General features: G+C 61.4%; 54 protein-coding genes and 1 other RNA gene (1 of these 55 running past the window's edge). 24 read left to right on the plus strand and 31 right to left on the minus strand.

Annotation, left to right across the window (positions count from 1 at the left end; genetic code table 11):
• The 5 genes from RBB29_RS18560 to RBB29_RS18580 all read right to left on the minus strand — a co-directional run.
• Window positions 1–144, minus strand: partial view of an error-prone DNA polymerase gene (locus RBB29_RS18560; RefSeq protein ID WP_306115952.1) — the beginning only. The gene continues 3,159 nt to the left of window position 1, outside the view; the window shows 144 of its 3,303 coding nt (coding positions 1–144); its start codon is at window positions 142–144; its stop codon lies off the left edge, out of view.
• Window positions 145–204: 60 nt separating this feature from the next.
• On the minus strand, window positions 205–1,737 hold the full coding sequence (locus RBB29_RS18565; protein WP_306115951.1) for a DNA polymerase Y family protein: 1,533 nt from the start codon (window positions 1,735–1,737) through the stop codon (window positions 205–207).
• Window positions 1,640–2,245, minus strand: coding sequence for an ImuA family protein (locus RBB29_RS18570; RefSeq protein WP_306115950.1), 606 nt, complete (start codon window positions 2,243–2,245; stop codon window positions 1,640–1,642). The genes RBB29_RS18565 and RBB29_RS18570 overlap by 98 nt, the downstream gene beginning before the upstream one ends.
• A gap of 279 nt (window positions 2,246–2,524) precedes the next feature.
• Window positions 2,525–3,349, minus strand: coding sequence for a bifunctional allantoicase/(S)-ureidoglycine aminohydrolase (locus RBB29_RS18575; RefSeq protein ID WP_306115949.1), 825 nt, complete (start codon window positions 3,347–3,349; stop codon window positions 2,525–2,527).
• 140 nt (window positions 3,350–3,489) lie between these two features.
• Window positions 3,490–4,440: a GlxA family transcriptional regulator gene (locus tag RBB29_RS18580; protein WP_306115948.1), complete on the minus strand. Its 951-nt coding sequence runs from the start codon at window positions 4,438–4,440 to the stop codon at window positions 3,490–3,492.
• Window positions 4,441–4,519: 79 nt separating this feature from the next.
• Between RBB29_RS18580 and RBB29_RS18585 the strand changes: the two genes are divergently transcribed.
• Genes RBB29_RS18585 through RBB29_RS18615 form a run of 7 tightly spaced genes read left to right on the plus strand, consistent with a single transcriptional unit; the run spans window position 4,520 to window position 12,538 of the window.
• Window positions 4,520–5,431: a 3-keto-5-aminohexanoate cleavage protein gene (locus RBB29_RS18585; RefSeq protein ID WP_306115947.1), complete on the plus strand. Its 912-nt coding sequence runs from the start codon at window positions 4,520–4,522 to the stop codon at window positions 5,429–5,431.
• A complete protein-coding gene (locus tag RBB29_RS18590; RefSeq protein WP_306115946.1) occupies window positions 5,428–6,192 on the plus strand; it encodes an SDR family oxidoreductase in 765 nt (254 codons plus the stop codon). Before RBB29_RS18585 ends, RBB29_RS18590 begins: the two co-directional genes overlap by 4 nt.
• The gene (locus tag RBB29_RS18595) at window positions 6,192–7,601 is read left to right on the plus strand and encodes a carnitine 3-dehydrogenase (protein ID WP_306115945.1); all 1,410 of its coding nucleotides are present in this window, start codon (window positions 6,192–6,194) and stop codon (window positions 7,599–7,601) included. The genes RBB29_RS18590 and RBB29_RS18595 overlap by 1 nt, the downstream gene beginning before the upstream one ends.
• Before the next feature lies 1 nt (window position 7,602).
• Window positions 7,603–8,766 (plus strand): acyl-CoA dehydrogenase family protein, encoded by a 1,164-nt coding sequence (locus RBB29_RS18600; protein ID WP_306115944.1) that lies wholly within the window; start codon window positions 7,603–7,605, stop codon window positions 8,764–8,766.
• Between the two features lie 3 nt (window positions 8,767–8,769).
• Window positions 8,770–9,672, plus strand: a complete 903-nt coding sequence (locus RBB29_RS18605) for an alpha/beta hydrolase fold domain-containing protein (RefSeq protein WP_306115943.1) — start codon at window positions 8,770–8,772, stop codon at window positions 9,670–9,672.
• On the plus strand, window positions 9,669–11,756 hold the full coding sequence (locus RBB29_RS18610; RefSeq protein ID WP_306115942.1) for an acetate--CoA ligase family protein: 2,088 nt from the start codon (window positions 9,669–9,671) through the stop codon (window positions 11,754–11,756). Before RBB29_RS18605 ends, RBB29_RS18610 begins: the two co-directional genes overlap by 4 nt.
• Complete coding sequence (locus tag RBB29_RS18615) at window positions 11,753–12,538, plus strand: carnitinyl-CoA dehydratase (RefSeq protein WP_306115941.1); 786 nt, start codon at window positions 11,753–11,755, stop codon at window positions 12,536–12,538. Before RBB29_RS18610 ends, RBB29_RS18615 begins: the two co-directional genes overlap by 4 nt.
• Before the next feature lie 10 nt (window positions 12,539–12,548).
• Here RBB29_RS18615 and RBB29_RS18620 read toward each other — a convergent pair whose 3' ends face one another.
• From RBB29_RS18620 to RBB29_RS18645, 6 genes are all read right to left on the minus strand, one after another.
• The gene (locus tag RBB29_RS18620; RefSeq protein ID WP_306115940.1) at window positions 12,549–13,163 is read right to left on the minus strand and encodes a hypothetical protein; all 615 of its coding nucleotides are present in this window, start codon (window positions 13,161–13,163) and stop codon (window positions 12,549–12,551) included.
• Window positions 13,164–13,286: 123 nt separating this feature from the next.
• Complete coding sequence (locus RBB29_RS18625) at window positions 13,287–14,336, minus strand: GGDEF domain-containing protein (protein ID WP_306115939.1); 1,050 nt, start codon at window positions 14,334–14,336, stop codon at window positions 13,287–13,289.
• Window positions 14,337–14,341: 5 nt separating this feature from the next.
• Complete coding sequence (locus tag RBB29_RS18630) at window positions 14,342–14,938, minus strand: heme NO-binding domain-containing protein (protein WP_306115938.1); 597 nt, start codon at window positions 14,936–14,938, stop codon at window positions 14,342–14,344.
• Window positions 14,939–15,030: 92 nt separating this feature from the next.
• Window positions 15,031–16,368: an 8-oxoguanine deaminase gene (locus tag RBB29_RS18635; protein ID WP_306115937.1), complete on the minus strand. Its 1,338-nt coding sequence runs from the start codon at window positions 16,366–16,368 to the stop codon at window positions 15,031–15,033.
• 115 nt (window positions 16,369–16,483) lie between these two features.
• Window positions 16,484–17,272, minus strand: a complete 789-nt coding sequence (locus tag RBB29_RS18640; protein WP_306115936.1) for an inositol monophosphatase family protein — start codon at window positions 17,270–17,272, stop codon at window positions 16,484–16,486.
• A gap of 59 nt (window positions 17,273–17,331) precedes the next feature.
• Window positions 17,332–17,703 (minus strand): helix-turn-helix domain-containing protein, encoded by a 372-nt coding sequence (locus RBB29_RS18645; protein WP_306115935.1) that lies wholly within the window; start codon window positions 17,701–17,703, stop codon window positions 17,332–17,334.
• 311 nt (window positions 17,704–18,014) lie between these two features.
• Between RBB29_RS18645 and RBB29_RS18650 the strand changes: the two genes are divergently transcribed.
• The gene (locus tag RBB29_RS18650; protein WP_306116002.1) at window positions 18,015–18,977 is read left to right on the plus strand and encodes an NADPH:quinone oxidoreductase family protein; all 963 of its coding nucleotides are present in this window, start codon (window positions 18,015–18,017) and stop codon (window positions 18,975–18,977) included.
• Here the strand turns inward: RBB29_RS18650 and RBB29_RS18655 are convergent.
• Window positions 18,964–19,839, minus strand: coding sequence for a LysR family transcriptional regulator (locus RBB29_RS18655; protein ID WP_306115934.1), 876 nt, complete (start codon window positions 19,837–19,839; stop codon window positions 18,964–18,966). The genes RBB29_RS18650 and RBB29_RS18655 overlap by 14 nt on opposite strands.
• Before the next feature lie 123 nt (window positions 19,840–19,962).
• On the opposite strand from RBB29_RS18655, the gene RBB29_RS18660 reads away from it, so the two are divergent.
• Both RBB29_RS18660 and RBB29_RS18665 read left to right on the plus strand, forming a co-directional pair.
• Window positions 19,963–20,163, plus strand: coding sequence for a DUF1127 domain-containing protein (locus tag RBB29_RS18660; RefSeq protein WP_306115933.1), 201 nt, complete (start codon window positions 19,963–19,965; stop codon window positions 20,161–20,163).
• Between the two features lie 126 nt (window positions 20,164–20,289).
• A complete protein-coding gene (locus RBB29_RS18665) occupies window positions 20,290–21,060 on the plus strand; it encodes a Bax inhibitor-1/YccA family protein (protein WP_306115932.1) in 771 nt (256 codons plus the stop codon).
• Between the two features lie 415 nt (window positions 21,061–21,475).
• Here the strand turns inward: RBB29_RS18665 and RBB29_RS18670 are convergent, their stop codons facing one another.
• From RBB29_RS18670 to rpmG, 5 genes are all read right to left on the minus strand, one after another.
• Window positions 21,476–23,584 carry a bifunctional diguanylate cyclase/phosphodiesterase gene (locus tag RBB29_RS18670; RefSeq protein ID WP_306121201.1) on the minus strand — a complete coding sequence of 703 codons (2,109 nt, stop codon included), beginning with the start codon at window positions 23,582–23,584 and terminating at the stop codon, window positions 21,476–21,478.
• A 73-nt stretch (window positions 23,585–23,657) separates the two neighbouring features.
• A complete protein-coding gene (locus RBB29_RS18675) occupies window positions 23,658–24,383 on the minus strand; it encodes an ABC transporter substrate-binding protein (RefSeq protein WP_306115930.1) in 726 nt (241 codons plus the stop codon).
• A gap of 185 nt (window positions 24,384–24,568) precedes the next feature.
• Window positions 24,569–27,973: a D-Ala-D-Ala carboxypeptidase family metallohydrolase gene (locus tag RBB29_RS18680; RefSeq protein ID WP_306115929.1), complete on the minus strand. Its 3,405-nt coding sequence runs from the start codon at window positions 27,971–27,973 to the stop codon at window positions 24,569–24,571.
• A 19-nt stretch (window positions 27,974–27,992) separates the two neighbouring features.
• Entirely contained in the window at window positions 27,993–30,272 is a 2,280-nt protein-coding gene (locus RBB29_RS18685) for a C1 family peptidase (protein WP_306115928.1), read from the minus strand.
• Window positions 30,273–30,611: 339 nt separating this feature from the next.
• Window positions 30,612–30,779, minus strand: a complete 168-nt coding sequence (rpmG, locus tag RBB29_RS18690) for a 50S ribosomal protein L33 (RefSeq protein ID WP_007814563.1) — start codon at window positions 30,777–30,779, stop codon at window positions 30,612–30,614.
• 194 nt (window positions 30,780–30,973) lie between these two features.
• Here rpmG and RBB29_RS18695 point away from each other — a divergent pair, with 194 nt between their 5' ends.
• Window positions 30,974–31,741 (plus strand): phosphate/phosphite/phosphonate ABC transporter substrate-binding protein, encoded by a 768-nt coding sequence (locus RBB29_RS18695; RefSeq protein WP_306115927.1) that lies wholly within the window; start codon window positions 30,974–30,976, stop codon window positions 31,739–31,741.
• Window positions 31,742–32,089: 348 nt separating this feature from the next.
• Here the strand turns inward: RBB29_RS18695 and rnpB are convergent.
• The 5 genes from rnpB to gatC all read right to left on the minus strand — a co-directional run bounded on the left by rnpB (window position 32,090) and on the right by gatC (window position 35,726).
• Window positions 32,090–32,495, minus strand: an RNA gene (gene rnpB, locus RBB29_RS18700) — RNase P RNA component class A.
• A gap of 11 nt (window positions 32,496–32,506) precedes the next feature.
• On the minus strand, window positions 32,507–33,187 hold the full coding sequence (locus tag RBB29_RS18705) for an N-acetylmuramoyl-L-alanine amidase (RefSeq protein ID WP_371931523.1): 681 nt from the start codon (window positions 33,185–33,187) through the stop codon (window positions 32,507–32,509).
• Window positions 33,188–33,200: 13 nt separating this feature from the next.
• Window positions 33,201–33,914, minus strand: a complete 714-nt coding sequence (locus RBB29_RS18710) for a hypothetical protein (RefSeq protein WP_306115926.1) — start codon at window positions 33,912–33,914, stop codon at window positions 33,201–33,203.
• A gap of 37 nt (window positions 33,915–33,951) precedes the next feature.
• Window positions 33,952–35,439: an Asp-tRNA(Asn)/Glu-tRNA(Gln) amidotransferase subunit GatA gene (gene gatA, locus RBB29_RS18715; protein WP_306115925.1), complete on the minus strand. Its 1,488-nt coding sequence runs from the start codon at window positions 35,437–35,439 to the stop codon at window positions 33,952–33,954.
• The gene (gatC, locus tag RBB29_RS18720) at window positions 35,439–35,726 is read right to left on the minus strand and encodes an Asp-tRNA(Asn)/Glu-tRNA(Gln) amidotransferase subunit GatC (RefSeq protein ID WP_306115924.1); all 288 of its coding nucleotides are present in this window, start codon (window positions 35,724–35,726) and stop codon (window positions 35,439–35,441) included. Before gatC ends, gatA begins: the two co-directional genes overlap by 1 nt.
• A 183-nt stretch (window positions 35,727–35,909) precedes the next feature.
• On the opposite strand from gatC, the gene RBB29_RS18725 reads away from it, so the two are divergent.
• A complete protein-coding gene (locus RBB29_RS18725) occupies window positions 35,910–36,593 on the plus strand; it encodes a VPLPA-CTERM sorting domain-containing protein (RefSeq protein WP_306115923.1) in 684 nt (227 codons plus the stop codon).
• Window positions 36,594–36,715: 122 nt separating this feature from the next.
• Window positions 36,716–37,408: a metal-dependent hydrolase gene (locus tag RBB29_RS18730; protein WP_306115922.1), complete on the plus strand. Its 693-nt coding sequence runs from the start codon at window positions 36,716–36,718 to the stop codon at window positions 37,406–37,408.
• Window positions 37,409–37,411: 3 nt separating this feature from the next.
• Here RBB29_RS18730 and RBB29_RS18735 read toward each other — a convergent pair whose 3' ends face one another.
• Window positions 37,412–38,170, minus strand: coding sequence for a LuxR family transcriptional regulator (locus RBB29_RS18735; RefSeq protein ID WP_306115921.1), 759 nt, complete (start codon window positions 38,168–38,170; stop codon window positions 37,412–37,414).
• Window positions 38,171–38,313: 143 nt separating this feature from the next.
• On the minus strand, window positions 38,314–38,769 hold the full coding sequence (locus tag RBB29_RS18740) for a nucleoside deaminase (RefSeq protein WP_306115920.1): 456 nt from the start codon (window positions 38,767–38,769) through the stop codon (window positions 38,314–38,316).
• Between the two features lie 63 nt (window positions 38,770–38,832).
• Between RBB29_RS18740 and RBB29_RS18745 the strand changes: the two genes are divergently transcribed.
• From RBB29_RS18745 to hemF, 5 genes are all read left to right on the plus strand, one after another.
• Entirely contained in the window at window positions 38,833–39,624 is a 792-nt protein-coding gene (locus tag RBB29_RS18745) for a pseudouridine synthase (RefSeq protein ID WP_306115919.1), read from the plus strand.
• Window positions 39,625–39,759: 135 nt separating this feature from the next.
• Window positions 39,760–40,098, plus strand: coding sequence for an ATP-dependent Clp protease adapter ClpS (gene clpS, locus RBB29_RS18750; protein WP_306115918.1), 339 nt, complete (start codon window positions 39,760–39,762; stop codon window positions 40,096–40,098).
• A gap of 1 nt (window position 40,099) precedes the next feature.
• Window positions 40,100–41,092, plus strand: a complete 993-nt coding sequence (locus RBB29_RS18755; RefSeq protein WP_306115917.1) for a class I SAM-dependent methyltransferase — start codon at window positions 40,100–40,102, stop codon at window positions 41,090–41,092.
• Between the two features lie 48 nt (window positions 41,093–41,140).
• Window positions 41,141–41,941 carry an SDR family NAD(P)-dependent oxidoreductase gene (locus RBB29_RS18760; RefSeq protein WP_306115916.1) on the plus strand — a complete coding sequence of 267 codons (801 nt, stop codon included), beginning with the start codon at window positions 41,141–41,143 and terminating at the stop codon, window positions 41,939–41,941.
• Between the two features lie 13 nt (window positions 41,942–41,954).
• The gene (hemF, locus tag RBB29_RS18765) at window positions 41,955–42,845 is read left to right on the plus strand and encodes an oxygen-dependent coproporphyrinogen oxidase (protein WP_306115915.1); all 891 of its coding nucleotides are present in this window, start codon (window positions 41,955–41,957) and stop codon (window positions 42,843–42,845) included.
• On the opposite strand, the gene nthA is transcribed toward hemF, so the two are convergent.
• The 7 genes from nthA to purB all read right to left on the minus strand — a co-directional run bounded on the left by nthA (window position 42,846) and on the right by purB (window position 47,863).
• Window positions 42,846–43,484 carry a nitrile hydratase subunit alpha gene (nthA, locus tag RBB29_RS18770; protein WP_306115914.1) on the minus strand — a complete coding sequence of 213 codons (639 nt, stop codon included), beginning with the start codon at window positions 43,482–43,484 and terminating at the stop codon, window positions 42,846–42,848.
• Window positions 43,485–43,490: 6 nt separating this feature from the next.
• Window positions 43,491–43,772: an SH3-like domain-containing protein gene (locus tag RBB29_RS18775; RefSeq protein WP_306115913.1), complete on the minus strand. Its 282-nt coding sequence runs from the start codon at window positions 43,770–43,772 to the stop codon at window positions 43,491–43,493.
• Entirely contained in the window at window positions 43,747–44,088 is a 342-nt protein-coding gene (locus tag RBB29_RS18780) for an SH3-like domain-containing protein (protein ID WP_306115912.1), read from the minus strand. Before RBB29_RS18780 ends, RBB29_RS18775 begins: the two co-directional genes overlap by 26 nt.
• Before the next feature lie 385 nt (window positions 44,089–44,473).
• The gene (locus RBB29_RS18785) at window positions 44,474–45,553 is read right to left on the minus strand and encodes a flagellar motor switch protein FliG (protein WP_306115911.1); all 1,080 of its coding nucleotides are present in this window, start codon (window positions 45,551–45,553) and stop codon (window positions 44,474–44,476) included.
• 129 nt (window positions 45,554–45,682) lie between these two features.
• Window positions 45,683–45,847: a hypothetical protein gene (locus tag RBB29_RS18790; RefSeq protein ID WP_306115910.1), complete on the minus strand. Its 165-nt coding sequence runs from the start codon at window positions 45,845–45,847 to the stop codon at window positions 45,683–45,685.
• A 76-nt stretch (window positions 45,848–45,923) separates the two neighbouring features.
• The gene (locus RBB29_RS18795; protein WP_306115909.1) at window positions 45,924–46,457 is read right to left on the minus strand and encodes a tetratricopeptide repeat protein; all 534 of its coding nucleotides are present in this window, start codon (window positions 46,455–46,457) and stop codon (window positions 45,924–45,926) included.
• Between the two features lie 98 nt (window positions 46,458–46,555).
• Window positions 46,556–47,863 carry an adenylosuccinate lyase gene (purB, locus tag RBB29_RS18800; protein WP_306115908.1) on the minus strand — a complete coding sequence of 436 codons (1,308 nt, stop codon included), beginning with the start codon at window positions 47,861–47,863 and terminating at the stop codon, window positions 46,556–46,558.
• Between the two features lie 113 nt (window positions 47,864–47,976).
• Here purB and RBB29_RS18805 point away from each other — a divergent pair, with 113 nt between their 5' ends.
• The 6 genes from RBB29_RS18805 to RBB29_RS18830 all read left to right on the plus strand — a co-directional run bounded on the left by RBB29_RS18805 (window position 47,977) and on the right by RBB29_RS18830 (window position 53,356).
• Complete coding sequence (locus RBB29_RS18805; RefSeq protein WP_306115907.1) at window positions 47,977–48,390, plus strand: DUF6314 family protein; 414 nt, start codon at window positions 47,977–47,979, stop codon at window positions 48,388–48,390.
• Between the two features lie 105 nt (window positions 48,391–48,495).
• Window positions 48,496–49,314 carry a TerC family protein gene (locus RBB29_RS18810; RefSeq protein ID WP_306115906.1) on the plus strand — a complete coding sequence of 273 codons (819 nt, stop codon included), beginning with the start codon at window positions 48,496–48,498 and terminating at the stop codon, window positions 49,312–49,314.
• Window positions 49,315–49,892: 578 nt separating this feature from the next.
• Window positions 49,893–50,783 carry a 5-bromo-4-chloroindolyl phosphate hydrolysis family protein gene (locus RBB29_RS18815; protein ID WP_306115905.1) on the plus strand — a complete coding sequence of 297 codons (891 nt, stop codon included), beginning with the start codon at window positions 49,893–49,895 and terminating at the stop codon, window positions 50,781–50,783.
• A gap of 17 nt (window positions 50,784–50,800) precedes the next feature.
• Window positions 50,801–52,000, plus strand: coding sequence for a toxic anion resistance protein (locus RBB29_RS18820; RefSeq protein ID WP_306115904.1), 1,200 nt, complete (start codon window positions 50,801–50,803; stop codon window positions 51,998–52,000).
• A 7-nt stretch (window positions 52,001–52,007) separates the two neighbouring features.
• Window positions 52,008–52,958 carry a DUF2927 domain-containing protein gene (locus tag RBB29_RS18825; RefSeq protein WP_306121202.1) on the plus strand — a complete coding sequence of 317 codons (951 nt, stop codon included), beginning with the start codon at window positions 52,008–52,010 and terminating at the stop codon, window positions 52,956–52,958.
• Window positions 52,958–53,356: a DUF6338 family protein gene (locus RBB29_RS18830; RefSeq protein WP_306115903.1), complete on the plus strand. Its 399-nt coding sequence runs from the start codon at window positions 52,958–52,960 to the stop codon at window positions 53,354–53,356. The genes RBB29_RS18825 and RBB29_RS18830 overlap by 1 nt, the downstream gene beginning before the upstream one ends.
• The last annotated feature ends 21 nt before the right edge of the window (window positions 53,357–53,377 follow it).

The following is a 53,377-nucleotide window of genomic DNA, read 5'->3' on the forward strand; positions in this document are numbered from 1 at the left end:
GGAAAGATCCACCGCATCCGAGGCGCCGTGCAGGAACGAAAAACAGGTGGTGATGCCCAGTTCGACAAAATCCGCGCGAGCGTTCGGGGTAAATCCACCTTCCTCCAGGGTGCGCCTTGGGCGTTGATTGTCCATGTCAGGCATGGGCGCCTCCCCCTTGCCGCACCCGCCCGACCGTGACCGCTTCTGCCTTGCCCCGGACCATCATGCGAACATCCCGTGCACGAACCAGCGTGGATCCCCGCCGCGCCCGTCATCATGCAGTCCTTCGCGGTAGATCCACAGGCGTTTGCCACTTTGATCCTCGACCTTGAAATAGTCCCGCAGCCGCGTACCGGGGCGGTCACGCCACCATTCCGGTGCGATCCGTTCAGGCCCTGCGTAACGCGCCACGCGGTGGGTCTGCCTGCGCCAGATGAACTGCACCGGGGGGCCTTCGGGCACGGCATAGAGCACGCGCACCTCCTCCGGGGGATGCAGCAGCCGGACGGGCCGCTCCCGCGGGGTGGCCTCCGCCCCGGCCCCGTGCATGTGTAGCGCCGGGATACGGATCTCGGCCCGTTCCGGGACATGGCTTGCGCGCAAGGCCGGGCTCTGGACCGCCTGCGCCCCGAAACGCGCGCTCAGCCGGTCAATCAGGCGAGGCAGATGCAGGTCCTCTTCGGCCTTGCCGTCAAGCCGTGTCTGGGTCAGCTCAAGCGCCTCCACAACACCGGCCTCAAGCGTGATCAGGTCAAACCCGAAACCGGGATTGATCCGCTCCAGCTTGCCCTCGAAAAGGCGGTGCAGGTGATCCGCATCGCGCGTCGGCGCCGCGGTGGCCGCCTCGATCCGGCTGATCTCGCCATCGGTGCGATAGACGGTCAGGTGAAGACGGCGGCAGCCAAGCCCCTGCCGGGCAAGCTGATGACACAGGTCGCGGCAAAGGTCGGGGACATAGGCGGTCGGATCCTGGATCGGTTCGGGCAAGCGCGTCCGCGCGATGATCCGCGGCGCCGCATCCCGGCTTGCCACCGGCTCGGCCAGATGCCCCATCGCCTGATCCAGCCGCATGAGCGGGTTGGCCGCCAGATCGGCGCGCGCAAACCGCCGGGTCAGGGACAGGCGCGGCACCTGCGCAATCGCGCCGATGGTCTTGAGGCCCAGACGGCGCAGCAGCAAAAGCGTGTCTCCTTTCAACCGCAACCCGTCAACCGGCAAAGGCGCCAGCGCCGGGGCGATACCCTCTTCCGCACAGATCGCGCGGACCGGTCCGTGACGTGCCAGCGCCCAGGCCGCCCCCCATGTGGGGGCCACCGCCAGTTGCGCGCCAAGCCCCAGCCCGGACAGGCATGTCTCCATATCGGTCAGCATCGCCGCTTCCCCGCCGAACAGGTGATCCGCGCCGGTGGTTTCAAGGATAAGGCCATCGGCACCGTCCACCACGCTCCACGGGCACCAGCGCCGCGCCCAGAGCATCAGGCGCCTCAACGCCGCCGCATCCCCAGCCAGGTCGGCGTATTCAACCCGCAGATCAGCGCAGACCGCCCTGGCATCCACCACCCGCGCCCCGATCATGGCCCCGGCCAGCCGTGCAGCACGGTTGGCGGCATGGATCACCGGGCCATGGGGGCCTTCGGTCGTGAGGATAACGGCCACATCATCGGGCGGCGCGTCGCCATTGCGCGCCATCACTTTCTGCCACCGCTCCATCGCGAATTGCGGCAGATAGATCGACACGATCCGCCGCCCGGTCATAGGTGGCAATCCATGTGCCGGGCGGCCGATGACGCGCCCGGAAAAGTTCGGCCTGCCAGCGCGGCGCGCCCGGTGCCCTGGCATCTTCGGGATGGGGCAACGATGGCAGGGAGGTCACGCGCCAGCGATTGCGCGCAGCGCTCAGATCGGGAGAGGCCGCGCGCCGGATCAGCCAACAGGGCACCTGGTGATGTTCCGCCCGCAAGGCCAACCGCTTGGTCGCCGTGAAATCCAGAACCGGCGGATCGCCCCAAATCTCCCCGACCACAGCGGCCAGAGCGGTGCAGCGCAACCCCTCCTCCATCGCCAGGAGCACATCCACGGGCCGGCTCAGGTCGACCTGGATCACCTGCCGCGTCGTCATCCCCGGCAGATAGGGCCTCCCGGCCTCCTTCTGCGAAAGCCAGTCCTGCACCCACAGGACCGGCGCGCGCTGCCGGGGCAGGCTCGACAGCACAAAGCCCACCGCGCCCGCGTCCGTTGGCGTGGCCGGGAAGGCTTCCGACAACGTGCAGAATTGGCTTTGCGAACCCGCAAACCACCGCTTTTGGCGATATCCAGAGGTGAGAGCCGTCTTGCACTGCACAAGTGATTCCAATAAATGTTCACTATATGTTCTATAAATTTGAGCAGCTTTTGACAACACTAATCCCGGCACAAATTGGATGTCCGCGCGGGTCAATGCGCGCCATTCAACGTAGATTGAGATGCTTCAAATCTGCATTTAAGGGGCAATAATACCCGCGCAAAACCATGCGGTGATACTCGCAGGCCGCTCTGTGACAGATTACCGGTTCAGCGCCATGTGCCGGTTCACATCCTTGTAGAGCAGATAGCGGAACGGCCCCGGGCCGCCCGCGTAACAGGCCTGCGGGCAGAAGGCGCGCAGCCACATGTAATCGCCCGCCTCGACCTCGACCCAATCCTGGTTGAGCCGATAGACCGCCTTGCCCTCCAGCACGTAGAGCCCGTGTTCCATCACATGGGTCTCAGCAAAGGGGATCACGCCACCGGGCTGGAACGTCACGATGGTCACATGCATGTCATGGCGCAGGTCGGTCGGATCGACAAACCGTGTCGTGGCCCAGACACCATTTGTATCCGGCATGGGCGTCGGCGCGATATCCTGCTCATTGGTAAAAAGCGCGTCGGGGGCATCGAGCCCCTCAACCCGTTGATAGGCTTTGCGAATCCAGTGAAACCGTGCGACCGCGTCGCCGGTGTTTCGTACCTGCCAGTCGGCATCCGGCGGAAGGTAGGCATAGCCGCCGGTTTTCAGGCGATGCGCCTCACCGCCAAGGGTCAGGGTCACCGCCCCCTCGACCACGAAGATCACCGCTTCGACACCAGCCTCGGTTTCGGGCCGGTCACTGCCCCCGCCGGGCTGCACCTCGGCGATATATTGCGAAAAGGTCTCTGCAAAACCCGACAGGGGCCGTGACAGCACCCAGAACCGCGCTCCCTCCCAAAACGGCAGAAAGCTCGTCACGATATCGCTGAACGTGCCTTTCGGGATGACCGCATAGGCATCGGTGAAAACTGCCCGATCCGTCAGGAGTTGGGTCTGCGGCGGCAGGCCGCCCTTGGGGGCGTAATAGGTCGCGTTACTCATGTCAGGGACCGTTCGGTTGGCTGCGTCACCCGCCATCAAAGACCAGACCGGAAAACGATCCAACAAGATTCGTACCTTGCAATTGCTGAAGGTTTCTAAGGAAATTTTTGAAAAGACTGACAGATTTCGGTGTGGAGACCTTATCCGGCCCGGCGCAGGCCCGAAGGCGTCACGCCGTATTCGCGCCGTATCGCCCGGGTCAGCGCCGCGGGAGAATCGTATCCGCAGCGCACGGCGATCTCGGCCACGCCCAGATGCGTCCCCTCCAGCAATTTACGGGCCGAGGCCAGCCGCAGATGCCGATAAACCGTTCCCGGCGGCGCCCCCAACCGCGCCCGAAACCGCCGGTCAAGCGTTCTCGGCTGACACGAAAGGCGCCGCGCCAGCACCTCCAGTGGCAAGGGACGTTCGAGATTGCCCCGCATCAGGCTCAAGGCCCGGCTGACCATTGGGTCGCGCACCGCGTTCTGATCCCGATCGGCCCCGACGGGCGGGTCCTTGTGGATAAAGAGCGCCTCGACATCCAGCCGCGCCGCGATCCCAAGATGATCGCTGATCAGGCCCAACGTCAGATCAAGCGCCGACATGGCCCCGGCACAGGTCATCATCGGGCCATCCCGGATCACGCGGGCCTGTTCTGCTTCAACCTCAAGAAATTGCTCGGTAAATCCGTCCAAGAGATCCCAGTGAACGGTACAGCGCCGCCTGTCGAGCAACCCGGCGGACGCCATCAGCCACGGCCCCGCGTCAAGACCCACGGTCACCCCGGCCCGCTGCGATGCCCACTGCAGAGCGCGGCGATTGGGCGGCGTATCATGCCGAAGGTGGTCATAGCTGGCAGTGACAAAGAGATAATCGCATACCGCAAGCTCACCAAGCGGCGCATGCGGCACCACCTGCATGCCGCTTGACGACAAGACCGGCCCGCCATCTGGTGTGAATATCCGCCAGTCAAACGCATGGGTCGATGTCTGCGTATTGGCCGCACGCAACGGCTCAAGGCAATTGGCCAGACACAGGTTCGAAAACTGATCGTAGATCAGAAAGGCGATCCGCACTGGCGCGGCAGATGCTTTTGTCCATTCAGGCATGATTTTTGTCATTTACTGCAAACTGTCTTTCCCTATCACGGCAGTAGGATTTTTCAAACGTCCATTCAGGGAGACTCAGATGCCGCTTGCCATGAACCGAGAGGTTTTCATCACCTGCGCCGTGACCGGCTCGGGCTCGACCCAGGATCGCAGCCCCCATGTGCCGCGCTCACCGCAACAGATCGCCGAAAGCGCCATCGCGGCGGCCAAGGCCGGGGCGGCAGTGGTGCATTGCCATGTGCGCGACCCGGAAACCGGCGTGCCATCGCGCGACCCGAAACTCTACCGCGAACTGACCGACCGGGTGCGTGACGCGGATGTCGACGTGGTGCTGAACCTCACCGCGGGCATGGGCGGCGACATGGTTTTTGGAGGCGTCGAAAGCCCCCTGCCCGTGGCCGACGGCACCGACATGGTGGGCGCCACAGAGCGGATGGAACATATCGCTGAATGCCTGCCCGAGATCTGCACGCTCGACTGCGGCACGATGAACTTTGCCGAGGCCGATTACGTGATGACCAACACGCCCGGCATGTTGACCGCCATGGGCAAGATGATGACCGATCTGGGTGTGAAGCCCGAGATCGAGGCGTTTGACACCGGTCATCTCTGGTACGCCAAGCAACTCGTGGCCGATGGTGTGCTGGAAACCGATGCGCTGGTGCAGCTTTGCATGGGGGTGCCGTGGGGCGCGCCGAATGACCTCAACACCTTCATGGCCATGGTCAACAACGTGCCTGCGGAGTGGAACTGGTCGGCCTTCTCGCTGGGCCGCGATCAGATGGCTTATGTCGCCGCCTCGGTGCTGGCCGGTGGCAATGTGCGCGTCGGGCTGGAAGACAACCTGATGCTCGATCGTGGCGTCCAGGCCGAGAACTGGCAGTTGGTCGAACGCGCCCGCGAAATCATCGAACGGCTTGGCGCAAAGGTGATCGGCCCGGAAGAAGTACGCAAGAAACTGCGCCTGACCAAGCGGGCACCACGGGGATGAGCGGTCGCCGCGTCCTGATTACCGCGGGCGCATCGGGCATTGGCCTGGGCTTGGCACGGCGCTTTGCCGAAGCCGGAGACCGCGTCGCGATCTGCGATGCGGACGCGGACGCATTGGACAAGGTCAAGGCGGAATTCCCCGATTTCATCGCCGCCCGGGCCGACGTGACCGATGAGGCGCAGATGGACGCATTTCTGCAAGCGGTGGAGGCCGAATGGGGCGGTGTTGACGTTGTTTGCGCCAATGCCGGCACGGGCGGCCCGGCCGGGCGGATCGAAGATCTGGATTATGCCGCATGGCGCGATTGCGTTGGCGTGAACCTTTTCGGCGCGTTTCTCACCTGCCGATGGGCGGCACGTGTGATGCGGGCGCAAGGGTCTGGCCTGATCGTGCTCACCTCCTCCACGGCGGGGCTTTTCGGCTATCCGCTGCGCTCGCCCTATGCGGCGGCGAAATGGGGCATCGTGGGCCTGACCAAGACGCTGGCCATGGAGCTTGGCCCGGCGGGCGTGCGGGTCAACTGCATCTGCCCCGGCGCGGTCGAAGGCGACCGGATGGAGCGGGTGCTGGCCAATGAAAGCGCGGCAACCGGCACGCCCATCGAAGAGCTGCGCGCGAATTATGTGGCCTGCACCTCCCTCAAAAGCTGGGTAAGCGCGGACGATCTGGCGGACATGGTGCAGTTCCTCGCATCCCCCGCCGCAAGCAAAATCACCGGTCAGATCCTGGCCGTGGACGGACATACGGAGAGCATCAACTGATGGCGAAAACAGCGTGTATCGTGGGCGGGGGCGTGATCGGCGGCGGATGGGCCGCGCGGTTCCTGCTCAATGGGTGGAATGTGCGGGTCTATGACCCGGACCCCGAGGCCGAGCGCAAGATAAGCGAAGTGATGGGCAATGCCCGCCACGCGCTGCCGATGCTCTATGACTATGCGTTACCCGACGAAGGAACGCTGAGTTTCCATGAGACGATCGAAGAGGCCGTTGCTGGCGCAGATTGGATCCAGGAAAGCGTGCCGGAACGTCTGGAGCTAAAACATAAGGTTTATCAAGAGCTTCAAATCCATTGTGCACCTAATACCGTGATCGGTTCTTCAACATCGGGGTTCAAACCCTCGGAATTGCAGGAAAATTCAGCACGACCCGAACAAATCGTCGTCACACACCCGTTCAACCCGGTCTATCTCCTGCCCCTGATCGAGGTTGTTCCTTCTGACAAGACCGCATCAGAAACTGTTGAAAAGGCGCAAGATATCCTGACGGATCTCGGCCTCTATCCCCTTGTTGTCCGCAAGGAGATCGACGCACATATCGCCGACCGTTTTCTTGAAGCTGTCTGGCGCGAGGCACTGTGGTTGGTCAAGGATGGCATTGCCACGACCGAGGAAATCGACAACGCGATCCGCTACGGGTTTGGCATCCGCTGGGCGCAGATGGGGCTTTTCGAAACCTACCGCGTGGCGGGCGGCGAAGCGGGCATGAAACACTTCATGGCGCAATTCGGCCCGGCGCTCAAATGGCCATGGACCAAGCTGATGGACGTCCCGGAATTTACCGATGAACTGGTCGACCTGATCGCCGGGCAATCGGACGAACAATCCGGGCACCTGAGCATCCGCGAGCTGGAGCGCAAGCGCGACAACAACCTGATCGCTATGATGCGGGCGCTAAAACAGCAGGGGAATGCAACGGGGCGCCTTATCAAGGACCATCAGAAAACCCTGCGCCCTGCCCTGGCCGATACCAATCCCATCATTGCGATGCGCCGCACCGTGCCGGTGGACTGGACCGATGTGAACGGCCACATGAACGAGGGGCGTTACGGACAGCTTTTCTCGGACGCGGCCGAAGAGATCATGGCCCATGTGGGCGCCGATGACGACTACATCGCCAGCGGCCTGAGCTATTTTACCGTTGAGACCACCGTCAAATACCTGATGGAAACCCATGCGGGCGAAGAGATCGAAGTGCACACGCGCATCACGGTTGGCGAGGGCAAGAAACTGCGCTGTTTCCATGAAATGAAACGCGCCAGCGATGGCGAACTTCTGGCCACCTGTGACCAGTTCATGCTGCATGTGAGCCTGGAGACCCGGCGCACCTGCGAACCGGCGGATCATGTCCGCGCAAAAGTCGAGGCGCTGGCCGCCCTGCATAAGGAGACCTGAGATGCAATTCGGACTGACCGAAGAACAGGAAATGATCGTCTCGACGGTGCGCAGCTTTGTCGAGGCCGAGCTCTATCCGCACGAGTTGGAGGTCGAACGGACCGGCCATCTGCCGATGGAAATCATCCGTGAGGTGCAGGCCAAGGCCATCGAGGCCGGGCTTTATGCCGCCAACATGCCCGAAGAGGTGGGCGGCGCGGGCCTCGATACGCTGACCTGGCTGATGTATGAAAAAGAGCTGGGCCGCGCCAATTACGCGCTGCACTGGACCTGCGTTGCGCGGCCGTCGAACATCCTGCTGGCGGGCACCGACGAGCAGAAAGAGAAGTACCTATACCCTTGTATTCGCGGTGAAAAATGGGATTGCCTAGCGATGACAGAGCCGGGGGCGGGTTCGGACTTGCGGGGCATGCGGGCGACGGCGCGGGAGGATGGTGATGATTTCATCCTCAACGGCACCAAGCATTTCATCTCCCACGCCGACATCGCCGATTTCTCCATCGTCTTCATGGCGACCGGGGAGGAGGACACGCCCCGCGGCCCCAAGAAACTCATCACAGCGTTCTTCGTCGACAAGGACACGCCGGGCTTTACCGTGCGCGAAGGTTACCGCAATGTCAGCCACCGCGGCTATACCAACGCCGTGCTGGAATTCGACGATTGCCGCCTGCCGAAATCCGCCGTGCTGGGCGAAGTGCACAAGGGATTTCAGGTGGCCAATGACTGGCTGGGCGCAACGCGCTTGCAAGTTGCCGCGACCTGTTTGGGCCGGGCGGAACGGGCATTGCAGCACGCGGTGGAATACGCCGCAGAGCGCAAACAGTTCGGGCAACTCATCGGCAAGTACCAGGGGATTTCTTTCAAGCTGGCCGATATGGCGACGGAGTTGAAGGCCGCAGAACTTTTGACATGGCATGGCGGTTGGAAATTCGATCAGGGCACCGTGACGGAGACGGACATGTCCATGGCCAAGCTCAAGGCCACCGAGATGCTGGCCATGGTGGCCGACGAGGCGATCCAGATCCATGGCGGCATGGGGTTGATGGACGAACTGCCCTTGGAACGGATCTGGCGCGATGCGCGGGTCGAGCGGATCTGGGAAGGCACATCGGAAATTCAACGCCACATTATCAGCCGCGAGATGCTGCGGCCGCTCGGGGCGTGATCCGTGCCCACCCGGTTTTCGCCAAGCCCGGAGGCGCGTGCCTTCGTGAAGGACCCTGCCAATCGCAATAGCTGGGACTTTAACGCCGCCGAATTGCCCGCGATGCGCCAAGAGGCGTTGCGCGACGCAGAGGCAAAAGCGCCCGGGCGTGCGGCAAAACATGGCGTGACACTGGATTGGCAGGAGATCGCCGGGGTCCGCTCGCTGCTGATCACGCCTGAGGGCTGGGACGGCAAATCGAAAATGCTCTACCTCTTCGGGGGTGGCTTCATCCTGGGCAGTCCGCTGGAAGATCTGATGATCAGCGCGGGTTTGGCAGCGGGGTCGGGCCTGCAAGTTGTCTCGTCCGCCTATGCGCTGGCCCCCGACGCCCCCTTCCCTGCCGGGTTGGAAGATGCCATCACCGTCGCGCGGGCCGTGCGCCCCGACGCGATCGCCGGGGAATCCGCGGGGGGCAATCTTGCCCTGTCGGTCGCGCGTGACCTCATCGCCGAAGGCGTGGATGTGGCGGCGCTGGCGCTGCTCTCACCCGCGGCGGACATGTCGCCGGAATTTGACCCCTATGACACACCGGACGATCCGACCCTGCACGCGCCGCTGGTCGAAGCCATGCCGGACATCTATGCGCCCGGCGCCGACCCGTTTGATCCACGCCTGTCGCCTCTTTACGGCAGTTTCGGACCGGACTGGCCCGCCTGCCTCATCACCACCGGGACGCAGGACCGGTTTCTCGGCCCGTGCGCCCAACTGGCCCGGGCCATGCGCGAAGCTGGCGCCGATGCTGACCTGCGGGTCTGGGACGGGATGTGGCACGTTTTCGAATATTACGACCACGTCCCCGAAGCGATCGCCTCGCTTTCAGAGATCGCGTCGTTTCTAAAATCGCAGATCGAGGGCCGGCCATGAACCGCTTTGCAGGCAAGGACAACGACATGATGCGGGCGGATCAGACCCCGGACCTCTCGCGGCTACTGCGACCCAAATCCATTGCCATTGTCGGCGGCGGTGCCTGGTGCCAGTCGGTCGTGGAACAATGCCGAAAGATGGGGTTTGACGGCCCGGTCTGGCCCGTACATCCCAAACGGTCCGAGATCGCGGGCGTGGCGACGGTGCCGTCGCTTGACGACCTGCCCGGCGTGCCGGATGCCACGTTCATCGGGGTCAACCGGCACCTGACGATCGACACGGTGCGCCATCTGCGGGCCATGGGCGCAGGCGGCGCGATTTGTTTTGCCAGCGGGTTTCGCGAGGCCCAGGCCGAGACCGGCGATGGCGACAGCTTGCAGGCCACGCTTTTGGAAGCCGCGGGCGAGATGCCGATCATCGGCCCCAATTGCTATGGTTTCATCAACTATCTCGATGGCGCGTTGCTTTGGCCGGATCAACACGGCGGTGTCCGCTGCGACAGTGGCGTGGCGATCCTGACCCAAAGCTCGAACATGGCGATCAACCTGACCATGCAGGCGCGCGGGCTGCCGCTGGCCTATGTCGTCACCGCCGGCAATCAGGCGCAGATCGGGTTGGCCGAAATCGGCCGCGGGTTGCTGGCCGACCCGCGGGTGAGCGCCCTTGGCCTGCACATCGAAGGGGTCGGAGATCTCCGCGCGTTCGAGGCCTTGGCCGCAGAGGCGCGGCGGTTGAACAAACCGCTGGTCGCTCTCAAGGCCGGGAAATCGGAACATGCCCGCGCCGCCGCCGTTTCCCACACTGCCTCACTCGCGGGCAGTGACGCAGGCGGGCGCGCCCTGCTGGCCCGATTGGGGATCGCCCAGGTGGAAAGCCTGCCCGCCTTGCTGGAGACGCTAAAACTCTTGCATTTTGCCGGTCCCCTGCCCTCGGCGCGGATCGTGTCGATGTCCTGCTCCGGGGGGGAGGCAAGCCTGATGGCCGACAGCGCGCTTGCCTGCGGCATCGAGTTTCCACCGCTTTCAGAGGCGCAGCACGCCGGGTTGCGTGCGGCCCTGGGTCCGATGGTCGCACTGGCCAACCCGCTGGATTACCACACCTTTATCTGGAACGACGTTGACCAGATGACAGCGACCTTTGCCGCTGCGCTTGACGGGGACGTGGCACTCGGCTGCCTTATCGTCGACTACCCCCGCCCCGACCGCTGCGATCCGGGCGCGTGGGATTGCACCATCACGGCCGCGGCCGCCGCAAGCGAACGCGCTAAGACGCCACTTGCCATCATCTCCACCCTGCCAGAGGCGATGCCGGAAGAAACCGCCGCACGGATCGCAGCCGCCGGGTTGATCCCGTTGCATGGTCTTGACGATGCGCTCACCGCCATCGCGGCGGCCGCGTTTACGGGCCAGCGTGACGCCCTGCCGGAACCGCTCCTGATCTCCGCGGACATTGCCAATCCGACCCTTGTCGCCGAAGCGGAGGCAAAAGCAGCACTGGCCGAGCACGGGGTGACAATTCCGCGCGCCACTCAGGTGCCATCGCTTGACGCGCTGCGCCAGGCGAGCGAAGAGCTGACCATGCCGGTCGTGTTGAAAGCCGAAGGGCTGGCGCACAAGACCGAAGCGGGCGGCGTGGCCCTGGGCCTTGAAACCACCGAAGCGGTACTCGCCGCGGCGGGTGACATGCCAGCCGAGCGTTTCCTGCTCGAAGAGATGATCACCGGCGGCATTGCCGAGTTGTTGATCGGTGTGGTCCGCGACCCGGCCCATGGGTTTGTCCTGACACTCGCTGCAGGCGGAACCCTGACCGAGATCCTGCAGGACAGCGCGTCGCTCCTGTTGCCCGCCACCCCGGACGAGATCACCGCGGCCCTCGGATCGCTCCGGCTGGCGCCGGTTTTGCACGGATATCGCGGGCAACCTGCCGCGGACATGCAGGCGATTGTCAACGCGGTGCTGGCCGTGCAAGCCTATGTGACCGCCAACGCGACCCGTTTGGACGAGGTCGAGATTAACCCGCTTATCTGCACGCCGACCCGCGCGGTCGCCGCAGATGCGCTCATCAGGATCGGAGACGAAACGTGACAGACAGCCCCATCAAAACCGAACGCCGCGGTGCCGTGCTTGAGGTGACGCTGGACCGTCCCAAGGCGAATGCCATCGACCTCAAGACCAGCCGCATCATGGGGGACGTCTTTCAGGAGTTCCGCGACGATCCCGAGTTGCGCGTGGCGATCATCACCGGCGGCGGCGAGAAGTTCTTTTGTCCCGGTTGGGATCTGAAGGCGGCGGCTGATGGGGATGCGGTCGATGGCGATTATGGCGTCGGTGGTTTCGGCGGCATCCAGGAGATGCGCGCGATGAACAAGCCGATTATCGCGGCGGTCAATGGCATCTGCTGCGGTGGCGGGCTGGAACTGGCGCTGTCGGCAGATATTATCCTGGCTGCGGATCATGCGAGCTTTGCCCTGCCCGAGATCCGCTCCGGCACCGTCGCCGACGCGGCATCGGTCAAACTGCCGAAACGCATCCCCTATCATATCGCGATGGAAATGCTGCTGACCGGGCGGTGGATCGACGCTGAGGAGGCCGCGCGTTGGGGCATGATCAACCAGATACATCCCGGCAACAGCCTCATGGCAGAGGCCCGCGCCCTTGCCGATCACCTCGCTTCGGGGCCGCCACTGGTATACGCCGCCATCAAGGAGATCGTGCGCGAGGCAGAGGCGATGACCTTCCAGGACGCGATGAACCGCATCACGCAGCGTCAATTCGGGACCGTTGACGTGCTCTATGCCTCGGAAGATCAGATGGAAGGCGCGCGCGCCTTCGCGGAAAAGCGCGATCCGGTCTGGAAGGGGAAGTAAAGAGGGGCGGTTACTTGTGACCGTCCTGAAGCTGCCCTGAGCGTTTGTTGCCGGCGCGCGAGATGCGGCGGCGGCTTTCCGATCGCTTCCTGGCCATCACTTCGGCCCGCGGCATCCAGGTGTAACGACGATCCTCAAGGGTCCGCGACCAGAACAACACACCGCCTTTGCGCCAGGGGTCGAGCACGATGCCCTGCTGAAACCCGTCGCCTTTGCGGCTGATGATGGCGGTGCTGTGCTCAAGCCGGATGTTGAACGAGTTCGCGACCGCGCGGTGCATGTCCAACGTCTTGAAATTCTCGGCCTTGAGCCGCGTTTCGATATCCTGCGCCCAATGCCAGCAAAGCCCCCGCGGGCGCGTCCCCATATTGACCTTGGTATTGTGGATCAGGGGGCCGTCGGTAATCTGGTACTCCTGCGACAACTGGTAGGTGTAGTCATATGTCACCTTGGCCGCGCGCATCGCCTCTTTCGGGTCAACCTCGGGGCCCAGGGACCGGATTGCCGCTGCAAGTGCGTTGATTTCCTGTGGCGTCCCCGGCGCGGGACCGTCCGGTCGGGCCATTGCAATACTGCCCAGGAATACCAGTGACAGGACAGTCAGCAATCTTGCAATTCTGGTCATGGATGCAGGTCAACTCCGGAACTTTTTTCCAGAGCTAGCCCGTCACCGGCCGCTTGTCGAGAAGGTGCATGCGGTTGGGACGTTCACAATCCCGACAGGCGGGCGGCCCTCGCGGCGGGCCGCTTACCCTCTTCGACGCTCCGGCATGTAGACGACTTCGCTCTCGTCCGGCTCTCGCAGCGCAGGTTCATAGAGCACATGTTGCCCCCTGCCCCGTCTCTTGGCCGCGTAAAGCGCCACATCCGCATCATCCAGCATCTGTTCGAATGTCGGGTTGGTATAATCACCGCTGAGCGTCGCGCCGATACTGGCGGAAATCCGGCACTCCTTGTCGCCAAAGAGGATCGGTTCCTCCAACCGGGCAATCAGACGGTTGGCGATGGCCGCAACCCTCGCGCGCGATTTCAGGCGGGAAAAGATCAGGACGAATTCATCTCCGCCGGTGCGAACAATAACGTCATCACTGCGCGTCTCGCTGACCATCATATGGGCCACGCTTTGCAAAACGTGATCGCCCGCCGCATGGCCCAGGGTGTCGTTCACATCCTTGAAGTAATCCAGGTCGAGATTCATCAGCGCAAAATTCTGCCGCGTGTCGATCATGCGATTGAGCACATGATCCATCGCGCGCCGGTTCCGCAGGCCGGTCAGCGTGTCGGTAAACGCCTGCTCTTCGGCGGCGACCTTTGCGCCTTGCAGGCGCAGGTTCAACATGCGCGAGGCTTCCATCGCCGCGGATTTCGCCTCGACCAGGTAGAGCATTTCGACGGCGAGGTCGGTCGCGGCAAAATCTGCACTGGTCAAAGAGAAATCGTTGACCGCCTCAAGGATCGAGATCCCGAATGACAGGTTCACGATCGCACCGCCCGGCGGACCAAAGGAAGACGCCTGACCGAGGGGAATCAGGATACCCTTCAGCCCGGTACGCGGTGCCGCGCGCAATTGCAGGTGCAGCTTGACCCCTGCCATGGCCATCATGTCCTGCATCGACGTGGCACTTCGCGGCCTCTTCATCTCGAAAATCTCAAGGAAACGCTTGCCGGTGACAACGCCCGAAGGGTCCAGCTTGTGGGTGCTGGCGCCCGCGTGGACGATATGCCCGGTCGCATCCAGAATTGCGTGCATCGGGCACAAACCGTCCATCACCCGTCCGATATCCGTGCTATCTGCCATCCCGGTCATCCCACCCGCGCCCCCAGGTCAAAATCACGCCCGGAGGCGAAGGCGGCCTCCAGCAGCTTGATCTGGATCGTCTCGTGCCAGCCCTGATTTTCCTGCACCTCCAGCATGACCAGCGCGCCATAATCATCCGCCATCGCACGCAAAAGCCCCATGACCGCATAGCCGAAGCCGGGCATCCCGATCTGCTCGGAATGCACGGTCAGGCAAAAGTACTCCGACGTGATCTCCCGCAGCTCCATACCAGGCAGGTGCAGATCGGAAACCGCAAGGCGCGCCCGTTCGGGCAGGTCATCAAGGGAATGCAGAAAATCGACAAATGTCACGCCACCGAAGCGCAAAAGACGGCGGAGAGACTCGAAACTCGGGTGCGACACGAGATACGTGCCGATGTCTTCAAGAATATCGGCCTCCGGGCGGTCCAGAACATGTGCCAGGGCTTTCATCAACCTGACCGTCAGCTCGTCTTCATAGGTCAGCATCGGTTCGAATTCGGCAATACCCGTATCAAGACGCCGCATGGTGTCCTGCCAGGTGTTATCCCCATAGGTGTCATGTACGAACCGTTCGATCGACCGGTTGATCAATCCATGCATGTCCCACTCCGTTCAGCGCGCGGAGCATCATTGCAGCCCTTCGTTAACAAGACGCCAACATTTAAAATTGTCTGAAGACTCCGACGCAACGCTCACCCTTCGGCAAGACGCCGCGCCAACCGGTTCTGTTCCGCGATCCTCGAGGGCAGGTCGATCGTGACAACATGGCCATCCTTGACCACTTGTCGCCCCTCCACCAGGAGGTCGCGCACCTTGCAAGGCCCCGCCAGAAGCAGCGCGGCCGGATCCCAGCTTCCCGCGCTTTCCACGCCCGACACATCCCAAATGGCAATGTCCGCTCGTTTGCCCGGCGCCAACCGTCCGCAATCGGAGCGGTTCAACACATCGGCGCCACCGCGGGTCGCGATCTCCAGCGCCTCACGCGCACTCATCGCGTCGGCCCCTTGCGCGACCCGTTGCAGAAGCATCGCCTGGCGCGCCTCCAACACGATATTGCCGGTATCGTTACTGGCCGATCCATCGACGCCCAACCCGACCGGCACCCCCGCATCGCGCATCTGTCGCACCGGTGCGATACCCGATCCAAGACGACAGTTCGAACAGGGACAATGCGCTACGCCGGTACGGGTTCTCGAAAACAAATCAATCTCCTGCACATCGAGCTTCACGCAATGCGCATGCCACACATCCCCGCCTGTCCAGCCAAGCTCCTCGGCATACTGCCCCGGCCGGCAGCCGAAATTTGCCTCCGAATAAGCGATGTCTTCGTCGTTTTCCGCGAGATGAGTGTGCAGCATGACCCCCTTGTCCCGTGCCAGCAGCGCCGCATCGCGCATCAGGTCGCGGCTCACCGAAAAGGGCGAGCACGGCGCGACACCGACGCGGCACATAGCGCCCTCTTTCGGGTCATGAAACCGGTCGATCACGCGGATGCAATCTTCAAGGATCGCCCGCTCGTGCTCGACCAGCACATCGGGGGGCAGCCCACCGTCGCTTTCGCCAATGCTCATCGCGCCACGGGTGGGGTGAAACCGCAGCCCGATCTCCTGCGCCGCTTCGATCGTATCGTCCAGCCGGGCGCCATTGGGGAAAAGATAGAGATGGTCCGAACTGAGCGAGCAGCCCGACAGGGCCAGTTCCGCCAGGCCGACCGAGGCCGAAACCCGCATTTCCTCGGGGCCAAAGCGCGCCCAGATCGGATAGAGGGTCTGCAACCAGCCGAAAAGCAGCGCGTCCTGCCCGCCCGGCACGGCGCGGGTGAGGGTCTGGTAAAGGTGATGGTGGGTGTTCACCAATCCCGGCGTGACCACGCAGCCTTGCGCGCCGATCACCTGACCGGTGGACTGCAGGTCCGGCCCGATTTCCGTGATGACGCCTTGATTGATCCGGATATCGACGTTTTGCAACTCCCGCCGGTCGTCATCCATCGTCAGGAGGTGGCTTGCATCCTTTACGACAATCTCTTGCATGGAAAAGCCCTTTCACAGCTGCGCCAACCCCCTCGGACGCAGATGCGGACCGCACGGCGGAAAGGGGTAAGAACCGCGCGACCAAAGCCAGAGTAATCTCAGCAGCCCAAGACGATCAAGCGAAGCGTGACAGAATTTCCAGAGCGGCCTCATGTTGCTGCCGGCCACCGGCGGCCAGAATGCGACCACCCTGGTGCGCCGGGCCGCCTTGCCAGTCGGTGACAATCCCCCCGGCGGCCTCGACCACGGCCAAGGGTGCCTGAATGTCGTAGATCTGCAATCCGGCCTCGATCACCAGGTCAACCTGCCCCGCTGCGATCAGCGCATAGGCATAACAATCCATCCCGTATCGCGTCAGCTTGACGTTCGAGGCCACTTCCTTGAACGCGGCGCCCTCATCAGGGGTGCCGACCTCGGGGAATGTCGTGTAGAGCACTGCATCGGCCAGGGCGCAGTCACCGCGCGTTCGCAGGTGCCGCTCGCCCTGTGGCCCCACCACGCGGGCAAGATCCAACCCGCCTTCGAACCGCTCGCCGATATAGGGTTGATCGACAATGCCGTATATCGGGCCGTTTTCATCGGAAACCGCAATCAGAACACCCCAGGTAGGCGTGCCGGACATGAACCCGCGGGTGCCGTCGATGGGATCCAACACCCAGGTCAGCCCGCTTGTCCCATGCTGTGTTGCGTATTCTTCGCCCAGGATACCATCCTCAGGGCGGAGTTTGGCCAGCACATCACGCATGGCGCGTTCGGTGGCGCGATCACCTTCGGTAACCGGGTCAAACCCCTGGCCTGCCTTGTTGTCAGCCGAGAGCCCCTCGGACCGGAAAAAGGGCAGCACCGCTTGCCGGGCTGCGTCTGCCACCGCATGCGCGGTGGCCACAATGTTGTCTTTGTCCATAAATCAACTGGCCCTCATGCTACCTGTCGCAGCATGAGTAGCCAGATTTTCATGTGGCCTCAAGCGACGTCGCTGAGAACCCGTGCCAGATCAAAAAGCCGGCGACGCTGATTTTCGGGAATCGCGTAGTACGAGCGAACCAGATCCAGAGCTTCCTTGTCCCCCAGAAGGTCGGAGGGTACCGCACTTCCCTGATCTCGTTCAGCCGTTTCGTTGTCCAGCCCTTCGAAGAAAAAGCTGACCTCGACATCAAGTGCATCGGCGATGTCCCAAAGACGGGAGGCGCTGACGCGGTTGGCGCCGGTCTCATATTTCTGAATCTGCTGGAATTTGATTCCAACGCTTTCGGCAAGTTGTTGTTGTGTCATTCCAACAAGCCAGCGACGATGGCGAACACGTTTTCCGACATGTACGTCGACGGGGTGCGGCATGGGTTATTCCTTCCTTTAACTACACCAAACATCCGAGACCCGAAATGCCGGGCACGGTAGGTTCAATATTTACCATTCAGTACGCCGCGCATCCCTGCAGCGCGCCGCAAACGTAACATTGTGGCATTAAAATACAAGAAATTTTGCTATACGAAAACGTGACCTATCCAAAAGAGAAACAATCTACGCTTGTACCTATACTTTAGGTTAGCCTTGTGGGAACCGCCGACGGGTTTGACAATCCCGGCCTGTTCCGGAAAAGTCCGCGCGAAAATTCTCTCTGCATGATACCCGTCCGAAAAGGCATCCAGATGCGCGCCTATCAGATCACCTCGTTTGACGCTCCACCCGGCGTGGCGGAATTGCCGATACCGGAACCTATGGCGGGTGAAATCCGTGTGAAAATAGGCGCTTGCGGGCTGAACTTCGCGGATCTTCTGATGTCGCAAGGTACCTATCAGGACACACCTGAAGCACCGTTCACCCTGGGCATGGAGGTGGCCGGCACGGTTGACGCCATCGGCCCCGAAACCGAGGCCCCGGCGGTTGGAACACGGATCGCCGTCTTCGGTGGTCAGGGGGGCCTCGCGGAATACGGGTGCTTCCCGGCAGACCGGGCCGTTGAGCTGCCCGAGCAGATGTCGTTTACCGATGCCGCGGCGTTTCAGATCGCTTACGGGACCAGCCACGTGGCGCTCGACTACAAGGCCCGCCTGCAACCCGGTGAGACGCTTCTGGTGCTTGGGGCGGCCGGTGGTGTTGGGTTGACCGCGGTTGAAATCGGCAAACTGATGGGCGCGCGCGTGATCGCCTGCGCCCGCGGAGCTGACAAGCTCGCGGTGGCCAAGGAGGCGGGCGCCGATCACCTGATCGACGCCAAGACCGAGGACATCCGCGAGGTGTGCAAATCCCTTGGCGGTGTCGACGTGACATACGATCCGGTCGGCGGCGATCAGTTCAAGGCCGCCTTTCGCGCCAGCAACCCGGATGCCCGTATCCTGCCCATCGGCTTTGCCAGCGGCGATGTTCCGCAAATTCCGGCCAATCACCTGCTGGTCAAGAACATCAGCGTCCTGGGGCTCTACTGGGGCGGTTACCTGAAGTTCCGCCCCGAGGTCGTGACCCAGAGCATGACGACATTGCTCCAGTGGTACGCGGAAGGACGCCTCAAGCCGCATGTCAGCAATGTACTGCCCCTGGACCGCGCCGACGAGGCGCTGGAATTGCTCCGCAGCCGGAAATCGACCGGCAAGGTCGTCGTCACACCTGGCTGAGCGCGGGTGCATCTCCGACGCAGAATCCGTTCCGCACCATCTTTACGAGCTGCTCCACCAACTCGTTTCGCGGCGTACGACCCCCGTACATGTTGATCTTCTGCGTCCCGAGATCCGGCAGGTTTGCCGAGCTTGGCACCAGTTCCAGGTGCCGCGGCGCGCTCCCTTCCAGGATCGTCGTCACAGCGAGATCGGCGCTGACCGTGGCTTCGATCGCCCCGTCCGAATTCGAATCGATGGCGCTCTCCCAATGAATTTTGGCCTCTTCGAGCTTTTCGATGGCCCCGGCCCGGAACAGGCAATTGCGGCAATTGGCCAGCTTCAAGGGGCGCTGCTTTCCGGCAACCCCATTGGGCGCTCCGTACCACCGGAGCGGCACTTCGGTCAGGGTCTCGCCACCCGGACCCACAAGGGTTTCCGTGGTCAGGATCAAATCAACCTCTCCTTGACCATAGGCCTCGATCAGCGCGGTGGAGTAGGATGAGTTGAGATGCACCCGGACCCTCGGGAAGGCCGCGTTGAATTGCTTCAGTACGCGGGGGATCACCGGGTAGATGATGTCGTGCGGCACACCGAAGGTAACCTCCCCCTCCCAGACCTGATCGGTCAGGCGGCCTACAATCTCGTCATTCAGTTCAACCAGCCGCCGCGCATAGGTCAGCAATTGTTCCCCTGAAGGCGTCAACGAAATCTTGCGGTTGCTGCGGTCCAGCAGGTCCAGCCCCAACATCTCTTCAAGGCGTTTGAGCTGCATCGACACCGCCGATTGCGTAAGGTTGAGCGCCGCAGCGGCGCGGGTCACGCCGCCATGATCCGATACCGCCACGAAGGACCTCAGCGTCGTTATGTCGAGATTGCGCATTCATCACGCTCCTTGATGATATCCGTCATAAACATTCATTTTCAATATGACACACAATCTGGCAAAAGATCAACATTGGAAATGCAAAGACGCAGATCCATCAGCAAATCGAAAGGAAATGTCATGGCGTATTTGTCCCACACCCGTCAAAACTGCGGACCGGTTCGCGCGCGGCGTCATTCACTTCTGGATATTCTGGCCCTCTATCGTCAGCGGCGCGCGTTGGCGCGGCTCGACACCGAGGCGCTTGACGATCTTGGCATCACCCGGGAAGAGGCCGACGCGGAAGCCCGGCGTCCGTTTTGGGATTTTCCAACAAAATAACGGAAAATGACCGCCGAAATACTCCGTTTCCACGCCAGTAAACCCTTGAAAAGGAGGGTTTGCTGACCGATATTGATGGCAACGGCCTCAATTCGGGGCCTGCCAGCTTTATAATCGGAGGTTTAGATGGCTGAATTTGACACAATCCGGGGCGTCGCAGGTACGCGTACCGCCGCGATTGATGAAGGTCTGCGCGCCCACATGAACAAGGTCTACGGCACGATGTCCGTGGGCATGCTCATTACGTTTGCCGCCGCCTGGGCCCTGTCGGGTCTGGCGGTTACAGATGTGCCGAACGCTTATCAGATCGGTGCCGACAAGTTTCTGACCGGTCTGGGTGTTGCGCTTTACACCTCGCCGCTGAAATGGCTGGTGATGTTCGCGCCGCTTCTTTTCGTTTTCGGGTTCAGCGCCGGCATCAACCGCATGTCAGCAGCAACAGCGCAGATCGTATTCTACGTCTTCGCGATGGTCATGGGCATCTCGATCAGCTCGATCTTCCTGGTCTTCACCGGGTTCTCGATCATTCAGGTGTTCCTGATCACTTCGATCGCCTTCGCCGGCCTGTCCCTGTGGGGCTACACCACCAAGAAAGACATTTCGGGTTGGGGCAGCTTCCTCATCATGGGCGTGATCGGTCTGATCGTTGCGTCCATCGTCAACCTGTTCTGGCCGATGCCGGGTCTGGCTTTCGCCATCTCGATCCTCGGCGTTCTGATTTTCGCTGGTCTGACCGCCTATGACACGCAGAAGATCAAAAGCACATATGTGCAGATGGCGCATAGCGGTGACACCGAATGGCTGGGTAAAGCCGCGATCATGGGCGCGTTGAGCCTCTATCTCGACTTCATCAACATGTTCATGTTCCTGCTGCAACTTCTCGGAAACCGCGAGTAAGTTGAGAACAGACATAACCGTTGCCGAAGCCCGCCAAGCACAAAGCCTGGCGGGCTTTTTGTCCAATTAGTGCTTCGAGGGCAATTCTAAGCTCGTTTGCAGTCTCTCCGACTCACGCCGATGGAATGGATCTTAGCGCGTCCAAAGACCATCTTCGCATGCCCCAGCAACGCCGAAAAAAGATTATTCGGCATGCCCAAAGACACGTAATGTTGGTCGGCCAACAGGATCAACAGAGCCGCTGACTGACCTCAGCCAGAGCGTAGATGCACTTCCCGCGGTTTCCTCGTTTACCGCAGGTGGCGCAGCCCTGCTTTACCCAAACAACTTGATGCCAGCACAGCCTTGCTAGAGTTAACCTTGGTCCTGAAAGGCGTTTGAGTTTTCTCGACAACCTGCGGTGCCATGCACCTCTTCAGGATGCCATTTTCCCCGGCGGAGGCGCGGCCAGCAGCTTCAACTGTTCGGACGCCGGCACAGGACGCGCATAGAGGAAACCCTGGTGGATGTTGCACCCCATTTCGAGAAGCAGTTTCTGCTGCTCAACGGTTTCAACGCCTTCGGCAACGACACTGATCCCGAGTGTGTTGCCAATCTCAAGGACACAGGCCAATAGCTTTTCGTTCCTGTCCTGCTCGGGCGCCGGCATGACCAACTCACGCGCGACTTTCAGGCGGGATGGTCGCAGGGTCATCAAGCTGACAATCGAGGTTTTACCTGTGCCGAAATCGTCAATTTCGATATCGAGGCCCAACTCGCGGATGGCGTCGATGGTCCAGGCCATCTCCCGTGAAGGTTTATCCAACGTCGTGGTCTCAAGAAGTTCGACCGCAACAGGCACATCTATGCCGTCGCGCAGCGCCCGCAGACGCCCGATCAAACCCTCGTCTTTCAAATGGTCTTCGGACAGGTTGATCGAAAGCCCCGGCACCTCGATACCCCCTGCCTCTGCATCGCGCAGGAACTGCGCACATTTGTCATAGATGATCCCGTCAATCATCCTGATCAGGTCGTTTTCCTCGGCGATGGGCATGAAGTCCCGCGGCCCCAGGATTTCACCGCTTGGCTTGCGCCAGCGGGCCAATGCTTCCATCCCCACAATCCGGCCCGTTCTGGCGTTGACCTGCGATTGAAAGAACGGCTCGAACCGACGTTCTTCGATGGCCTCCAACAGGTCAGTCACCGCCTCACGGCGTTTCTTTACCCGGTCCTGAATATCCTCACTCGACAGGACGGTTCGGTTTCGGCCCTTGTGCTTGGCTTCGTAAAGTGCCTCATCCGCCGCCCCGAGCAGAGCTTCGAGCGAGGTAGATGGCACGCATTTTTCCCATGCAAGACCGATGCTCGCGGTGACGATGTCACTGACGCTGGACCGTTCATGCTGTATCGCCAGGGAGGCAATCGCCCGATGGGCCGCCATCGCCAGCTTTTCGCCCGCTTCGCGGCCGCCATTGCGGATCATGCAGACGAATTCCTCACCACCATATCTCGCAACTAGGATATCTTCGCCATCCGACAGGCTGCCCAAGGCCTTGGCAACACGTTTCAGGCAGTCATCCCCTGCCTGGTGGCCGTAGTGATCGTTGAACGGTTTGAACTGATCCACGTCAATCATGATGATCGCGACCGACGCCCCGGTCGCCGAAGCATCCAGGACAAACCGTTCAGATCGGCGGTCGAATGCGCCGCGATTGTAAAGCCCGGTCAAGGCATCGTAATCCGCCTGCCGCTTGAGGGCGCGATTGGCGGCGTTCAGCTCTTCGGTTCGTGCTTTTACAGCCTCGGAAAGGAGCGTTGATCGGTGGTTGAGCTCGGTATTGCTCTTCCTGACTTCACGGCTGGAATGCTCAAGCGTGTTGATTGCGGATTCAGCGTTGCCCGACATGGCGGCAATCTGCGATCCCAACAGTTCGATTTCCGTCCCCTGCAGAAATCTGGGCGGTGCCGGGGTCGTAATGACACCCGAGCCAGGGCGCCAACGCGCCGTGACTTCGGCAATCTGGATGATGTGGCGCGCCAGGGCCGCGTAAACCAAGGCGACAAGGGCCACACCAAAGAGCAGGTTCTTGATTGTCGCCAGGAGAAAATAGGACACCATCCGTTTCACGATTGCCGGTGGGACGATGGAACGGTCGACGACCACCGTGATCCGCCCGATCACCTCGGGGGTATCCACTTCGGGGTTGAGCAATTCCCGGGTCAACTCGGTCTCGTCGGCCGAAGACATCGGCGCAAATGTCGGCAACGTCGCCTCAAGCACACGCTCGCGCTCGATCATCAACTGATCGCCGTTGAAAATCTGGACCTTGCGGATGGCGCGCTGCGTGAAAAGGCCGGTCGCGGCCTGTTCGGCGGCGGCATCATGAAAGTTGTAGACCGCCGATTCCGCCGAGGGCACGGTACTGTCCAGGAAAGCATCCGCGGACGCCTCGACCGCATCCTTTTCCTGTTGTAGGTCAATGGCAAGCTGAGTCAGTGCCGCCAGCATGCCAAGCACGAGCGTCAGCAGAAGCGTTATCTTCAACAACACTTTGCTGAGCGGCCTCGTGGCGCGACCGGATATGTCCATGACCTTTGCCAACTCGGTTCAGCGGTGTTCAGTTGGCATTCGCGGCCATCAGGGAATCGACCGCAGCCTGCAAGGCTTTTGCGACCTCTTCACCATTTGGCATGTTGCGCGAGATGAGCAGGTAGCCATCGGAACTGCTCAACGTGTTGTCCAGAACCACGAAACGGGCCTGCTCTTCTTCGGTGAATGTCTCACGGATCAGGTGCCAGCCGGCCATCTCGCTATGCGGGAAGACATCAATGCGACCGGCGAGCAACTTTCGCATGTTGGCCTCGTTCGATGTGGCTTCCGACAGAGTCAGCACACCGCTTTCGCCCAGCTCCCAAAGCTCGGGCGTGTAGGTAAAGCCGGGGACAACCCCAATCCGCAGACCGGAAAGATCCTCAAGCTCGGACCAGGTGGGAACCTCGGGGCCGGCGATGGCAAAAAACACCTGCCGTTCTTCCACCAGCGGGCCCACGTGAATGAAATCGGCCTCGCGTTCTTCGCTGTAATACCAGTAGGACGTCCCGTCATATGCCCCCTGCCGGGTCGCTTCCAACGCGCGTTTCCACGGCATGTACTCGAACTCCACATCAATACCCGAGCGCGCCGCAACCTCCTGCACAATACCGTTGACCACACCACCATCGGGCAGGTTCTCCCCGGTGAAGGGGACGTAATCGCCGGTGGCCAGGGTCAGGGTTGTCGTATCCGACCGGGCAATGGTTGAAAGGGCTATCACCGCCGCTGCGGCAAGGGAAAGAACGCGCATAACTACACTCCAGAACTGTTGTGTCCTGGCTTGTTACGGCCATAGTTTTGAGATTTCCTTTGCAAAAACGAGGCCGTTAAAAATGTCTCTAGTTTTTCGCAACTCCGCCCCGGCAGGCGCTTCTCGCTCCAAAAATGCCCCGAAACCAGATGCTTCACCCGGTTTCGAGGCTGGTTCTTTGCCGCCTAACCGATATCAATATCGGCAATCAGGGTTTTACGTGTATCGGCCAGTTTGGTTTTCACCAGCTCCCGCACGTCCTGATAGATTTGGGGGCTGAGTGCCATTTTCTGGGCAGAGAGCCAGTAATCGAGCTCGTTTTTACCCCAGGACACGAAGAGAATGTTCTGCTTGCGATCCTTGTAGGTGAAATTGAACGCACCCAGGGCCATGCTGATGACCCCACCTGACGCCTCGGCGCTGCCGATCTGGAAGTTTCCGCCGGTGGTGGAGGACGTCTCGAAGTCAAACAGCTTGATCTTGCCATCGCCATCTGCCAGCCCGCGCAACGCCTCGATCGCGCTTTCGACGATCTTGAACTGATTGCCGGTGGCCACCTGGGCCAGTGTCGCCAGGATCACCTGATCGAAACTGCCGCTGCCTTGCATCTTGTGGCTTGACTCGAAGGGCTGCGATTCCCGCGCCCAGCCCAGAAGGCTCAGAATGTCCATATAGACCGCGTACCAGGCCTCGCGCTCCTTGACCGGGTCGGCCTTGGCATCGGCGGCCCGTTGCGCGAAGAGCGTCGAGAGAAGCACGTCTTCCTTCTGCCCCGGGGTCAGGTTTTCGACAAAGGAAATCACGCTGGAGGCGCTGACCGCTGCCTGCAACGATTGCTGATGCGTGGCGATGTCGGAATGCGGGTTGAACGTATCGCCCGAGCGGCTGATCGCCTCGGCAAAGGCCGAGCCGCCGGTTTTGGCGCCACGGGTCTTGCGCGGCGCCGCCAGTTCGATCGAATTCAGCGCGGCCATGCGTTCGGTCATGTTCCGCGGCGCGCGGGGGCGCAACGGCGACGAAGACGGCCCCGAGGAATTCTTGAACGCGGGTGGCCAGGTCGCATTGTGGCCACGGGTATCCACATGGGTGAAACTGTTGTAGCGCCCGATGCCCCCCTTGAAGAACCCTTCCTTGTCGCGCAACCACCGGAGGGCCTGCGCCACCTCCTTGGCGGGCATTCCCGAAACGGTGAAATCAAGGGCGCGGAACTGCGTGTGCTGACTGGCCGACGCGCCGCCGATGCAGACGTTATAGGCAGGTGAGCGATACGCGTTGGTGATCGCAATCGGTTTGCCAATGCGGTCGCGCAATTCGTCCACCACATGGGCCGTCTGCGCCATGTTGGTCCAAAGATGCCGCGGCGGATAGGTGTTCTTGCCCTGGCACTGGCCACCGGGCGTGTTGTGCCCGCCACCCAGGATCAGGAACTCGTCGGTCGAGAAGTTCTTGAGCCCCAGTGATGTGATAAAGGCGTCGAAATCCGCGTAATCCGACCAGTTCAGCGCCGCAGACGTGCTGCGGACCCCGGCGCCGCGTGACTTGGCGGCAAAGATCGCCTGCACCTCGGCATCGGGCAGCATGTCGCGCTCATCCCCCTCGCCCCCGTCATCGGCCGGTACCTCCGCGTCCTTGTGGAGCGAAATGCCGCTGGCGCCCACAACTGGGCGGGGTCGCGATGCGCCCTGACCCGCGGCTTGCAGGGTAAAGGGCCGGTGCGAGACGAAATCGGGATCGCTGATGAGCTTGTCAAAGAGCTGCGGCGTCTGGCTCCCGCTGCCGATGGTGGTGTCAATCCGGCTGCGGAATTCGCGGTAATCGCCGTTGAACCGGCCATTGTCCCAGACCTGCAGCAAGGCGCCGGTGAACGCGCCATTCTGGGGGCCATCCATCGCAAATTGCTCGTCCATGCACGCGCCTAGGTTCAGAACCGACGCCCGGATCGGGGTCGATAGCGGCGAGGTCATGACGCTTTCCTTGATCGCGGCGTAGGATTTCGAGGTCTGGCGATAGATCTCTTCGTTCGCCCGCCAGGCCGCATCTTCGACATGCAGGGGCATCGCCCGCACTGTCGGCCCCATATCGACCTCACGCCCCCAGAGCGTCGATGGCGTTGTCGGGCCGAACTTGGCCATGGACCCGGAATGACATGTGTCGGGCACCATCAGAACCCGGACACCGGGGCGGAACTTGGTCCAGAGCATGTAGATCTCGTCATCCGCGATCTGCAGGTCATAAAGACAAAGCGTTTCATCCATCCGCTGGCTGTCATCATCATGGTCTTCGTCCTGGTTGAAATCCGGCAGACGCCCGCCATGGCCCGACACGGTGAAAAGGAACATGTCCCCGGCCTGAAGCTCGGCCGCGGCGCGCTCGATTTCGGCCACGACGTTTTTGCGCGTGGCATCCGTGGTCAGCAGGGTTTCCGGCTTGAACCCCTCGGCCTCGGCAATGGCCTGCATCGCGTGGGCATCGGCCTCGCAGGCCTTCAATTCACCGTCCCAACCGCCATACTGATCCGGATCGACCAGGTTCACCCCGACATGGAGGGACATGCCCTTGGCCTCACCACCGGCAATGACGGCGGGTGCCTGCATCGAGCGGGTCAATTCCCCCGCCGAGCCGAACGGGCCGCTGATCACCACCGGGGGGCCACTGCGCGCGTTGGCGATCTTGCGGATCTCACGGGCGAACTTCTTGGCGACATCGCCGTAACCTTCATTGGTCGGGTGCAGCCCGTCATACCAACGGTGATCGCCCACCACCCCACGGCAGTCGATATAGGTGACATGCGGGTTGGACTTTGCCAGCCGCCGCAGACGGCGGTTGAACTGATCCATCATGCATTTGGCAATCTCTTTCTGCAAACCGCGGTCGCGGATGCCGCGCGATTCCATCGGTTTGCCGAGCCACTTGTCCTTGTTCGGTACCGGGTAGTCATAACCGTGGCACAGGACACTGACATGCGGGAAGATGTCATGCACCTGCCGGAACATACGGCCGTAATGCTTGAGCGCGTCGTCAAGAAGGCGCTGGAACGAGGGCAGCAGATAATCCGCTGGTGCCAGGTCCGCGTCGAACTCTTCGAGGTGGGACGCAAGCGCACCACCGGCCACAAGGTCATTGCCCCCCCCGGAGAGGAGCAGGATATCCGCGCCCGTGTTGCGCAGGGCCGAGACATATTCCTGCTTGTCGGCCATCCGCTTGAGCAGGTCCCCCGCAGCGCCAAGTGAGTAGACCGCATAGGTATCCATCAGGTGGTCGATCGTATCCTTCAAGCGCACAGGATACTGGAACCAGCTGTCACCTTCGGACACGATGATTGGCCCGTCATAGCCCAGGTCGAGCTTCTTGCGGTACCGGCCTTCGCGGTGCATCCGGGCAAACCAGTTGGCGGTGTTCATCGCCATCGCCGTGCGATGCGCCGCATCCGCTCCGCGCGGGATCTGAACCGTTGCCGGATTGAGCTTGAACTGGGGCGCAAAGGCGCCGGAGTTTTCTTCATCCTCGATAAAGTATTCCGACAGTTCGCTTTCATCGGCCCCGAGATCGGCCATTTTGGACATCAATTGTTCAACGGTAATTTTGGGCATTGCAATTTCCCTTTCAGATTCAACTATTTTTTTTTTGGTAGGTACGGATGCTGTCATAGATCGCGTCGATGATCGTACTGTCGCTGGTCAGAAGATCCTGCGGGACGCGGTCGAGGTCGTGTTTTTGCGAGGCCACGCTGTCGAGGAGGTAGACGGCATCGCCCGCATTGAAATGCTCGTGATCGACAACGCTGGCCATGCCGAGGAATGTCCTGACGGGGCGGAAGATCGGGATGTCGTCATCCTTGTCGCCCGACGGCGGCGCATAGCGGTCTTCAAAAGAGCGCGACACCAGGTGCAGGATCGACTTGCCATAGACACCAAAGCTGATGCGCTCTTCCAGGGCCCTGGTCGGCAGGTATATCCGCGCGCGCCGAAAATTGTCGGACGCGATCATCGGCTGCACGGCGGGGGGATCGGTCGTGTCATCGTCCCCCGGCGCGTCCGCGGTGAATTCGAAGGTCTGCCCGTTCAGGTCGTTGACGAACGGTTGCAGGCGTTTTTTGGCGCGCGGCATGCCAATCGCGGGATGGATCAGGTGCAGCGTATCGAAATAATCCTTTGCCTCGCGGCCGTCGAAAAGGGAATCGTATGGAGCGCCCTTTTTGCCGTCGCAGGTACAGTCGCGCGCGTTTTTCAGGTTCTCGGCATCGTCATGCACAAGGGCGAGCATTTCATGCACGATCAACGCGCCCGCGCCTTCGGCGACTACGTGGATTTCACATCCCGTCTCGTCCTTCAGATCCATCAGATCCTTCAGGAACGTCCCGACAAATCCCTTCTTGATGCGGGACAGCTTGTCTTCTTCATCGGGCTCGAACGGCAATTCGCCGGTGCCGCGGAGCGCACGGCGAGCGCCGAGTTCGATGTCGCGCCAGAAGGCCCGGCCAACCCCCCTCACCCGGCTCTCGATCAACTCGTCGAGATGCGCCGCATCCGATCCGGCCTGCGCCTCGCAACTGTCGAAGATGACCTTCATCACCTCCATCGACTTCTCGACGAAGTTGTTGCACCAGAAAATCGTGTAGGGGTAGAGGCCAACCGCCTTGATCTGGTTCTTACGCTGCACCGCCGAGGCAAAGGCGGGCTTGATCCCCTCAAGGCTTCCGGGGATCCAGACCAGGATGCCGCGATAAGTCTTTTCATCCTTGCCGACCGCGGCGGTCGGGTCGGTGTTACCCATCAGGTATTTGTGGGTCTTTTCCCAGCCATTCTTGAACGCCGGATACGATCCGGTGACAACGTGAAATCCGTCATCGAGATGCATGTAGTGGCCCACAAGCTCGGAACACGGGGTCGAGCCGACCTGCACGCGGCTGGTGATGCCCTTCGTGCCCTTTTCGCCGATCGAGGCGCCAAAAGCATCGGGCGCATGCACGCCAAGCCGCAATACCCAGCTATCGACGACATTCTGCGCCCAGTCCTTGTAGGACCAAAGCGCAATACCGGCCTGCCCCTTGTAACCGCCCCACTCCGGCCCCCAGCTATTGAGCACGTGAAAACCGTCACGGTCATATCCCACGATGACAAAAGCGTGGGTGCCGACCTTGCCCCCCTCCCACGGCCAGGGGATGACCCCACCGTTCTCAGGCGTCGCCTGCAACCAGCCGCTGTGGATGTTGGCACTGGCCAGGACCGCCTCGGCATCGTTCAGGGCGGCATGAAAGTGGTTGAGCACCGAGGACAGGCGGAAGTAGGCTCCGAGGCCGATATTGCGGGCCATCTTCGCCTGCTCCACCCGCGGAAATTTCAGCCCCTTGTCCGGTGTTTCGAGCGAATAGCACTCGCTCTGCCAGCGTCCGGGCTCCTCCGGTGGCGAATCTTCGGGCCAATCAAGACACACACCGTGGTGATAAAACCCCTTGATGGCCGATCTAAGGGTGCGGATGCCTTCGCAGGTCGGTGTGGTCTCATCTTCGAGGTCGGGATAGCGGTCATGAAAGAATGCCATCCGGTAGAGCATATCGGCGCTCACGATGTCTTGGCGGTTCCGTTTCGCCCTGCGCTCAAGGCGCTGCGCCTCCTCCTTGGCCTTCTCCTCCTCGGTCATCTCGTCATTGCTGTCGACATCATCGATGACCTCGGCGTGAAACTGCCGAAGTTTCTGCAGATTGCTTTGAATGTCGATCAGATTGGCGAGGGCATACCCCACGCACCGGCCGCTTTCGCCCTGATCGCGGACGCCGAAAATGGGGATACGCTGTGGCTTGCGGGGATTGGTACGCTCAAGGCTTTCGTCGTCGCAAAGCAACATCGCGTCCATCGAAATAGACGACCGCAGAACTGAGAGATTGGGCATATAATGCTGGTCACGCAAGTCAATCCAATCAGTACGAACACCTTTTTTTCCAATACGTGCTTCGTCGAACGTCGACATCAAACACCCCACGCCAAGACATACAAAAAATTTACGCGCCGCTAAAAAAATGCAGCAAAAAGAATATTAGAACGGCGCAAGCGTAACAAAGAACCCGAGAATTACAAAACAATTTTGCAACCCGAGATAGCAAAGCGGCAACGCCCCGGTCGAAGACCCCGCGGCGCAGTCTTGGCGGCGCCCGACCTTATGTCCGGGGGCCGGAATCAAAAAACCGCGCTCGGAGGCGCGGCTTTTCGTAAAAGCAATAGGTGGGCGATCTTACTTGATCTTGCCTTCCTTGTATTCGACATGCTTGCGCACAACCGGGTCGTACTTACGGACGACCATTTTTTCGGTCATGGTGCGCGCGTTTTTCTTGGTCACGTAGAAGTGGCCAGTGCCTGCGGTCGAGTTCAGGCGGATCTTGATTGTGGTCGGCTTCGCCATGATAGTGCTCCTGCGTCGGGCACGACAAAACGGCCCGTGAAAATCTTGAACCCGCCTTTTACCCACCGCGGCCCCCGAGTCAACCAGCTTTCGGTGTTTGACCTGCGAAATGCTGTCCCCGAGATGTGGCCGTTTGCAATTGGTGGGCGGTTCGCGGCAAGTTGCGCAGCAGAGGCAGAGATGAGGTGCTTTTGATGATTGCCAGCCTGATGATGTATGCCCGCCCCGAACTTGCCGAAGCGCAAGGCCGCTATTGGCAGATGATCCGCCAGGAGTTGGCGCGTCGCGGTATCGACAGCCCGGAAACCTTGGCGCAGGAGGCCGAAGAGTTCAGCGTCTGGACCGCGCCCAACCTTGTGCTCAGCCAGACCTGCGGCATGCCCTTCCGCCTCTGGCTGCACGACAGGGTCAGGCTGATCGGCACGCCGGATTTCGGGTTGGATGACTGCCCGCCCGGTTTCTACCGCAGCGCCTTCGTCATCCGTGCCGATGATGCGCGCACACGGGTCGAGGATTTCGCGGGCGCGGTCTTTGCGTATAACCAGACCTTCTCGCAATCGGGGTTTGCTGCGCCCTATAACCACCTGAAACCACGCGGCTTCTGGTTTTCGAACCTTTGGCAGAGCCACGGTCACCTGATGTCGGCCCGGGCCGTGGCCGAGGGGACTGCAGATATCGCCGCGCTTGATGCAGTAAGTTGGCGGTTGATGCAGAAATACGAGCATTTCGCAGGCAATCTACGGGTTCTCGAATGGACCGATCCCACCCCCGGCCTGCCCTATATCGCCAACAAAAGCGCGGACAGGCAGGCGACATTCGAGGCGGTGACGGCGGCCATCGCCGCGCTCGACGACGCTGACCGTGCTGTTCTTGGCTTGCGCGGGCTGGTCGATATCCCGGCGGAGAATTATCTTGCCGTACCAAATCCGGATCTGGACTATGGCGCTGGCCCTGCTGGGTGAGGGTTTCGCCAGGAAGAGGTGAATTTGGGAAATTTCAATCCGGAGCGAGCATTCCGAATTTCACCACAGCGTGGAAACAAGGCGGAGCCGCCGCGCATCGCCGGGCCGCCCCTAAACTCCGAGCGGCGCGATGGCCAGACCGCGGGATGGCGCCCACCGGTCGTGGAGCGCGCTTTGTTCCTGCCAAGTCCGAATGACCCCAGAGCGGTGCGCAAGATATCCAAATCGTCAGCCCGTAAGGGCGGTCTGGCGATCGCGCAGCGGCCTTCGGCCATGATTCCGCACGGGGAATTCCAAGCCACCGCCCAAAGCCCTTCCGCGATCCAATGAGGGAACCTTGAACGGAAAAAGCGCGGAGGGCCTGTAAGCCGGATTCTGTCCAAGGGGTTGCCCCCTCTGGATGGCCATTCATCTTGATGCCCTGTTGCCAAAGCACCTCTAGCTGCCAACCCGGACCGCCGGGCCAAGGCGGCCTGCGGCGGTATCGGTTGCCCGACCATGCCCGCATGCGGTCCCTATTTGGCATTGCTCCCGGTGGGGCTTGCCGTGCCGCGCCTGTTGCCAGCCGCGCGGTGGGCTCTTACCCCACCGTTTCACCCTTACCCCCCTGACGGGGGCGGTCTGATTTCTGTGGCGCTTTCCCTCGGGTTGCCCCGGCCGGGCGTTACCCGGCACCGTTGCCTTGTGGAGTCCGGACTTTCCTCCCAGGGTGAACCACAAGTGGTTTGCCCGAGGCGGCCATCCGGCCCTCCGCGCCGCGCCGGTTTAGGCGGTAAAGGCCTTTCGGTCAACGGGATAGCGGCTGGCCAGATCATGCATCAACGCTCTGTCCTGCTCGTCCAACGGACCTTTAGCCCAGGGCCGGAACCGCAGCCGCACGGCTGCCAGTAGCTCGTCCACTGCGCCAACAGAAGGATACCCAAAGGCGCGGGCATCGGTTGCGAAATCCCCCGCGCAAGCGCCACTCTCAGGCCAGACGGCCAGGCCCTGCAGCGCCAGGCGCTGCCAATCGAACCGCGGGCCGGGGTCGGATTTTCGACCGATTGCCATGTCGGAATGGCCGATCACCCGCTCCGGCACAATGGACCAGCGCATCATGATCTGAGCCATCAGACGCTCCAACGCCGCCATCTGCGGCTCAGAGAACGGATGATCACCACGGTTTGCCAATTCGATCCCGATCGAGCGGGAATTCACATCGCTCACATCCCCCCATTGGCCCGCGCCCGCGTGCCACGCGCGCTGTTCTTCGGGGACGAGTTGCCAGATATGGCCATTCTCCGCGATCAGGTAATGCGAGGAGACCTCCGCTTCAGGATCGCAAAGACGATCACGCGCGGCCTCTGCGGTTGCCATGGCCGTGTAGTGCAGGACAATCATGTCCGGGCGGGCACCATCGCGCCGCGCGCCGCAATTGGGTGAGGGATATTGTTCGATGTCGGGCAAATCCTGCCCCCGATCAGCCGCCGACAGCCTTGCGGAACGGGCCGGGATCCCAGCTACAGGCGAACCCGTCGCCATCGGGATCAAGGCCCAACCGGTCACGCTGCGGTCCACCCTTGGCCAGAAACGCGCTTTGTGCCTTGTCGGGTGAGGCGTATTTGGCGCAGTTGCGCGCGGCCTTGCCTTCGAGGTTGACGCCGATCCGGCGATAGACCTGCGTCCCCAGGGGGTGTTTGGTGGCCAGCGCATAGTCAACGATGTTTGGGCCTTCGCCGCCGGTGCGTTTCGGCAGGGCCTCGGCCTCGATCACCTTGTACTGCGCCCGGTTCTGCGCGATTTTCGCGGCGTCGCTTTCGATCGACCGCTGCGCGCCCACCGCGTCAAAATTGTTCTCCTGCGAGATGCCTGTGCTGGCAACGGCCTCGGGTTGCGGCGTTGCGGTATTCACCTGCGCGGTGCCGCCGGTCGTGCCACCACCAAGGGCCGCTTGCGTCTGCGCTGCCAGATCCGACCCGTCATCCGAGGCCACAACCTGACCCGGTCCAAGCGTCTCCTCCGAGACGGCGGTGGCAGGCGGCAGCGCGCTGCCCTGCAATTGCGCATCCCGGGCGCGCTGCTGTCGCTGATACTCTTCGTAGTTGCCAAAGCCCACACCCTGCCCGCTATCTGGAACCGGGGGGCTACAGGCGGCCAATGCCACACCTGCGACGGTAATCATCAAAAAACGCATCTGCTTATCCTGCCGCTCTCTTGTTTTGGCGGATTTTTTACCACCATTTTTCAGGTTTGGCTACAAAACCGGCGGCCCCCTCAAGGGCATAAGCACAATTCAGCAGATCGCCCTCTTCCCATGGACGGCCGATCAGTTGCAGCCCCAGGGGCAGCCCGCGCTTGTCGAGACCGGCCGGCACGCTGATCCCCGGCAGGCCCGCCAGGTTGACCGTGACTGTAAAGACGTCGTTGAGGTACATCTGCACCGGATCAGCATCCGCCATTTCGCCCAGGCCAAAGGCCGAGGACGGCGTGGCCGGGGTCAGGATCGCATCGACCCCCTCGGCAAAGACATCCTCGAAGTCTTTCTTGATGAGCGCACGAACCTTGCGGGCGCGGTTGTAATAGGCGTCGTAAAAGCCCGCAGAGAGCACGTAGGTGCCGATCATCACGCGGCGCTGCACCTCGGGACCGAAGCCTTCGGCGCGGGTTTTCTCGTACATCTCGGTGACGCCGTCGCCCTGGGCCAGCTTGGCGCGGTGGCCATAGCGCACCCCGTCATAGCGCGCGAGGTTCGAAGACGCCTCGGCTGGCGCGATCACGTAATAGGCGGGCAGCGCGTATTTGGTATGCGGCAACGAGATATCGCGGATCTCGGCGCCCGCGTCCCGCAGCATGTCGGTGCCATCGGCCCAGAGCTTCTCGATCTCTTCGGGCATGCCCTCCATGCGGTATTCGCGCGGGATGCCGATGACCTTGCCCTTGATGTCGCCGGTCAGCATCGCCTCGAAATCCGGCACCGGCAGCTCGGCAGAGGTCGAATCCTTCGGGTCATGCCCGCACATCGCCTCAAGCATGATCGCCGCATCGCGGACGGATTTCGTCATCGGACCGGCCTGATCCAGCGACGAGGCAAAGGCCACGATGCCCCAGCGTGAGCAACGGCCATAGGTGGGCTTGATGCCGGTGATGCCGACAAAGGCCGCGGGTTGACGGATCGACCCGCCGGTATCCGTACCCGTCGCCCCCAGGCAAAGGTCAGCCGCCACGGCGCTGGCAGAGCCGCCCGAAGACCCGCCGGGCGTCAGCGCGGCGTCTTCGTTGCCGCGACGCCAAGGGTTCACGGCATTGCCATAGGTGCTGGTCTCGTTCGACGAACCCATGGCAAACTCGTCCATGTTGAGCTTGCCCAGCATGACCGAGCCGGCATCAAAAAGGTTCTGCGACACGGTGGATTCGTATTCCGGCTTGAACCCGTTCAGGATCGCGCTGGCGGCCTGGCTCGGCACGCCCTTGGTACAAAAAAGATCCTTGATGCCCAAGGGGATACCGCACATCGACGGCGCATCCCCGGATTTGATCCGCGCATCCGCGGCCTTGGCCTGCTCCATCGCGAGGTCAGGCGTGTGATGGACAAAGGCACCCAAAGCGCCCGCGCCGTCGATCTGCTCGAGACAAGCGGTGGTCAGCTCGGCGCTGGTGATCTCGCCACCGCGCAGCTTGCCGCGCGCTTCAGCAATCGTCAGTTTGTTCAGTTCAGACATTATTCGACCACCTTCGGCACCGCAAAGAACCCTTCACGCGCATCGGGCGCGTTTGACAGGACCTTGCCCTGCTGATCCCCATCATTGACCACATCCACGCGCCGCTTGAGGCGCATCGGTGTGACACTGACCATCGGCTCGACACCTTCGACATCGACCTCGTTGAGCTGCTCAATGAACCCGAGGATATTGTTGAATTCCTGGGCCAGCGCCGGCAGCGCGTCTTCTTCGACGCGGATGCGGGCCAGCTTTGCCACCTTGGCGGCGGTATCTGTGTCGATCGTCATGAATGTCTCCGTCGCAGGATTTAGCCGGGTTTAGCCTCAGCCGCGCCGACCTGCAAGCGTGGCTTGCAACGCGATGCACCCCGCCCTGAACCCTGTGAATTTGAAACTGAAATCAATCCGTGATAAACCCTAGGGCGACTTTGATATCACATTGCTCAACCAATTGTTTAGCGAGGCACTCTGATGAATTTGAAAAAGACTTTCTGCGCACTGGCGTTTGCGTTGGCAACATCCGGTGCGGCACAAGCGGCAACGCTGATCAATGGCACGACAACCGGACTTTACAACAGCGGCATCGGTCAGTCCCTCGATGGCACCAACCCGTTTGGCGGCAACTTCATGTTCCCCACCGAGAATTCGTCTGGCGGCGATCCGGTCCTCGACATCCCGGCGGCAAACGAACCCGATTTGTCCGCGGCATCGGGATCGCTCGGCAATTGGCTGACCAACCCGGCGGTACCGGGTGGTTCATGGTCGGCTGGTCCCGTTGGCATCCCAGCGACCTGGGCGGTCAACAGCGAGACCGCGATCATCTACCAGATCGACGGCGGCGCGAATGGCTTCAACAATGTGATGGCAAGTTTCGGGGTTGATAACGGCATCTTTGTCTGGCTCAACGGCACCTTCCTTGGCGGTCACCTGCGCCCCGGCGGGGCAACGGCCGGTGAGTTTACCGTCAGCATCGGCAATCTCGGCTCCGGCATCAGCTTCCTGCAGGTCCTGCGTGAGGATCACGGAGGTGGCACCGGCTACGCGGTCGAAGTGACCGGCGATGTCGCCGCAGTTATCCCCCTGCCCGCTTCCGCTTGGCTCTTGCTGGCCGGGCTCGGCGGGATGGCAATGACCCGGCGCAAGCCACGAAGCTGATCTGCACATCCAAATTGGCGAGCGGCCCGCGGCAGATGCTTGCGGGCCTTTTTGCATCCGCCTCTTTTCGCGGGCGGCAGACGTGCTAGGCTGCCATCAGAATTGACCGGGAGGAGGGCATCATGAAAATCATCTGGCTGGGGCATGCGTCTTTCAGGATCGAGATCGGCGGGCAGGTCCTGCTGGTGGATCCATGGCTGAACGGCAACCCGATGCTGCCCGAAGAGAACCATTCCGCGGCGACAAAGGGCGTCACGCATATCCTGCTCACCCATGCGCATTTCGACCATGTGGCGGATGTGCTGAACGTGGCCAAGGAACAGGGTGTGCCCGTGGTCGGCCAATATGACCTGATGTCCCATTGGGAAGAGAGCCAGAAGATCGAAACCGTGGGCTTCAACAAGGGCGGCACGGTCGATCTGATTGGTGTCAAGGTGACGATGGTGCATGCCACCCATTCATCAAGCGTCGCAGGTCCGTCCGGCCCAGAGGTGCCGGGGACCGAATGTGGCTACATGATCGCCGCCGAAGGGCACACGATCTATGTCTCCGGCGACACCGACGTGATGGCCGATATGAAAGTGTTCAACGACCTGCACGCGCCCGATATCGGCATCCTTTGTGCGGGTGGTCATTTCACCATGGACATGCGTCGCGCCGCCTATGCGGCCAAGGAGTTTTTCGATTTCAAGACGCTGATCCCGTGCCATTACAAGACCTTCCCGATCCTTGAACAATCGGCCGAGGCGCTCGTCGCCGCCCTGCCCAATGTGAATGTGATCGAACCAGAGGTGATGCAGGCAATCGAAATCTGAGCTTCAGGGCTTCAGATCGGGCCGCGTCGCCAGAAGCGCCGCCGCTTCCGCGCGATTGCGCAGGCCGAGCTTGCCATAGGCCTTCTTGGCGTATTCCGACACGGTATTGACCGAGATCGTGCACATCCGCGCGCATTCCTTGCGTGAAAAGCCCTGCGCAATCAGGAATAGCACTTCGCGTTCGCGCGGGGTCAGGTCGTCCAAAAGGCCCGCCTGCCCGGCAGGGGCGACCATCAATTCCCGGAACCCGGGCACGGCCTCTGGCGGCGGGCGGCTGAGTTCCTCGATCCTGCGATGCGCAACGAGGCAGAGCAACCGCAGGCTGTCGATCTTCTCCACCACCATCTTGCGGAAATCCACCTGGCTCAGCCGCGAGCCGAGGTTGAAGCCGCCGAAACGCTCCGATCCGGTCAGGCGAACCGGGAAAGCAATGCCGGAGCGAAAGCCATGCTCGCTGGCGCGCAATATGAAATCCTTCGCCGCCGCGGGCAGGTAATCGTGATCCGGCAGAAACTCGGCGCCGGTCAGGGTCGGCTCATAACTGTCACAACACCAGTGCAGGAACGGGTCTTCGCCCGGCGGACTGTCGATAAAGAGCTCCGGCATCGTCGTGAGGAGTTTCGGCGCGTTGAAATCCACATCCACGGTGACATAGATCAGATGCTCGAACCGGTGCGGCAGGAGCCCTTCAATCAACGCTGCCCAAATCTCTTCAATACTGCATTTTTCTTCGATGACCCGGGCAAGTTCAAGTAACTGCATTCCATCCCCCTAAAGAGGGGGATAGCTGAAAATTTGCTGCAATGCTAGGTTGTTAACCGCCGTCCGGCCCGAAATGCGTGGCTTCAATGTGTTCCGTGAGTGGTGCGCATCATTTCAGCATGATCTTATTCCAAACCCCGTCTTCAGGTCGGGCGGCGCCTTTTGAAGAAGCTCTTCAGCAACGCCTCCGAGGCCTGGGCGGAGATATTGTCGTAGATCTCCGGCACATGGTGGCATTGGTCGTGGGAAAAGACCCGCGCACCATGGGCCACGCCGCCGGATTTGGGGTCCGCCGCACCGTAAAACACCCGTGCAATGCGCGCAGCCGAGATCGCCGTGGCGCACATCGCGCAGGGCTCCAGCGTCACATAGAGGTCATAGCCCGGCAACCGTTCGCTTTGCGCCGCCGCGCAGGCCGCACGGATCACCAAAATCTCCGCATGGGCGGTTGGATCGCTCAGCTCTCTCGTGCGATTGCCCGCGCGCGCCACAACCTGCCCTTGCGGGTCGACAAGGACCGCCCCCACGGGCACTTCGTCTCGCTCTGCGGCGGCCTGCGCCTCCGCCAGGGCCGCGGCCATATGGCTTTTGAACGTCATGTTCCCGTCTTTGCCCGCTCCATTCGGCTTTCGCAAGCGCGGGTTTTGCTCTAATCCGGGGCGATGAGCACCAAAACCCCAGAAGGCGACCGCATCGCCAAGGTCATCGCCCGCGCCGGCATCGCCAGCCGCCGTGAGGCCGAGCGGATGATCGAAGCGGGCCGCGTGACCGTGAACGGCAAGACCATCGACCGCGCGGCGCTGAACGTGACCGCAAAGGACAGGATCACCGTCGATGGCCGTGCGCTTGGCGATCCCGATCCGCCGCGCCTCTGGCTTTATCACAAGCCGACCGGCCTGGTGACCACGACCCGCGATGAGCAGGGGCGCACGACGATTTTCGATGAGTTGCCCGAAGATCTGCCGCGGGTGATGAGCGTGGGGCGGCTTGACCTCAATTCTGAAGGTCTGCTGCTTCTGACCAATGACGGGGGGATCAAGCGCAAGCTGGAACTGCCGTCCACCGGCTGGCTGCGCAAGTACCGGGTGCGCGTGAAGGGCCGGCCCGCCGATGACACGTTCGAGCCTCTGCGCAAGGGGCTTGAGATCGACGGTGAGCGGTTTCAGCCGATGACCGTGACACTGGACCGCCAGCAAGGCGCCAACGCCTGGGCCACGGTGTCAATCCGCGAAGGCAAGAACCGCGAGATCCGCCGCGCGATGGAAGCCGTGGGCCTGAGCGTGAACCGGCTCATCCGCGTCTCTTATGGTCCGTTTCAGCTGGGGCAGTTGAAACCCGGCGAGGTGCAGGAAATCCGCCCCCGCATCCTGCGCGACCAATTGGGTCTCGAACAGGAAAACCCAAAAAAACCCGGGAAAGGCCGCCCCAAAGCCGTCCGCCGCCGCCGGACCTGACCCCGCAGATTTAGGAAAATATCAACTCTTTTCCCTCAAACCGCCCGGTTACGCGCCCGCGCCCCCTTTTCACCCGCCCCGGTGAGGTTATATAGACGCTCACGCGAGACCTGTTTCAAAGCGCCTTTGAAAGACATGATTCAACATCTCATCACGATGGCCAACAAGAACGACGACGACCAGGATAGTGCCGTCGTTGTCGAAACGCGCCCCAAGACCAAGCGGCCACCGCTTTATAAGGTTTTGCTTTTGAACGACGATTACACCCCGATGGAATTTGTCGTGGCGGTGCTTGAGCGGTTTTTTGGCATGTCCCATGCGCAGGCCTTCGATATCATGTTGACCGTGCACCAGAAGGGCCTCGCGGTTGTGGGCGTCTTCAGCCACGAGATTGCCGAGACCAAGGTGGCCCAGGTCATGGATTTCGCGCGGCAGCACCAACACCCGCTGCAATGCACGATGGAAAAAGAATAGCTTGTCCGCCGCGCGCCTATCGCTGGCTCTGGAAACCGGTGAGATCACGCTGCCGGACACCGGACGTATCGCCGTGTTTGGACCCCGTGGCGGGGTGCATGACCTGAGCGGCCTGCCCCTCGACCGGCTGCATGTCCTGACCGGCTTCAAACCCGATGTCGATTACTTTTCCGCGCGCGGCCTGACCTGCGCCACCCTGCCCGAGGGCCGCTACTCCGCCTCGGTCGTCTTTCTGCCACGGGCAAAACGCTTGGCGCGGGGCCTGATTGCGCGCACGATGGATGTCACCGACGGCCCGGTCATCGTGGATGGGGCCAAGACCGATGGCGTCGAATCAATCCTGAAGGACTGCCGCAAACGCACCGAGGTGTCGCCGCCCTTGTCCAAGGCGCATGGCAAACTCTTCTCCCTGACGCCGCCGGGCGAGTTTGACGACTGGGCGATTGGCGCGCCGCAACAGATCGACGGCGGTTTTGTGACACAGCCCGGTGTTTTTTCCGCCGATGCGATTGATCCCGGTTCGCGTTTGTTGGCCGATACCCTGCCTGCCAAACTCGGCGCCCATGTTGCCGATCTGGGAGGCGGTTGGGGGTATCTGAGCACCCGCATCCTGGAGCGTGAAGCGGTCGCACATCTTGATCTGGTCGAGGCCGACCATGCGGCGCTTGAATGCGCCCGGCAAAACGTCAGCGATCCACGCCTGCGCCTGCACTGGGATGATGCCACCCGCTGGCGGCCCGACGAATTGCTGGACTGTGTTGTGACCAATCCGCCCTTTCACACCGATCGGAGCGCCGACCCTGGTCTGGGACAGGCATTTATCGCCGCCGCGGCCGCCATGCTGAAACCCTCGGGGCAGCTCTGGCTGGTCGCGAATCGGCACCTCCCCTATGAGCCCAACGTGTCCCGGCTCTTTGCGACCGTAACCGAGGCCGCGGGCGATAATCGGTTCAAAATCCTTCACGCCCAGCGGCCATCTCGCAAGGCGCGTTGAATTGGCATAGCCTGCCCTTGGCAGAATCATTCCCGAAAGGTCTCGCCCATGTCATTTTCGATCTCCGGCAAAACCGCGATTGTCACCGGTGGCGCAAATGGCATCGGCCTCGCGATTGGCCGCCACTTCGCCAATCAGGGCGCCAACGTCATGTTCGCGGACATGGATGAAAAGCAGCTCAAAAAAGAGATCGAGAAAAACGAAGATGGCAGCAATATCAGGTACTTCGCCGGTGACTTGCGCGAAAAACTGACCCAGGCCAACCTTCTTTCCGCGACCATCGACGCCTTTGATCAGGTCGATATCCTGGTGAATGCCTCGCGCCAGATCGTGACCTCCGACCCGCTCAATCCCGACGATGATGCGGTGGTAATGCTGCTTAATCAGAACCTGATTACCGCCCTGCGCCTGTCGCAGCTCGTCGCTCGCCGGATGATCAAACAGGCCGAAGATCAGGAAGAGGGCTCTGCCGGTACGATCATCAACCTGTCGTCGATTGCCGCGCGCCGTACCCATCCGGATCTGCTGGCCTATTCGGTGTCTTCTGCCGCGCTCGACCAGATGACCCGCAGCCTTGCCGTTGCCATGGCGCCGCACCGCATTCGCGTGAACGCACTGGCCTTCGGGTCGGTGATGAGCGCATCGCTCAAGGACACGCTGCGCGAGCAAAAGGACTTTCGCGACGACATCGAGGATCGCACGCCGCTTGGCCGCATCGCCTCCCCTGCGGAATTGGCCGAGGCCGCGCAATACCTGGCCTGCGACGCATCGGGTTTCATGACCGGGCAGATCATGACCGTCGATGGCGGCCGCACCCTGCTTGATCCCGTGGCCGCCCCCGCCCATTGATTGGACCCCAGACATGACCGAAGATTTCGCCACGGAGAAACAACAGGCTGCCGCATGGTTTCGCACCCTGCGCGATCAGATCGTCGAGGCGTTCGAAGGTCTGGAACAAAGTCACATTAGCGGCCCCTTGTCCGATCGCGCCCCCGGCATGTTCGACGTCACCACCACCAAGCGCAGCGCCGATGACGGCGGTGATGCGGGAGGCGGGTTGATGAGTGTGATGCGGGGTGGACGTGTCTTTGAGAAAGTCGGCGTAAATGTTTCCGAGGTCTACGGCACCCTGGGTGATGCGGCGCAGAAATCCATGGCGGCCCGCGGGGTGCCGGGCATTGCCGACGATCCGCGTTTCTGGGCGTCGGGCATCTCGCTCGTTGCGCATATGCAGAACCCGCACGCCCCCGCCGTGCATATGAACACGCGCATGTTCTGGACGCCTCATGCCTGGTGGTTCGGCGGCGGCTCGGACCTCAACCCGTGTATCGAATATGCCGAGGACACCGATCATTTCCATGCCGCGCAAAAGGCGCATCTCGATCCGCATGGGTCCGAGCATTATCCGCGCCTCAAAGCATGGGCCGACGAATATTTCTACATCCCGCACCGAAACCGCGGGCGGGGTGTGGGCGGGATATTCATGGATGACCACAATAGCGGTGACTGGCAGGCCGATTTCGCCCTGACGCAGGATATCGGCCGCGCCTTCCTGCCCGCTTTCGTGCCACTGGTCGAAAAGCGCCGGTCGCAGGAATGGAGCGATGCCGACAAGGACGCGCAACTGGTCCATCGCGGTCTCTATGCGGAATATAATCTCGTCTATGACCGGGGTACGAAATTCGGCCTCGCCACCGGCCATGATGCCAATGCCGTGTTGATGAGCCTTCCGCCCCTGGCAAAATGGGTGTGATTACTGGGGGTTACGCGGCAGCCCCGTCCCAATCATTGAATCGCGCGTGACCAGCTCCGCCAAGGCCGCCTCATCCAAAACGTCGGTCCCCTCGGGCCGCGCGGGCAGCACGATGTAGCGCATATCCGCCGTGCTGTCATGGACCCTGACCTGCACATCGTTCGGCAGATCGACCCCGAATTCGCGCAGAACGGCGCGCGGCTCCCGAACCGCACGGCTGCGGTATTCGCGGGTCTTGTACCAATCCGGCGGCAGGCCCAGCAGGTTGCGCGGGTAGCATGAACAAAGGGTGCAGACGATCAGGTTATGCACCGTCGCGGTATTCTCCACGGCGATCAGGTTGAGCGGTCCGATATCGAAGCCCATCTCTCGGCTGGCGGCACTGGCATCAGCCAGAAGACGCGCCTTGAAATCCGCATCCGTCCAGGCGCGGGCCACGACCGCGGCGCCATTTGCCGGGCTGCGCGCATCCATTGCATCAATCTGCGCATTGATCTCCGCAGGCGTCACCACGCCTTTCTCGATCAGCAACTCGCGCACGGCAATCTCCATCCGCTGCCAATAGGTCAGCGGCCCGTCATTATCAGCGCGGTACGGATGGCCCGACGGGCTCAGGTGATCGTGATGGTCATGCGGCATGAGCCTCTATACTTTCTCCAGCCAATGGTCATAGATCTCGGCGTCCACCGTGTCATTGGGCGCTTCTGCGCCCTCCCCCCAAAGCTCCGCCATGGTAAAGCGCACGCGGTAAAGCTGCTTTTTGTCGGCCGCATGGCCGTAGGCCAATTGCTCGGGATTGCCAAAAGCACCCAGGCTGCGTTCGATCACGCCGGTCTTGCCGCGCAGATAGGCTGGCGCACGGATATGGCCCGGCGGCATTGAGGCCCGGATGCGCACCCGCTCACCCATCGCCTTGCGCCTCGCCATAGCTGGCGCCGCGCGCGGCCACCTCGTCCATCTTGCCCGCCAGCTCTTCGAGCGTGTAGGCGCCCGCCTCGATCAGGTTCTGGTTTACCGAGGCGATCCAGCGTTCGTAATAGGTGTGTTTCTCGAAAGCATCTTCGCCCATGTCTTCCAAAGCGCGGCGCAAGCCGTCCACGGTAAATAGCCCCTTGCCACCGCAGAGCACCATGAGGGCATCCACACGTTTCTCCCAGAGGGCGAAATCATGCCCTTCCATGGGAATCTGACCAGCGGTCTGACCGCCCATATCATGCCAACGGCGTCCATCAATGTCACTCATGACACAAACCTATTGCGGCACCTGAAGGGTGTCCACTGGTTTGACCGGTTTAAGCCGCGCTTCCCGGAAAAGTGACCTCTTGCTGGCAGAAAGGTTCGCGGCCGATACTTGTACAAAAGATCAACGTCGCAACCGCGATCTGGCCGATCTATTGAACACGGAGAAGGCCATCCATGTACAACTCAGCAACTCAACCGACACTCTATCACATTGAAAGTAATAACTTTCAGAACGGCAAATTAACCCCGCTGTCCGCGCCCTCCCTTTGAACCAAGCGACACGGCCTTGTTTTGCAGCCGATCAAGGCCAATTGAACGTGAGAAATAACAATAGAGTTCAAGGCTCGATACCCCCGCAGGGATAACACCAAGCCCGAGCCGCACCCTCACTCTTCGTCGTCGGTATCGCTTTCCGGCAGGATCAGGGTCACCTCGCCGCTGGCCTCTAGGGTTCGGATGGCGTTGACGACGGCGGTCATGGCATCTTCGCCGTCCTTGGGCTTGACCTTGCCCAGCTCTTCCATTTCCTCGCGGATTGCATCGCCCATCCGCTTGGACATGTTTTCAAGCAGGAATTCACCCGCCGCGGCCATATCGCCTTCGCTCTCACTTGCCGAGGCAAGCGCCATCACCAATGTCGCCTGCTCCACCTCGCGGGTGATTTTCGGGACATCCGTGGGGCTCAGCCGCTGCGGAATGTTGGCGAAGGTAAAGATCGCCTTGCGCACGAGGGCCGCAAAATCCTGATCGGTTTCATCGAGCCCGACCAGCACATCGTCACGGGTTGCCGCCGGCGAGTAGTTCAGGATCTCACCCACACGTTCGACAGGTCCGCTGTCAAATGCCGTTTCCGGCACGTCATGCAATTGCGCGGCCAGTGCCAGCCCGATCCGGTCCACCGCATCCGGGGTCACCGCCCCGGTTTGCGAGACCGCATAGGTGATGCGCCGCGCCTTGTCCCCCGGGAGTTTGCCAAGCAACTCCGCCGCCTGCGCCACTTCCAGCTTGGAGAGGACCACGGCGGCCACCTCGATACTTTCCTTCTCGATGATCGGGATCAGGTTTGCGGTGCCCGCATTGCATATCTGCTGCCAGGGGTCGCCGAATTGCCGCACACCGGCCTCCTTGCGGAGCCGCGCGGCGGTCTGCGGGCTGATCTTGCCGTCTAGCGCCGTCAATGCCCCGGCGACACCACGCGGAAAGGTCAGCCCCATCGCCTCAAGCTCGCCGGCAAACTCGGCGACAACATCCGCTAGCGTCGAGCGGTCGACATAACGCATCGCGCCCATCTGCGTGGTCAACGTCGCCTGGAGCGGTTCCGGCAGGTCGGTCAGCGGCACCTCCGCCCCTTCGTTCAACAGGAAACGCACCACGATCGCGGCCTTTTGCCGTCGTGTCAGCCGGGCAGCGGTCGCCCCGCCCCCTTGCGGCGGCGACAGTCGGGCAAGCGGTGTCATATCGGTCATCTGGTCCCTCGTTCCTGAAACTGAGCCAAGAATAGGCCGCGAAGGGTGAAAATTTATCTAAGAACAAACAGAAAACAGCCGGTCCCGGCAACCGGCTGCTTGAAGCACAAATCTTTGGTTTTTTACAACCTAGCTGGTGGTTTGCGGCACGCAGCTTTGGCTTTGGGTGTCCCAGACAGACCCTTCCGCGCAGGACATGACTTGTTTGCTGTGTCCCTTGCCACAGCCGGTTCCGGCGATGGCGGTGGATCCGAAACTTATGACAACGGCGGCAATTGCGATTTTCAGTTTCATGTTTGGTCTCCTGTTGGGTCGATAGGGATCATACCACAAAAGATCGCAAACACCGATCACAATTGCCGGGACCGCCTCAATAGGAGTAGGTCGTGCCCGTCGCGATCGCCTCATGGAGCGATGCTTCAGCCCAGCTTCCCTGCCCGCCCGCATCAACAATCGCCTTGTATTGCTGGCGCGCACCAACAAGATCACCCTGCTCAACCAGCGCCTGCCCCATGTAGGATCGCGCCAGGATGTTGGCGGGGTTTTTGGCGATGGCCTCGCGGTAGAACGTCATGCCCTTGGCGACATCGCCCATCTTGCGATGGGTAAATCCCCAATAGGTCAGGACGCGGTCATCGGTCTGATCCGACATCGCCGCCAGCGCCATCTGCGCATGGCCATATTGGCCGGCATAGGCAAATTCCCGTACCGCGCCATAGAGCGTCTCATCGTCCAGCAGGTCATTGCTGGCCTGAACGCAGGATTTCGTTTTCTTGTCCCAAACCTTGCCACTGGTGCAGGATTGGGTGGTCTCCGACGGTTTGGGGGCAGAAGAACCTCCTCCGCCGGCGGCAAAGGCCAGCGCAGGTGTGAAAAGAGCTAAAACAACAACTTTGCGAAACATGGTGTCTCCTAACTGGTTATCATGTCGATGTGACATGCTTTGAGAACACTCTAGAACGGAAATTATTCGCAAAAAGATCTGTGCGTGTAAATTAATCGTTATCCGTCACCGAAAACCCGCGCGAAAATCGTGTCGACATGCTTGGTGTGGTAGCCCATGTCGAATTTCTCTTCGATCACATCGGCACCCAGCGCGGCGACCACATCCGCGTCGGCCAGCAGTTCGGCCTTGAAGTCGGTCCGTTCTTCCCAGACCTTCAGCGCATTGCGCTGCACCATGGCGTAAGCGTCCTCGCGGCTCACCCCCGCCTGCGTCAGCGCCAGTAGGACCCGCTGAGACATCACAAGCCCCGGGAATTTATTCATGTTATCCAGCATGTTGTCCGGGAAGATCAGCATCTTGTCGACAACCCCGGTCAGCCGCGCCAGCGCAAAATCCAGCGTGATCGTCGCATCCGGCCCGATCATACGCTCGACCGAGGAATGCGAGATATCGCGTTCGTGCCAAAGCGCCACGTTCTCCATCGCCGGGACCACCGCCGAGCGCACCATCCGCGCCAGACCGGTGAGGTTTTCGGTCAGCACCGGGTTCTTCTTGTGCGGCATCGCCGACGAGCCTTTTTGGCCCATCGAGAAGAACTCGGCCCCTTCCAGCACTTCGGTGCGCTGCATATGGCGGATCTCGATCGCGATGTTCTCGATGCTGCTGGCGATGACGCCGAGGGTCGCAAAAAACGCTGCGTGGCGATCGCGGGGAATGACCTGCGTGCTGATCGGTTCCGGCACCAGGCCCAGCTTGTCGCAGACATGTTCCTCAACGCCCGGATCGATATTGGCGAAGGTCCCCACGGCACCGGAAATCGCCCCGGTGGCGATCTCGGCGCGGGCATCGCGCATGCGGCTCAGGTTGCGGTCCATCTCGGCATAGAAGCGGGCAAAGGTCAGGCCCATCGTGGTGGGCTCCGCGTGAATGCCATGGGACCGGCCAACCCGGAGGGTGTCCTTGTGCTCCATCGCACGGCGTTTCAAGGCGGCCAGCAACCCTTCGAGATCGGCAATCAGGATATCCGCCGCGCGGGTCAGCTGCACGTTGAAACAGGTGTCGAGCACATCGGAACTGGTCATACCCTGATGCACGAAACGCGCCTCTTCGGAGCCCACATGTTCGGCCAAGTGGGTCAGGAAGGCGATCACGTCATGCTTGGTCACCGCCTCGATCTCGTCGATCCGCGCCACGTCGAACTCGACATCCTTGGCTTTCCACACGGCTTCGGCATTTTCCCGCGGGATCACACCCAGATCGGCCATGGCATCGCACGCATGGGCCTCGATCTCGTACCAGATGCGGAACTTGGTCTCGGGGCTCCAGATGGCGACCATGTCAGGGCGGGAATAGCGGGGAATCATATGGCGGTCCTTGCGCAATGCTTATAGGGTTTGCGCGCGGTTTAGACCGACCGCGCCAGCGCGGCAAGGCAGGAGCAGGCACATAGGACAGTTTATCCCACCTCTGGGCGCCCATGCCTGACGGGCCGGCACGAAAACTGGCGGATTTCGAAGGGCAATATGAGCTCGTCCGGCAGATCGCCCATGCGACCGCGGCACCAGCCTCATTCGCCGGGACCGCGGAATGGTCGCGCGATGGCGACGGCCTGCAATATGTCGAAAGCGGCGTGCTGACGATCGAGGGACACCCCCCCATGGCGTCCGAGCGGCGCTACTTCTGGGCGCCCGACCTAAGAGTCTATTTCGATGACGGGCGGTTTTTTCACCAGGTACCCGCGACGGGCGGCGAGACCACCCATTGGTGCGACCCGGATCATTACGCCGCCACCTATCATTTCGACGATTGGCCGCGTTTCCGGGTGGTCTGGCGCGTCAAGGGCCCCGCCAAGGATTACACCATGCGTTCCGAATACCGCCCCAGGGGCTGAGCCCGCGGCCCGGTTGGAACCAAGCAGGCACCGTTTCGTTTTGTTTTCACGCATGACCGCGTTATAGCACCCGAAAAAGTTCAAACCGTGCGAGGGACAGAATCAATGGCCGACCTTCTGACAATCGAAAACCTGGGCAACCTGCTGATGCTTTGCTTCCTGCAGGCCGTCCTTGGTTTCGACAACCTGCTTTACATCTCCATCGAAAGCCAACGCGCGCCCGTGGCCCAGCAACAGGCCGTGCGCCGTTGGGGCATCATCATCGCCGTGGCGCTCAGGGTGGTGCTGCTTTTCACGATGATCCAGTTGATTGATGCGATGGCCGAGCCGTTCTTTGTCTTCGACAATCCCGGTGTGATCGAAGGCGGCGTCAATTTCGCCACCTGCGTCTTCATCATCGGCGGTATCTTCATCATGTACACCGCGGTCAAGGAAATCAGCCACATGCTGACGATCGAACACCTGGACACGGATGTGGAACAGAAATCAGGTAAATCGGCGACGCAGGTCATCATCCTGATCGTGATGATGAACCTGATCTTTTCGTTCGACTCGGTCCTGTCGGCGCTGGCGATCACCGATGTGTTCCCGATCCTCGCAACCGCAATCATCCTGTCGGGGATTGCGATGCTGCTGCTGGCCGATGGCGTCACGCGCTTTCTCGAGAAAAACCGCATGTACGAGGTGCTGGGCCTCTTCATCCTGCTGATCGTCGGCGTCGTGCTTCTCGGCGAAGCCGGACAGGCAGCGGCCCATGCGATGCATGACGACAGCCTGGCGCTCAAGTTCTTCGGCTACGAAGTGGTGCCGATGTCCAAAACGACCTTCTACTTCTCGGTCATCGTGCTGGTCGCCGTCGAGGTCATCCAGTCGGGCTATACCCGCAAACTCAACGCCGAACGCCGGACCGCGTCACGACACTGAGCGGCACCCGCCTGACCCCTCCCGGATGGCGCCCGACGAGCCGTCCGGGAGGCAGAGCGATCCAGTCTCGGCGGACAGCGGGAGTGTGGACGAAGCTGCCGTCCGACTTTCACCTCCCGTGCGGAATCAAGGCCGCAGGCCGCCGCGCGATCGCCAGACCGCCCGCAAGGGCTGGCGATTTGGTGAGGTTACGCCACGAATTGAGGTTCTTCGGACTTGGCAACGATAAAGCGCGCCTCACAACGGTTGATCGCCATCCCGCGGTCTGGCAATCCCGCGGCTTTGGACTATGGATGGAGATGTCCGTTCCATGCTCCAAGCGGAATATCAATGCGAAATCGTGGCTCTATGCTGGTCAACCCACGCGACCACCGACAACGCTCCGGGCCGCATTGGTGATGAGCCGCGCACGGGAATCTTCCCCCTAGTAAGCGCAACACGCATCCCCTAGATTTGGCACAAGTAAAGGACACCCGGGGATTTCTGAGGATTTTGATGACCGAAACAGGCCTGCAAAAACTCGCCTTCTTTCTGCTCGTGCTATTGATCCTCGGGGTTTCGATCTGGGGGGGCGTCTGATGGCGCAACGCTATGGCGGCAAATACAGCCCCGATGGCGGCCCACCCGGCACGCCGTCGCGTGGCAGCTATCAGGGCGCGCGGCGCACCCGGGCGGGCGGACGTGTCAACCTGCTCTTTCTGGCGCCGCTGCCGCTGATCTGGTCGGCCTTTGGCTCGGGTCCCGTGGGCCTTGCGCTGAACCTGGCAGCCCTTGGTCTCTTGCTGCTCGCCGCCTGGATGACGCGCGAGGGTATCCTGGCCCAGGAGGCATTTGAGGCCCGCAAAGTGGCGCGCAGACCGGCATTTCCGCGCAAGATGGCCGGATCGCTCCTCACAGGACTGGGCCTCGCTTGCGCGTCCTTTGCCGCCAGCGGCGAGATTCTGGCACCCGTGATCTATGGCGTCATCGGCACGGTTCTCCATGGCTTTGCGTTCGGGCTCGACCCGATGAAGGACAAAGGTCTTGAGGGCGTCGATCAGTTCCAGACCGACCGTGTCGCCCGCGCCGTGGAAAAGGCCGAAACCCACCTTGCGGCCATGTCCGACGCGATCAAACGCGCCGGTGACCGGCAGGCCGAAGCCCGCGTCGAGCGGTTCCAAGCCTCCGTTCGCGACATGCTCCGCACCGTTGAAAACGACCCGCGCGACCTCACCGCGGCGCGCAAATACATGGGCATCTACCTGGTGGGCGCCCGCGACGCGACCGCCAAGTTCGCCGACATTTACGCCCGGTCACGCGATGCCGGCGCGCGGTCGAGCTACATGATGCTGCTGACCGATCTGGAAGAGAATTTCGTGGCCAAGACGCAAAAACTGCTGGCCGATGACAACACCGACCTGGACATCGAAATCGACGTGCTGCGCGACCGGCTGCAGCGCGAAGGTATCCGGCCAGACCAACAGAATTAGCAAGTAGAGGGGAAGTTATGACCGACAATACGCGCCAGAAGGCCGAAGCGACGCTGGCCGAGGTTGAGCAGGTAAGCGCCGTGATCCTGCCGGAACCGACCGACGCAAACGCCATCGTGCCGCTCAAGGAAGCCGACAAACCCACGAGTGCCGAGATCGAAAAACGCATGGCCGAGATTGACATGGGCGACACCCAATCCATCGTCTCCTTCGGCTCGCACGCGCAGGCGGAATTGCAGGAAATCTCGCAATCCATGCTGCAGGGCGTGCGCAACAAGGATGTCGGACCCGCGGGGGACAGCCTGCGCGGCATCGTCACCACGATCCGGGGCTTTTCGGTCTCGGAACTTGATGTGCGCCGTAAGCGCAGCTGGTGGGAACGCCTTCTGGGACGCGCCGCGCCTTTCGCCAATTTCACCGCGCGGTTCGAACAGGTTCAGGGCCAGATCGACAAGATCACCGAAGACCTGCTGGGCCATGAACACACGCTGCTGAAGGACATCAAATCGCTCGATATCCTCTATGACAAGACTCTGAACTTCTATGACGAACTGGCGCTCTACATTGCCGCCGGGGAAGAGAAGCTGAGCGTTCTCGATGCCAAGGACATTCCCGCCGCCGAGGCCGAGGTCGAAAAGGCCGCCGAGGGCGATCAGGTGATGAAGGCGCAGGAATTGCGCGACCTGCGCGCGGCGCGCGACGATCTGGAACGCCGGGTACATGACCTGAAACTGACCCGGCAGGTGACGATGCAATCGCTGCCGTCGATCCGGTTGGTGCAGGAAAACGACAAGTCGCTGGTGACCAAGATCAACTCGACCCTGGTCAACACCGTGCCGCTCTGGGAGACGCAACTGGCGCAGGCGGTTACGATCCAACGCTCGGCAGATGCCGCAGCGGCAGTGCGGGACGCCAATGACCTGACCAACGAGCTTCTGACCGCGAACGCCAAGAACCTGCGCGAGTCGAACAAGATCATCCGCGAAGAGATGGAGCGCGGCGTCTTTGACATCGAAGCGGTCAAGCAGGCCAATGCCGACCTCATCGGCACGATCGAGGAAAGCCTCCAGATTGCCGATGAAGGCAAGGCCCGCCGGGCCGCCGCCGAAGAGGAGCTCAAGAAGATGGAGGCCGAGCTGCGTGATACGCTGGCGGCCGCGAAATCCCGCCGCGACGGGGTTGGCGATACCGCCGGCACCGCCGTTCCGCAGGCCTGACCACCCGGTGCGGTGGCGCGGGATCGTAACACGGGCGGCCTCAGGGCTGGGGCTTCTGGCCCTGGCCGCGTGTGACCTTGCGCCAATTGAACCTGCCGCCAAGCCACGGGTGCGCCCCTCGGGCCTCGCCGCGGCTGCGGTCCCCGCGGGGCCGTCTGCCAAGAGCCTTGCAATGGCGCGGTTCTATAGCCGGATGCAGGCCGATCTGTTGGCGCAGGGCCTGCTGCGCACCGGCGGTGGCGGGGTAGACACGCCCTATACCGACACCGACCTCTCCCGCAATTTCGAGCGTATCGCCTTTTACGACGAATATGCCCGTGACCAGGGGCTGAAGAAATCCGATGGCCGGTCCGGGCGATTGCGCAAGTGGAAGGTGCCGGTGCGGATCGGGGTCGAATTTGGCGCCTCGGTCCCGAAGGAGCAGCGCGTGGCGGATCGGGCGATTGTCACGGGTTACACCGCGCGGCTCGCGCGAATAACCGGGCACCCGATCTCTGCCAATGCGCGCAACCCCAATTTCCACGTCTTGATCATGGGCGAGGATGACCATGATGACGCGCGCAGGCGGGCGGCGCAGATCATTCCCGGGATCAGCCAGGCCTCGCTTGATTTCTTCAGCAATCTGCCGCGGTCGATCCTCTGCTTCGTCATTACCGCCGGGTCGGAAAAAGACTACGAATACACCCGCGCGGTGGCCTTTATCCGGGCCGAGCATCCGCAATTGATGCGCCAATCCTGCGTCCATGAAGAGCTGGCGCAGGGGCTGGGCCTTGCCAATGACAGCCCAACCGCACGACCGTCGATCTTCAACGACGATGACGAGTTCGCGTTCCTGACGACCCATGACGAGGAATTGCTGCGCGTTCTTTACAACCCGGCGCTGGTCCCGGGCATGACTGCTGACGAGGCGCGCCCGATATTCCGCCGCCTCTTCGCCCGCGAAGACGGGCCAAGCTGATGCCTAATCTGTTCACGCCAGAAACCTTCGAATTCTTCGCCAGATATCTTTTGGCCGGTTTCATACTCATTTCTGTGCGTTCTCGCTTCGTCGTCGGCGAGCGCCCAAAGCCAACAGAAATCATCTTTGAAGCCATTGTCCTTAGCCTCATTAATCAACTTTTCTTTATTCTCGCTGGCCCTTCCCTTACGAGTTTAGCATCCTTGGTAGATTGGACCTTAAGCGAGCAGATCCTCCTGTTGGCCGAAGTGCTGTTTTTGCCGGCAATCCTAGGTGTCCTTGCAGGCTGGAACTTGTCGCAGGGCTGGAACCATGCGCTGTTGCGGCGCCTCTCGATGCCAATTGACCTGAGCCCCAAGTTTCCTCCACCTTGCGGAGAGTCCTTGGTTTGGGTTTGATCGCCTTACGCGGCCAGTTTG

Origin of the sequence: Roseovarius sp. MMSF_3359 (assembly GCF_030733385.1) — a bacterium.
Lineage (GTDB): Bacteria > Pseudomonadota > Alphaproteobacteria > Rhodobacterales > Rhodobacteraceae > Roseovarius.

Bases quoted from the DNA above. Each gene is read 5' to 3' on its own strand.
- RBB29_RS18565 (WP_306115951.1), bottom strand. From the start codon at position 1,737: ATGACCGGGCGGCGGATCGTGTCGATCTATCTGCCGCAATTCGCGATG.
- RBB29_RS18575 (WP_306115949.1), bottom strand. From the start codon at position 3,349: ATGAGTAACGCGACCTATTACGCCCCCAAGGGCGGCCTGCCGCCGCAG.
- RBB29_RS18580 (WP_306115948.1), bottom strand. From the start codon at position 4,440: ATGCCTGAATGGACAAAAGCATCTGCCGCGCCAGTGCGGATCGCCTTT.
- RBB29_RS18585 (WP_306115947.1), top strand. From the start codon at position 4,520: ATGCCGCTTGCCATGAACCGAGAGGTTTTCATCACCTGCGCCGTGACC.
- RBB29_RS18590 (WP_306115946.1), top strand. From the start codon at position 5,428: ATGAGCGGTCGCCGCGTCCTGATTACCGCGGGCGCATCGGGCATTGGC.
- RBB29_RS18595 (WP_306115945.1), top strand. From the start codon at position 6,192: ATGGCGAAAACAGCGTGTATCGTGGGCGGGGGCGTGATCGGCGGCGGA.
- RBB29_RS18600 (WP_306115944.1), top strand. From the start codon at position 7,603: ATGCAATTCGGACTGACCGAAGAACAGGAAATGATCGTCTCGACGGTG.
- RBB29_RS18610 (WP_306115942.1), top strand. From the start codon at position 9,669: ATGAACCGCTTTGCAGGCAAGGACAACGACATGATGCGGGCGGATCAG.
- RBB29_RS18620 (WP_306115940.1), bottom strand. From the start codon at position 13,163: ATGACCAGAATTGCAAGATTGCTGACTGTCCTGTCACTGGTATTCCTG.
- RBB29_RS18625 (WP_306115939.1), bottom strand. From the start codon at position 14,336: ATGGCAGATAGCACGGATATCGGACGGGTGATGGACGGTTTGTGCCCG.
- RBB29_RS18630 (WP_306115938.1), bottom strand. From the start codon at position 14,938: ATGCATGGATTGATCAACCGGTCGATCGAACGGTTCGTACATGACACC.
- RBB29_RS18635 (WP_306115937.1), bottom strand. From the start codon at position 16,368: ATGCAAGAGATTGTCGTAAAGGATGCAAGCCACCTCCTGACGATGGAT.
- RBB29_RS18640 (WP_306115936.1), bottom strand. From the start codon at position 17,272: ATGGACAAAGACAACATTGTGGCCACCGCGCATGCGGTGGCAGACGCA.
- RBB29_RS18645 (WP_306115935.1), bottom strand. From the start codon at position 17,703: ATGCCGCACCCCGTCGACGTACATGTCGGAAAACGTGTTCGCCATCGT.
- RBB29_RS18650 (WP_306116002.1), top strand. From the start codon at position 18,015: ATGCGCGCCTATCAGATCACCTCGTTTGACGCTCCACCCGGCGTGGCG.
- RBB29_RS18655 (WP_306115934.1), bottom strand. From the start codon at position 19,839: ATGCGCAATCTCGACATAACGACGCTGAGGTCCTTCGTGGCGGTATCG.
- RBB29_RS18660 (WP_306115933.1), top strand. From the start codon at position 19,963: ATGGCGTATTTGTCCCACACCCGTCAAAACTGCGGACCGGTTCGCGCG.
- RBB29_RS18665 (WP_306115932.1), top strand. From the start codon at position 20,290: ATGGCTGAATTTGACACAATCCGGGGCGTCGCAGGTACGCGTACCGCC.
- RBB29_RS18675 (WP_306115930.1), bottom strand. From the start codon at position 24,383: ATGCGCGTTCTTTCCCTTGCCGCAGCGGCGGTGATAGCCCTTTCAACC.
- RBB29_RS18680 (WP_306115929.1), bottom strand. From the start codon at position 27,973: ATGCCCAAAATTACCGTTGAACAATTGATGTCCAAAATGGCCGATCTC.
- RBB29_RS18685 (WP_306115928.1), bottom strand. From the start codon at position 30,272: ATGCCCAATCTCTCAGTTCTGCGGTCGTCTATTTCGATGGACGCGATG.
- rpmG (WP_007814563.1), bottom strand. From the start codon at position 30,779: ATGGCGAAGCCGACCACAATCAAGATCCGCCTGAACTCGACCGCAGGC.
- RBB29_RS18695 (WP_306115927.1), top strand. From the start codon at position 30,974: ATGATTGCCAGCCTGATGATGTATGCCCGCCCCGAACTTGCCGAAGCG.
- RBB29_RS18710 (WP_306115926.1), bottom strand. From the start codon at position 33,914: ATGCGTTTTTTGATGATTACCGTCGCAGGTGTGGCATTGGCCGCCTGT.
- gatA (WP_306115925.1), bottom strand. From the start codon at position 35,439: ATGTCTGAACTGAACAAACTGACGATTGCTGAAGCGCGCGGCAAGCTG.
- gatC (WP_306115924.1), bottom strand. From the start codon at position 35,726: ATGACGATCGACACAGATACCGCCGCCAAGGTGGCAAAGCTGGCCCGC.
- RBB29_RS18725 (WP_306115923.1), top strand. From the start codon at position 35,910: ATGAATTTGAAAAAGACTTTCTGCGCACTGGCGTTTGCGTTGGCAACA.
- RBB29_RS18730 (WP_306115922.1), top strand. From the start codon at position 36,716: ATGAAAATCATCTGGCTGGGGCATGCGTCTTTCAGGATCGAGATCGGC.
- RBB29_RS18735 (WP_306115921.1), bottom strand. From the start codon at position 38,170: ATGCAGTTACTTGAACTTGCCCGGGTCATCGAAGAAAAATGCAGTATT.
- RBB29_RS18740 (WP_306115920.1), bottom strand. From the start codon at position 38,769: ATGACGTTCAAAAGCCATATGGCCGCGGCCCTGGCGGAGGCGCAGGCC.
- RBB29_RS18745 (WP_306115919.1), top strand. From the start codon at position 38,833: ATGAGCACCAAAACCCCAGAAGGCGACCGCATCGCCAAGGTCATCGCC.
- clpS (WP_306115918.1), top strand. From the start codon at position 39,760: ATGATTCAACATCTCATCACGATGGCCAACAAGAACGACGACGACCAG.
- RBB29_RS18760 (WP_306115916.1), top strand. From the start codon at position 41,141: ATGTCATTTTCGATCTCCGGCAAAACCGCGATTGTCACCGGTGGCGCA.
- hemF (WP_306115915.1), top strand. From the start codon at position 41,955: ATGACCGAAGATTTCGCCACGGAGAAACAACAGGCTGCCGCATGGTTT.
- nthA (WP_306115914.1), bottom strand. From the start codon at position 43,484: ATGCCGCATGACCATCACGATCACCTGAGCCCGTCGGGCCATCCGTAC.
- RBB29_RS18775 (WP_306115913.1), bottom strand. From the start codon at position 43,772: ATGGCGAGGCGCAAGGCGATGGGTGAGCGGGTGCGCATCCGGGCCTCA.
- RBB29_RS18780 (WP_306115912.1), bottom strand. From the start codon at position 44,088: ATGAGTGACATTGATGGACGCCGTTGGCATGATATGGGCGGTCAGACC.
- RBB29_RS18785 (WP_306115911.1), bottom strand. From the start codon at position 45,553: ATGACCGATATGACACCGCTTGCCCGACTGTCGCCGCCGCAAGGGGGC.
- RBB29_RS18790 (WP_306115910.1), bottom strand. From the start codon at position 45,847: ATGAAACTGAAAATCGCAATTGCCGCCGTTGTCATAAGTTTCGGATCC.
- RBB29_RS18795 (WP_306115909.1), bottom strand. From the start codon at position 46,457: ATGTTTCGCAAAGTTGTTGTTTTAGCTCTTTTCACACCTGCGCTGGCC.
- purB (WP_306115908.1), bottom strand. From the start codon at position 47,863: ATGATTCCCCGCTATTCCCGCCCTGACATGGTCGCCATCTGGAGCCCC.
- RBB29_RS18805 (WP_306115907.1), top strand. From the start codon at position 47,977: ATGCCTGACGGGCCGGCACGAAAACTGGCGGATTTCGAAGGGCAATAT.
- RBB29_RS18810 (WP_306115906.1), top strand. From the start codon at position 48,496: ATGGCCGACCTTCTGACAATCGAAAACCTGGGCAACCTGCTGATGCTT.
- RBB29_RS18815 (WP_306115905.1), top strand. From the start codon at position 49,893: ATGGCGCAACGCTATGGCGGCAAATACAGCCCCGATGGCGGCCCACCC.
- RBB29_RS18820 (WP_306115904.1), top strand. From the start codon at position 50,801: ATGACCGACAATACGCGCCAGAAGGCCGAAGCGACGCTGGCCGAGGTT.
- RBB29_RS18830 (WP_306115903.1), top strand. From the start codon at position 52,958: ATGCCTAATCTGTTCACGCCAGAAACCTTCGAATTCTTCGCCAGATAT.